The 43,890-nt window shown below is 71.1% G+C and carries 41 protein-coding genes and 4 pseudogenes; 17 read left to right on the plus strand and 28 right to left on the minus strand.

Annotated elements, in window-relative coordinates; all coding sequences use genetic code 11:
• The first annotated feature begins 613 nt into the window (after window positions 1–613).
• Window positions 614–1,024, plus strand: a complete 411-nt coding sequence (gene arr, locus ACZ5DC_RS39130) for an NAD(+)--rifampin ADP-ribosyltransferase (protein WP_468661022.1) — start codon at window positions 614–616, stop codon at window positions 1,022–1,024.
• A gap of 131 nt (window positions 1,025–1,155) precedes the next feature.
• On the opposite strand, the gene ACZ5DC_RS39135 is transcribed toward arr, so the two are convergent.
• Window positions 1,156–2,682 carry a chitinase gene (locus ACZ5DC_RS39135; protein WP_468661024.1) on the minus strand — a complete coding sequence of 509 codons (1,527 nt, stop codon included), beginning with the start codon at window positions 2,680–2,682 and terminating at the stop codon, window positions 1,156–1,158.
• Window positions 2,683–3,837: 1,155 nt separating this feature from the next.
• On the opposite strand from ACZ5DC_RS39135, the gene ACZ5DC_RS39140 reads away from it, so the two are divergent.
• From ACZ5DC_RS39140 to ACZ5DC_RS39155, 4 genes and pseudogenes are all read left to right on the plus strand, one after another.
• On the plus strand, window positions 3,838–4,593 hold the full coding sequence (locus ACZ5DC_RS39140; RefSeq protein ID WP_468661026.1) for an FG-GAP repeat domain-containing protein: 756 nt from the start codon (window positions 3,838–3,840) through the stop codon (window positions 4,591–4,593).
• Between the two features lie 398 nt (window positions 4,594–4,991).
• A complete protein-coding gene (locus ACZ5DC_RS39145; RefSeq protein WP_468661028.1) occupies window positions 4,992–5,126 on the plus strand; it encodes a hypothetical protein in 135 nt (44 codons plus the stop codon).
• Between the two features lie 149 nt (window positions 5,127–5,275).
• Window positions 5,276–5,776, plus strand: coding sequence for a hypothetical protein (locus ACZ5DC_RS39150; protein ID WP_468661030.1), 501 nt, complete (start codon window positions 5,276–5,278; stop codon window positions 5,774–5,776).
• Window positions 5,777–5,879: 103 nt separating this feature from the next.
• Window positions 5,880–6,038: pseudogene (locus ACZ5DC_RS39155) on the plus strand (NF041680 family putative transposase); the annotation flags it as partial.
• A gap of 19 nt (window positions 6,039–6,057) precedes the next feature.
• Here the strand turns inward: ACZ5DC_RS39155 and ACZ5DC_RS39160 are convergent.
• Window positions 6,058–6,675: a helix-turn-helix domain-containing protein gene (locus tag ACZ5DC_RS39160; protein WP_468661032.1), complete on the minus strand. Its 618-nt coding sequence runs from the start codon at window positions 6,673–6,675 to the stop codon at window positions 6,058–6,060.
• Between the two features lie 136 nt (window positions 6,676–6,811).
• Between ACZ5DC_RS39160 and ACZ5DC_RS39165 the strand changes: the two genes are divergently transcribed.
• The gene (locus ACZ5DC_RS39165; protein ID WP_468661034.1) at window positions 6,812–7,801 is read left to right on the plus strand and encodes an alpha/beta fold hydrolase; all 990 of its coding nucleotides are present in this window, start codon (window positions 6,812–6,814) and stop codon (window positions 7,799–7,801) included.
• Between the two features lie 608 nt (window positions 7,802–8,409).
• Here ACZ5DC_RS39165 and ACZ5DC_RS39170 read toward each other — a convergent pair.
• From ACZ5DC_RS39170 to ACZ5DC_RS39190, 5 genes and pseudogenes are all read right to left on the minus strand, one after another.
• Complete coding sequence (locus ACZ5DC_RS39170) at window positions 8,410–8,580, minus strand: hypothetical protein (protein WP_468661036.1); 171 nt, start codon at window positions 8,578–8,580, stop codon at window positions 8,410–8,412.
• Between the two features lie 335 nt (window positions 8,581–8,915).
• Window positions 8,916–9,875, minus strand: coding sequence for an alpha/beta fold hydrolase (locus tag ACZ5DC_RS39175; protein ID WP_468661038.1), 960 nt, complete (start codon window positions 9,873–9,875; stop codon window positions 8,916–8,918).
• A gap of 216 nt (window positions 9,876–10,091) precedes the next feature.
• Window positions 10,092–10,775: a hypothetical protein gene (locus tag ACZ5DC_RS39180; RefSeq protein ID WP_468661040.1), complete on the minus strand. Its 684-nt coding sequence runs from the start codon at window positions 10,773–10,775 to the stop codon at window positions 10,092–10,094.
• 145 nt (window positions 10,776–10,920) lie between these two features.
• Window positions 10,921–11,091 (minus strand): annotated as a pseudogene (locus ACZ5DC_RS39185) (MFS transporter); the annotation flags it as partial.
• Entirely contained in the window at window positions 11,091–11,225 is a 135-nt protein-coding gene (locus ACZ5DC_RS39190) for a hypothetical protein (protein WP_468661042.1), read from the minus strand. The pseudogene ACZ5DC_RS39185 and the gene ACZ5DC_RS39190, both read right to left, overlap by 1 nt.
• 217 nt (window positions 11,226–11,442) lie before the next feature.
• Between ACZ5DC_RS39190 and ACZ5DC_RS39195 the strand changes: the two genes are divergently transcribed.
• Both ACZ5DC_RS39195 and ACZ5DC_RS39200 read left to right on the plus strand, forming a co-directional pair.
• Complete coding sequence (locus ACZ5DC_RS39195; protein WP_468661044.1) at window positions 11,443–12,054, plus strand: TetR/AcrR family transcriptional regulator; 612 nt, start codon at window positions 11,443–11,445, stop codon at window positions 12,052–12,054.
• A gap of 75 nt (window positions 12,055–12,129) precedes the next feature.
• The gene (locus tag ACZ5DC_RS39200) at window positions 12,130–12,267 is read left to right on the plus strand and encodes a hypothetical protein (protein WP_468661046.1); all 138 of its coding nucleotides are present in this window, start codon (window positions 12,130–12,132) and stop codon (window positions 12,265–12,267) included.
• An 18-nt stretch (window positions 12,268–12,285) separates the two neighbouring features.
• On the opposite strand, the gene ACZ5DC_RS39205 is transcribed toward ACZ5DC_RS39200, so the two are convergent.
• From ACZ5DC_RS39205 to ACZ5DC_RS39215, 3 genes are all read right to left on the minus strand, one after another.
• Window positions 12,286–12,849, minus strand: coding sequence for a TetR/AcrR family transcriptional regulator (locus tag ACZ5DC_RS39205; RefSeq protein WP_468661048.1), 564 nt, complete (start codon window positions 12,847–12,849; stop codon window positions 12,286–12,288).
• Window positions 12,850–13,158: 309 nt separating this feature from the next.
• A complete protein-coding gene (locus tag ACZ5DC_RS39210) occupies window positions 13,159–14,550 on the minus strand; it encodes an amidase (protein ID WP_468661050.1) in 1,392 nt (463 codons plus the stop codon).
• A complete protein-coding gene (locus ACZ5DC_RS39215; protein ID WP_468661052.1) occupies window positions 14,537–14,746 on the minus strand; it encodes a hypothetical protein in 210 nt (69 codons plus the stop codon). The genes ACZ5DC_RS39210 and ACZ5DC_RS39215 overlap by 14 nt, the downstream gene beginning before the upstream one ends.
• Window positions 14,747–14,910: 164 nt before the next feature.
• On the opposite strand from ACZ5DC_RS39215, the gene ACZ5DC_RS39220 reads away from it, so the two are divergent.
• Window positions 14,911–15,825 carry an MBL fold metallo-hydrolase gene (locus ACZ5DC_RS39220; RefSeq protein ID WP_468661054.1) on the plus strand — a complete coding sequence of 305 codons (915 nt, stop codon included), beginning with the start codon at window positions 14,911–14,913 and terminating at the stop codon, window positions 15,823–15,825.
• 294 nt (window positions 15,826–16,119) lie between these two features.
• On the opposite strand, the gene ACZ5DC_RS39225 is transcribed toward ACZ5DC_RS39220, so the two are convergent.
• Window positions 16,120–16,908 carry an SDR family NAD(P)-dependent oxidoreductase gene (locus ACZ5DC_RS39225; RefSeq protein ID WP_468661056.1) on the minus strand — a complete coding sequence of 263 codons (789 nt, stop codon included), beginning with the start codon at window positions 16,906–16,908 and terminating at the stop codon, window positions 16,120–16,122.
• Window positions 16,909–17,029: 121 nt separating this feature from the next.
• Between ACZ5DC_RS39225 and ACZ5DC_RS39230 the strand changes: the two genes are divergently transcribed.
• From ACZ5DC_RS39230 to ACZ5DC_RS39240, 3 genes and pseudogenes are all read left to right on the plus strand, one after another.
• Window positions 17,030–17,668, plus strand: a complete 639-nt coding sequence (locus ACZ5DC_RS39230) for a TetR/AcrR family transcriptional regulator (protein WP_468661058.1) — start codon at window positions 17,030–17,032, stop codon at window positions 17,666–17,668.
• Between the two features lie 1,287 nt (window positions 17,669–18,955).
• Window positions 18,956–20,386, plus strand: coding sequence for a selenium-binding protein SBP56-related protein (locus ACZ5DC_RS39235; RefSeq protein ID WP_468661060.1), 1,431 nt, complete (start codon window positions 18,956–18,958; stop codon window positions 20,384–20,386).
• A gap of 1,253 nt (window positions 20,387–21,639) precedes the next feature.
• Window positions 21,640–21,937 (plus strand): annotated as a pseudogene (locus ACZ5DC_RS39240) (NAD(P)-binding domain-containing protein); the annotation flags it as partial.
• Between the two features lie 641 nt (window positions 21,938–22,578).
• Here ACZ5DC_RS39240 and ACZ5DC_RS39245 read toward each other — a convergent pair.
• From ACZ5DC_RS39245 to ACZ5DC_RS39255, 3 genes are all read right to left on the minus strand, one after another.
• Complete coding sequence (locus ACZ5DC_RS39245; RefSeq protein WP_468661062.1) at window positions 22,579–22,905, minus strand: hypothetical protein; 327 nt, start codon at window positions 22,903–22,905, stop codon at window positions 22,579–22,581.
• Window positions 22,906–22,956: 51 nt separating this feature from the next.
• Complete coding sequence (locus tag ACZ5DC_RS39250) at window positions 22,957–23,676, minus strand: hypothetical protein (RefSeq protein ID WP_468661064.1); 720 nt, start codon at window positions 23,674–23,676, stop codon at window positions 22,957–22,959.
• A 275-nt stretch (window positions 23,677–23,951) separates the two neighbouring features.
• Window positions 23,952–24,584: a TetR/AcrR family transcriptional regulator gene (locus tag ACZ5DC_RS39255; RefSeq protein WP_468661066.1), complete on the minus strand. Its 633-nt coding sequence runs from the start codon at window positions 24,582–24,584 to the stop codon at window positions 23,952–23,954.
• Window positions 24,585–24,685: 101 nt separating this feature from the next.
• On the opposite strand from ACZ5DC_RS39255, the gene ACZ5DC_RS39260 reads away from it, so the two are divergent.
• Entirely contained in the window at window positions 24,686–25,618 is a 933-nt protein-coding gene (locus tag ACZ5DC_RS39260; RefSeq protein WP_468661068.1) for an NmrA family NAD(P)-binding protein, read from the plus strand.
• A gap of 279 nt (window positions 25,619–25,897) precedes the next feature.
• Here the strand turns inward: ACZ5DC_RS39260 and ACZ5DC_RS39265 are convergent, their stop codons facing one another.
• Genes ACZ5DC_RS39265 through ACZ5DC_RS39275 form a run of 3 tightly spaced genes read right to left on the minus strand, consistent with a single transcriptional unit; the run spans window position 25,898 to window position 29,414 of the window.
• Window positions 25,898–27,319: an MFS transporter gene (locus ACZ5DC_RS39265; protein ID WP_468661070.1), complete on the minus strand. Its 1,422-nt coding sequence runs from the start codon at window positions 27,317–27,319 to the stop codon at window positions 25,898–25,900.
• Between the two features lie 47 nt (window positions 27,320–27,366).
• Entirely contained in the window at window positions 27,367–28,392 is a 1,026-nt protein-coding gene (locus ACZ5DC_RS39270) for a PLP-dependent transferase (protein WP_468661072.1), read from the minus strand.
• Window positions 28,389–29,414: an isopenicillin N synthase family dioxygenase gene (locus tag ACZ5DC_RS39275; protein WP_468661074.1), complete on the minus strand. Its 1,026-nt coding sequence runs from the start codon at window positions 29,412–29,414 to the stop codon at window positions 28,389–28,391. Before ACZ5DC_RS39275 ends, ACZ5DC_RS39270 begins: the two co-directional genes overlap by 4 nt.
• A 541-nt stretch (window positions 29,415–29,955) precedes the next feature.
• Between ACZ5DC_RS39275 and ACZ5DC_RS39280 the strand changes: the two are divergent.
• A pseudogene (locus tag ACZ5DC_RS39280) lies at window positions 29,956–30,135 on the plus strand (O-acetyl-L-homoserine sulfhydrolase); the annotation flags it as partial.
• Window positions 30,136–30,200: 65 nt separating this feature from the next.
• The gene (locus ACZ5DC_RS39285) at window positions 30,201–31,253 is read left to right on the plus strand and encodes an LLM class flavin-dependent oxidoreductase (protein ID WP_468661076.1); all 1,053 of its coding nucleotides are present in this window, start codon (window positions 30,201–30,203) and stop codon (window positions 31,251–31,253) included.
• Here the strand turns inward: ACZ5DC_RS39285 and ACZ5DC_RS39290 are convergent.
• The 9 genes from ACZ5DC_RS39290 to ACZ5DC_RS39330 form a co-directional block, all read right to left on the minus strand.
• A complete protein-coding gene (locus tag ACZ5DC_RS39290) occupies window positions 31,145–31,789 on the minus strand; it encodes a TetR/AcrR family transcriptional regulator C-terminal domain-containing protein (protein WP_468661078.1) in 645 nt (214 codons plus the stop codon). The two genes, ACZ5DC_RS39285 and ACZ5DC_RS39290, sit on opposite strands and share 109 nt — an antisense overlap.
• A 147-nt stretch (window positions 31,790–31,936) precedes the next feature.
• Window positions 31,937–32,752: a DUF427 domain-containing protein gene (locus ACZ5DC_RS39295; RefSeq protein ID WP_468661080.1), complete on the minus strand. Its 816-nt coding sequence runs from the start codon at window positions 32,750–32,752 to the stop codon at window positions 31,937–31,939.
• Between the two features lie 22 nt (window positions 32,753–32,774).
• Window positions 32,775–33,788 carry a 2-oxoglutarate and iron-dependent oxygenase domain-containing protein gene (locus tag ACZ5DC_RS39300; RefSeq protein ID WP_468661082.1) on the minus strand — a complete coding sequence of 338 codons (1,014 nt, stop codon included), beginning with the start codon at window positions 33,786–33,788 and terminating at the stop codon, window positions 32,775–32,777.
• Window positions 33,789–33,808: 20 nt separating this feature from the next.
• Window positions 33,809–34,651, minus strand: coding sequence for an alpha/beta fold hydrolase (locus tag ACZ5DC_RS39305; protein WP_468661084.1), 843 nt, complete (start codon window positions 34,649–34,651; stop codon window positions 33,809–33,811).
• 32 nt (window positions 34,652–34,683) lie between these two features.
• Window positions 34,684–36,666: a dipeptide ABC transporter ATP-binding protein gene (locus tag ACZ5DC_RS39310; RefSeq protein WP_468661086.1), complete on the minus strand. Its 1,983-nt coding sequence runs from the start codon at window positions 36,664–36,666 to the stop codon at window positions 34,684–34,686.
• Window positions 36,663–37,499, minus strand: a complete 837-nt coding sequence (locus ACZ5DC_RS39315; protein WP_468661088.1) for an ABC transporter permease — start codon at window positions 37,497–37,499, stop codon at window positions 36,663–36,665. Before ACZ5DC_RS39315 ends, ACZ5DC_RS39310 begins: the two co-directional genes overlap by 4 nt.
• A gap of 5 nt (window positions 37,500–37,504) precedes the next feature.
• Entirely contained in the window at window positions 37,505–38,461 is a 957-nt protein-coding gene (locus ACZ5DC_RS39320) for an ABC transporter permease (protein ID WP_468661090.1), read from the minus strand.
• A 3-nt stretch (window positions 38,462–38,464) separates the two neighbouring features.
• On the minus strand, window positions 38,465–40,102 hold the full coding sequence (locus ACZ5DC_RS39325) for an ABC transporter substrate-binding protein (protein WP_468661092.1): 1,638 nt from the start codon (window positions 40,100–40,102) through the stop codon (window positions 38,465–38,467).
• Window positions 40,103–40,264: 162 nt separating this feature from the next.
• Window positions 40,265–40,345, minus strand: coding sequence for a putative leader peptide (locus tag ACZ5DC_RS39330; RefSeq protein ID WP_450757472.1), 81 nt, complete (start codon window positions 40,343–40,345; stop codon window positions 40,265–40,267).
• A gap of 204 nt (window positions 40,346–40,549) precedes the next feature.
• On the opposite strand from ACZ5DC_RS39330, the gene ACZ5DC_RS39335 reads away from it, so the two are divergent.
• Window positions 40,550–41,323, plus strand: coding sequence for a winged helix-turn-helix domain-containing protein (locus tag ACZ5DC_RS39335; RefSeq protein WP_468661094.1), 774 nt, complete (start codon window positions 40,550–40,552; stop codon window positions 41,321–41,323).
• Window positions 41,324–41,541: 218 nt separating this feature from the next.
• Here ACZ5DC_RS39335 and ACZ5DC_RS39340 read toward each other — a convergent pair whose 3' ends face one another.
• Entirely contained in the window at window positions 41,542–42,120 is a 579-nt protein-coding gene (locus tag ACZ5DC_RS39340; RefSeq protein WP_468661096.1) for a GNAT family N-acetyltransferase, read from the minus strand.
• 281 nt (window positions 42,121–42,401) lie between these two features.
• Window positions 42,402–42,815 (minus strand): winged helix-turn-helix transcriptional regulator, encoded by a 414-nt coding sequence (locus ACZ5DC_RS39345; protein WP_468661098.1) that lies wholly within the window; start codon window positions 42,813–42,815, stop codon window positions 42,402–42,404.
• Window positions 42,816–42,916: 101 nt separating this feature from the next.
• On the opposite strand from ACZ5DC_RS39345, the gene ACZ5DC_RS39350 reads away from it, so the two are divergent.
• Window positions 42,917–43,768 (plus strand): alpha/beta fold hydrolase, encoded by an 852-nt coding sequence (locus tag ACZ5DC_RS39350; RefSeq protein ID WP_468661100.1) that lies wholly within the window; start codon window positions 42,917–42,919, stop codon window positions 43,766–43,768.
• Window positions 43,769–43,890 lie beyond the last annotated feature (122 nt).

Below are 43,890 nucleotides of genomic sequence, written 5' to 3' on the forward strand. Positions count from 1 at the left end.
CCGCCACACACGCCACCCACGCCCCAGACACCACACGCCAGCCACCCCACACAACCACACCAACCAAGACAACCCACACCACACAGCAAGCCTGGAACGGGACCGGCTCACCCGCCTCGCCGTGCCCTACCTGGAACACCTCCGCCCCGAACACGAGGCGGAAGACGCACACGAGATCACCCTCACCTTCACCCTGTGGGCAGGCCCGCAACCGGCCGCGCCACTCGACCACGACTGCGACAGGGCTACCGACGCAGCCGGCCGCGGCACCGGGCATGCCGCCGGCGCTCACCGAGGACCCCCACCAGGCGGAGCTCGACCTCACGCACCAAGACTCCGACGAACTGCGCGCGCTTCGAGGCGCGCCCGGTCTGCACAGTCGTCAACGTCGTCGCCCCAGGGGAGCCGGTGGCCTCCTGCTCCGGCCGTCCCGACGAGTTCAGTGACGTCGTGGCCGACCGCCCACCGCCCTGGACGCGGACACACCCGACTCACACACCTGCCCCGACAGCGTTCCTGCACCCGTCTCCGAGCCTGGTCCTTGCCCGCCCCACGGCCTCCTCGGCATGCGGTCCGGGCGTCGTCATGGCAGCTCGGTTGGTAGCCTTCGGCGATGGACAAGGCGTTGGACGAGGGGCCGTTCTTCCACGGCACGAAGGCCGACCTCAAGGTCGGAGATCACCTTACCGCCGGTTTCCGATCCAACTACCGGCCCGACATCGTGATGAACCATGTCTACTTCACCGCGTTGCGCGACGGCGCGGGACTTGCCGCCGAGCTCGCACCCGGCGACGGGGCCCCGCGGGTGTACGTGGTGGAACCGACCGGAGAGTTCGAGAACGATCCGAACGTCACCGACAAGAAGTACCCCGGCAATCCCACCCGCTCGTACCGCAGCAGAGACCCGCTCCGGATCGTCGGCGAGGTCACGGACTGGACGCGGCAGACACCCGAGGCTCTCCGGATGTGGCGGGACCGGCTGGCCGCCGGCCGTCTGGACGGTCGCGCCGAGATCGTCAACTGATCGTCGTGCCGTGACGGGAGGGCGGTCCCGTCCGTCGGCTGGTCGCTGCTGACGAAAACCGTCGGTACGCCGGACGATGCCCGGGGGCCGCCTTTGAGTTCGCGGCCCTCGGGCTGTGTCAGGCGGGCGGATCAGCAGGGACCGAGGTCCTGCCAGACGCCCCACTCACCGGTGGTGCCGGGTTCCTCGCCCGTCGTCCACCACTTGGCCTTCCAGTTGTGGCCCTTGTACGAGACCTGCTGGCCGCCGGTGTACACCTTGTCCTTGGCCCAAGGCGCGGCGGTGCACTGGTTGCCGGAGCCGCCGGTGATGGTGAGGGAGTAGGCGGCCGAGTGGCTGCCCGAGGTGCCCGCGCCGGTCACGGTCACGGTGTAGGTACCGGAGGCCGCGGCCGAGGTGGTGGCCAGGGTGAGGGTGGAGGTGCCGCCCGCGGTGACCGACGTCGGGCTGAGGGAGGCGGTCACGCCCGCCGGGGCCCCGCTGACGGTCAGCTTCACGCTCTGGGCGTTCCCCGTGGTCACGGCGGTCTTCACGGTGGCCGTAGCGGACTGGCCGGCCGTCACGGAGCCGGAGGACGGAGTGAGCGCGACGGAGAAGTCGTTCGACGGTGTGGTGGAGCCGCCACCGGTGAACGGCGCGAAGATGTGCGTGAAGTCCCACGTGTTCTGCTGGATGCCGGAGCAGTTGTCGGCGGCGGCACCGCCCGCGCAGCTGCCGTTGTCCCGCTGCAGCGCCCAGAAGGACAGGGTGTTGATGCCCTTGGCGACCGCCCAGTCGTACACGGTGCGGGCGTTGTCCAGGGTGAAGGTCTCCGCCTTGCCGAAGTCGTCGACGCCCGGCATTTCCGTGACGCCGACCATGTTCCACAGTTGGGTCGAGGTCTTGCCCGGGTAAAGCTGCGCGAGCAGGTCGTACAGGCCTTGGGCGGCGGTCTGGGTGTCCTTCGCCATGTCGTGGGCCTGGTTGTCGTAGTAGTCGAACGTCATCAGGTTGACGACGTCGACCCGGGTGCCGTTGGCGACCGCGTTGCGCAGCAGCGCCTCGCCGGTGTCCCCGAGGCCGTGCGTGGTGGTCGGCAGGGTGTAGGAGATCTCCACCTTGCGCCCGTTCGCCGCGGCCCAGTCCTCGACCAGCTTGATGGCCTTGTTGCGGCGGTCGATGGCGGCGGTGTTGTCGAGCGAGTCGACCTCGATGTCCATGTCGAGCCGCGAGATGTCGTAGGTCGTGATGACCTTCTCGTACGCGGCGGCGATCTGCTGTACGTCGGTGCAGCTGTCGGCGATCTCGGTGCCGGTGGTGTCGGCCGTGTACCCCCCGAACGAGGGGATGACGTCACCGCCGTTGTTCTGGATGGTCTTGATGTCGGCACCGAACGTCGAGGCGGCGACCGGCATGCTCGTGTCGCCGTTCCAATACGGCGTGCAGGAGCCCTTCGAGGCGGTCTGCAGGAACGCCATCGTCAGGTGCTTGGCGCCCGACTGGGCGGACAGGGCGGCGGGGCTCTCGCCGGTCCACGCCTCGAAGTAGGGGGCGAAGACGTGGTTCGGCAGGGGCGTCGCGGCCTGGGCGGTGCCGGTTCCCGTGAGGGCGAGGCCCGTCGCGGCCGCCAGGGTGGCGGCCGCCGTGAGGGCTGCGCGGAAGGAGCGCACGAGTCTCATGTCAGTCCCGGTGTGTGGAAGGGTGGCCGATGTCCCTGTGGGGACAGGGAGTTGCCGACTACTGGGATAGCGCTCGCCGGAATGCCGGGTCAATGGTCTGGACCAAAAAGGGACTAGACCAATTCGCGGTCGCCCGACGCCCCGCCCCTGACCAGGGCGCCCCACGGCGGACTGGACCACGCTCGAACTTCCGGCGCGGGGCGCGCTCGCCACTGCGAGGCGGACCAGCCATACGCGTGCTCATGCTCGGTACCCTCACCACCCTCTTCAAAGCGGTGAGGAGGCGCGGAGGGCGGCGGCGGGCACGGACGGCGGCGCGGCACGGGTGCAGCGAGCGGGACGGCGGGCACGGCCGCAGGACGGGGGACGGCAGGCGGCCGGGCCTCCGGACGGCGGACAGGCGGCGCGGGACAGACGGGCGGCGGTCAGGCGCCGCACGGCCGGATCGGTCGGGCCGTCAAGACGCCGCGCAGCTCGGCGCAAGGCTCCGGACGGCCAGGGACCGGCGCGGTGCGGTGAGCGGGACGGCGGACCGCCGACGGGTGACCGGAGGCCAGGCGCGGGCGGCCAGGGACGCGGACGGGACCACGGCGGCCGGACGGCGGGAGGCGGCCTCCGAGCATGGCACCGCGCGGCCGCAGCACGGCGGGGGCAACGCGGCCGGCGCGGGGACGCCGGCAGCACGGCGGGGGCCCGGGCGCAGGACGGCCGGGCCCAGGGCGTACCCATCCGGTCGAAGCGCAAGTAGGCCGTGTTGCGGTGCTGGTGGTGCTGGAACGGCCCGGCCAGCAGGGTCACCGCGGTGAGCGGGAACGGCCGTGCGGCGGCGGCTCGCCGGTGTGCTGTCCGCGCGGTCCGCCGGGCGGCTTGGGCGGTGCCGCCGTCCGTGTCCGACAGGGCCGCCGCCGTGGCACCGGCCACGGTGAGGAAGGAAGGTCTGCCGAGCGGCGGGGTCACGAAGTCCGCCGCGTCGATGGCAGGGGTGCGGATGCCGATCCCCACCCGGCAAGGCATCGTCGAAATATCGAAAGCTGTGCGACATGCTGTGCGAGGGTCTACGGTGACGGACTTGCTCAATGTCAACGGCACAGGCGAGAACATCCGCCGGGGCCCCGCTCCCTGACACTCCCGGCCCGGTGGCTACGATCCCTGCCCATGTCCGTACGCGCACCCGGCGGTACCTCCCGGCCGAGACGGCTCACCCGCACGGCGTTCCTGCTGGCGGGCGGCCTGTTGCTCCTGTCCGGCGGCGAGGACCGGCTGGGCGGGCCCCCGCCGCGCCCGGTGGGACCGCCCGCCGTCACCGCGTGCCGGACGCGATCGGGGGACCTGATCGCCGACGTGGACAACGACGGCCTGCAGGACCGGATCACCGACCCGTCCCGCCGGGGTGCCCTGCTGGCCGTCACCTTCGCCGTCGGCACGCCCCGCGAAACGACGGTCCCGGCACGGGGGTTGGCCGATCGCACCGCTGGCCGGCAGGAGTACGTGAGCGCCGCCGTCGCGGACTTCGACCGGGACGGCTGGAACGACCTGGTCGTCGTGGCGGGGAAGGAGCAGGGCGGCGACGACCCGGTCCGGCCCCGCGTGGCCGAACTGAGGCTGGGGCCCTTCTCCGACACCGGCCGCAGCCGGCGCACGGTCCCCCTCGACCTGGGGGCCACGAAGGACATCGCGGTGGCCGACTACGACCACGACCGGTATCCCGACCTGACGGCGTACACGTACACCGGAGACGGCACCTACGAGATCCAGGGCCGCCTCGGCGACCCGCACACGGGCCTCTCGCCCAACGCCCGCGCGTACACGACGGACACCGCCGCCACGGGCTACCACCCCCCGTCCCCGCTTCCCCACGCGGGCCTGGCCCCGTTCTACCCTCCCTGCGGGACACGGGCGCGAGCCGGATGACCCCTGGGCCCCCCGAGGACAAGGGGGAACCTCCCGGCCAGGGGCCCAGTCCGGTCCGCTGGGTGGCGGCCGGCGTACCGCGCGCGAGCCGCGGCTTCACCGCACCTTCACCGACAAGGAGTTGCCGGAGGTGCTGACCACGCTGTCGATGGTGCACCGGCGACACACTGTGCGGGGTGTGGGTCGATGCGGCGCGGCGGCTCGCCGGGGGGCGGGCGGGGTGGTGTGTGCCGCTGTGTTGGTCGTGGCAGCCGGATGGTAGGCGCCGCATCCCCAACTGGGGCCCGTTGCCGGGAGAACGATGTAATTTCCGCCTCGTGTACACCTGGTAGAGCATCAGCGGGCCTGGCACCGTCGACGACCTTGTCGCGGACTCCCATGCGGCCGGCCGTCCGGACATGACCGCACGGCGCATCCACGACTGGATCGCCAAGGGGCTGCTGGACCAGCCGCGGCTGCGTACCCGGCGCCGCGGCTCGGACAAGACCGAGCACAGCGCCGGCTGCTGCCCCTGCTCCACCACGCCGGCGTAGAGCCGAGGCTACCCATCAACCCGGTTCAGGAACAGGCACTCACCTTGTTCTTTGACCTTCGTCCGGTCCTGGCATGGTGGCTGGCAGGCCTGAGCATGAGCGGTCGAATCGGGATGCGTTGTTGGGCAAGGCAGTTGCATACTCACCGCATGGCCTTGTTCTCTGCTCGGTTCCGGGACCCGCGCAGTACCGAGTACGACTTCATCAGCTTGATCATTGTGCGGTGCCCCGGTTGTGAGAAGGCCGCCCGTGTCGTTCCGGCGCCCGAAGACTCCGGTCCCGGGGGGCGAATTCTGTTCAGGCCGCGGCGCCTGGTCTGTCATGGCTGCGGACTGTCACGGGTGTGGAGCGGCCGTCATGTCACGCTCTCTGCCGGGACAGCTCAACCAGGGACGGATCCGTACTTCGGTATGCCGCTGTGGCTCCAGGTCGAGACTCGGCACGGGTGGTTGTGGGCGTACAACCTCGAACATCTCGACTTGATCCGTCGTTTCGTCCAGGCGTCGCTGAGGGAACGAGCGCCCTGGTACGACACTGGTCAGAAGATGACCTTGGTGGCCCGGCTTCCGGCATGGATCAAGCGGGCGAAGAACCGCGACGAGATCCTGCGTGCCGTCAGCCGGATCCACGCCTCACTGGTTGCCACCTGACTTGCTTACCAGCGTCCGAACGGCACTCGAACTTGATCTCTGGTTCCGCTGTTCGGCGGACGTGCGGGCGGCCTTCGCACGATCATGTGCTCCGACCAAGGCCCCACATCTCACCTGTCCGGCCCGGGCGCCGAAACCCTCAACGCCCGGCCCAGGCAGGCCACTTGGCTCGAAGAACCGGCGGCCCGTCACCCGCTACGACGTGGGCAAGACCGTGAAACAACCCGAGAGCATCACCGAACGAAATCGACTCAGACCATAAAGAACAAGCTCACGGCTGCTCACTCAGCAGCCTTTCTGTCACCAGACCTTGGAGGGGTGCGCGGCCGTTGGCGCTCGCCCTGCGGTCCGAACATGATCAGGTACTCGACCGGACCGCTGGGGCTGGAGTTCGCCACCCCGTGCGGGGTGAGGGTGTCGAACTCGGCGACGTCCCCGGGGGTCAGGACGAGGTCTTGGTCGCCGAGTGCGAGCCACAGTCGTCCGTACAGGACGCACAGCCACTCGTAGCCGTCGTGCGAGACCTGACGGGGCCGCTTGGGCCGGTCCTTGAGGGCGGGCAGGACGTGTTTGTGGGCGTGCAGGCCGCCGACGTACCGGGTCAACGGCAGCACCGCCTTGTCATCCCCGAAGCTCAGCGGCGCGGTAGCGCGCGGCTTGGCCGCGGGGGCGGGCGCCGTGCCGGCCAGCTCGTCCAGGGAGACGCCGTACTCCTTCGACAGTTGCAGCAGCACCTCCAGGGTGGGCTTGCGTCGGCCGGTCTCGATCCGGGACAGCGTGCTGGGCGAGATGCCGGTCGCGCGGCTGACACCGGCGAGCGTCGCACCGCGGTGCTCGCGTGCGGCCCGCAACCGGGGCCCCATCGCGGCCAGTGTGCCGTCCACGTCGTCGGCTGCCACCTTTCACGCTCCTTCTTGAGCCGCTGCACCGCTCTGTCCTGCAAGGTTGCCAGAGTGGCAAGGCTGATCGCGTCGGGAGGGTGCCGCACCGCATGATCGATGGGTAGCCGCGTCACCGGGAACCGAGGAGAAGCCCATGCAGTTCGAGCCGACCGCCGAGCTCCGCCACCGCACCGTGCAAGCCCCGGCCGGGCGTCTGCACCTGGTCGAGCAGGGCACAGGCCCGCTGGTACTGCTCGTGCACGGCTTCCCCGAGTCCTGGTACTCCTGGCGCCGCCAGCTCCCGGCCGTCGCCGCGGCCGGCTACCGGGCAGTGGCGATCGACGTGCGCGGTTACGGCCGCTCCTCCAAGCCGGAGGCGACCGACGCCTACCGCATGCTCGATCTGGTGGAGGACAACGTCGCCGTCGTGCGTGCCCTCGGCGAGGAAAGCGCGGTGGTCGTCGGCCACGACTGGGGCTCCACCATCGCCGCCACCTCGGCCCTGCTCCACCCCGAGATCTTCCGCGCCGTCGGCCTGCTGAGCGTCCCCTACGCGCCGCCCGGCGGGCCCCGCCCCAGCGACGTCTTCGGACAGATCGGCGGCCCCGAGCAGGAGTTCTACGTCTCCTACTTCCAGAAGCCCGGCCGCGCCGAAGCGGAGATCGAGCCCGACGTCCGGGGCTGGCTCGCAGGCTTCTACGCGGCCCTGTCCGCCGACACCATGCCCGCCCAGGGCGAGCCCGACCCGCACTTCGTCGCCCGCGGCGGTGGCCGGCTACGCGACCGCTTCCCCGACGGCCCGCTCCCGGCCTGGTTGAGCGAGGAAGACCTCGACGTCTACGCCGGGGAGTTCGAGCGCACCGGCCTGACCGGCGCACTCAACCGATACCGCAACATGGACCGGGACTGGGAAGACCTTGCCCCGCACCGCGGAGCCCCGATCAAGCAGCCGTCCCTGTTCGTCGGCGGTGCCCTGGACGCCTCCACCACCTGGATGTCCGACGCCATCGACGCCCACCCCACCACCCTCCCCGGCCTGTCGGCCTCCCACCTCCTGGACGGCTGCGGCCACTGGATCCAGCAGGAGCGCCCCGACGAGGTCAACCGCCTGCTGACCGACTGGCTCGCCACCCTCCAGGGATGAACCAGGCAATCCAGGCGTAGCAGTCCGCGCACTGGCGCGGTGCCCGAGGCGGCAGCGGAGCTGTGATCCACGGAGTGCGGGTCGGCTGTCGGAGACGGAGAACCGCGTGGGCTTGTCAGCCTCGGCGAGGAGCCCGGCCCGCATCAGGACCAGGCGGGTGGTCAACGTGCGGGTGGGAGCCACGGGCAGCGAATCGCTCGGCGGCTTCCAGCCGGATCCGCGCGCGAAACGCCTGCCGTTCGTGCGTCAGCCCGCCACCTCGCGGATACCTCACCCAACAGGCATACCGCTCCGATCGCACATCGTCCGTCCCTGCCGGCATCACGTTGCAAAGGTCAGGAGCGCCAGATTGCCTTTCGTTGAAGCGAGTTCGGCCCTGCCGACGTCCTCGTATGACCCCGTCAGGGTGGCCCGGTGACCGACGCGGGCGTGGACAGAATGAACCGCTTCCGGGCCGATGCGGCATCCCGGGGTCTGCCGACGGCCGGTTCCCCGGCGGTCGGCAGCGGCCCTCCCCGCCCACGCTCACCGGGTCCGTGCCGCCACTGTTGCTGGTCGTCGCTCGGTGTGCCCCGGGCCACGGCAGCGGCCGTGGGGAACCGGGCTGGTCAGTGGTCGCCGGATCGCGGGGCTCGCCCGCCGCCGCCCGTGGCCCGGGCGGCGGGCTCAGCGGCCCAGCGGCCCAGCAGGTCGCGGATCGTCTGCGTGATCTCGTCGGGCGCCTCCTCCGCCATGAAGTGCCCCGCCCTCGTGAGCCAGGGGTCCAGGTCCGTGCCCACGCGTGCCACGGGAGATGACCGGCATCATCCGCGGACCCGCTCCCACGCCTGCTCCTCCCGCCTGGGCCGGGCAACGGGACCTCCGGACCGGCCCGACCGTATGTGCACAAGGGAGGCCATGACTTGGTCTTCAACGTCCGGCGTCGATTGGTGCCTCGAACTTGATCACTCGGTTCGATGTCCGGCGTACACGGAGGCGGCCTTCGTGGTGGGTGAACAGCCGTGGTCACGGAGGGCCCTGCGCCCTGGTGGCCCGCGGTCGGGTCCATCACGCATCCCTGCCACCCCATAAGGGGTGCCTGGACGAAGGAGGCCACGTCACAGCCCGTAGCGCCCTACCTCCGAGCCCGGTCCTTCAGGGCCGGGTCGAGATGACCGATGAAGCCGACCAGAGCGGCCGCGACAGCGTTGGGGTGTTCGTCCGGGATGAAGTGGCCGGCGTCCGGCACGACGATCCCGGTGGTGTCGTCGGCCCACGGCCGGATGGAAGCCGCCATGTCAGGGACGGAACCGTGGCTGCTGGAAATCCCGAGAACCGGCACCGTCAGGTGGTGCTGTTCAAGGGCCTCGTGGTTCTTCCGCGCCGATTCGGCGGCGTCCCGGTAGTAGGCCAGGGAAGCGCGGAGCCCGCCGTCAGCGGCGATGGCCGCGGCGTACTGCTCGATCTCGGCGTCGTCGAAGGTGTCGGAGGCGAGGGCCTTGGCCTTCAGGAACCAGCCGACGTACTCGCGTTCACGGCCTGTGAGCAGTGTTTCGGGCAGGTCGGGCACGAGATGGAATGCGAAGTGCCAAGTCTTCCACGCCACCTCGGGGTCGGTCGGGATGGTGTCGGGGAGGGTGATGCCCGGGATACCGGCGTCGAGCAGCGCGAGGCCATGCAACCTGCTCTCGTACTTCAGGGCGAGGGAGAAGGCGACCCAGGCGCCGATGTCGTGGGCGGCCAGCCAGTATGTCGACACTCCGAGCGCTTGCACCGCGGCGTGGACGTACGCGGCGACCGTGTGCGTGTCGTAGCTGCCGTCCGGGCGTTCGGAGTGGCCCTGGCCCGGCAGGTCGATCGCGATGACGTGGCACCGGTCGGCCAGGCCGGGCATCACCTTTCGCCATGCCCACCAGGTCTGCGGGAATCCAGCGAGCAGCACGACGGCTGGGCCGTTCGGCTGACCGCCCTCGACCGCATGAAGCCGGACACCGCCTGCGTCGACCCAGCGGTGGGTGAAGCCGGCCAGGTCGTGCAGTGGCAGGTCGCGGACCGGGTTGTCGGGGACGCGGGCGGTGGTTGCCGGGTCAGTCATGGTCTTCCTCCATCGGTATCGGGTGTCCTGGTTCGGTATGTCAGCCGGGGCGGGGCCCGCGAGCGCGGTGGACACGACGAGAGCGGCACCCGTGTGCACGCGTTCCGGTCACATCGGATATTTATGGTGTTCAGCGCCATTCTGGCTCGCCGTGGGTGCCCGTGCGGAGCCCGTCGTTGAGGCGCGGGGTGCAGAGCCACTCGGTGCGGCAGCCGCTCAGGTCATGGTGGTGGCTGGGCGGCTGAGTGCGCTCGCGAGGGTCGTCGCCATGACGGCGGCGGCGAGGATCAGGGTGGCGAAGTCCTGGTTGCTGCTCTGGCCGAGGAGTCCGAGGGCCGGCGTGGGCACGATCGTGCCCGTGTAGGCGAACAGGAAGTACGTAGAGAGCAGATCCGCCCTGCGCCGCGGGCCGGCGAGCCGCTGGGCGACTCCGACGCCGCCGCGGAAGACCAGGCCGATGCCGGTATCCGCCAGAGGTGTTCCGGCGGCGAACGTGGGCAGTGACCGTGCCCACAGGCCGGTCTCGGACACCACGACGCCCGCTGTGAGGAACGTTGGTGCCGGCCGGCGCCCGGAGATCCGCCGCTCCGGGACGGCCACCTGCGCGATCAGGGCGACGATGGACAGCAGCCCGACCTGTGCGCCGAGAGCCGCGACGTCGTGGACGTGCAACTGTTCGCGGAGGAAGGCAGGCACCAACGACGAGAGGAGTCCGCTGACCGCGAACGCGGCGAGAACGGCCGCGGCCGCCCGCAGGAACTCGGTCCGCGCTGTCCGCGGGCCGGGAATGGCGGGGCGGCGGATCGGCGACGCAAGGCGCTGCCGGGCCGTGACGGTCTCCGGGGTGACGACGACGGCCAGGAACGCCGGGACCAGGCTGGCGAGGCAGGTCCAGAACACCGGGTGCGTGGGAGCGGTCCCGTACTGTGCGAACAGGGCGGCGGCAATGGCGTCCAGTCCCCAGTCCGGCCATGTTCGGCACCGTGGAGACGGTCGACGCTCGCCGGGTGTGCTCGGCTCCGGCGAGTTCACCGAGCGCCGCGGTCGCCGTGACGGTGAAGACGCCGGCGCTCAGGCCGCACAGGGACCGTGCCGCCGGCAAGGTTCCGACGTCATGGGCGACGAGGAACAGCACCGTGCTCGTCGCCGCGGCCAGCAGGGCGGCGGCCAGGAGGGGACGGCGGCCCGCGCGGTCGGAAAGCGACGCGAACAGCATCAGCGCGAGCACCGTCCCAGGGCGTAGGCGGCGAAGACCAGCGTGGTGGTGAAGGGCCCGAAGCCCATCTGCGGCACCCGGAACGCATACAGCGGAATCGGCACCGTCCCGCCCAGCATGAGCAGGGTGTACACAGTGGCTACCAGCCAGAACCCGGCGCCCCTCGGAGGCGGGACCGACGTGTGTGCGGACGTCTGGCGCGATGCCGTTGATCATCGTGCGGCCTTTCGGGTGAGGGACCCGCCAAACCCTCACGCTAGCCATCTTGGATCGATCGGTCAAAGATGATGACCGATCGGTCCAAGATGCGGGTAGGCTCGCAGCGGAGCCGTGAAACGGGAGGTGCACGCCATGTCCGGCCGGAAGCAGTTCGACGTCGGTACGGCCCTGGACCAGGCCATGCGAGTGTTCTGGCAGCGCGGATACGCGGAAGCCTCGCTCGATGCCCTCGGTTCCGCCACCGGTCTCGGCCGCGGCTCCCTCTACGGCGCCTTCGGCAGCAAAGACACCCTCTTCCGCCAGTGTCTCGACCGCTACGCGTCGGTCTACGGCGCGCAGTACGAACAGGCGCTGACGGCACACCCGGGTGACCCGGTACGTGCGGTCGAGGCATTCTTCGACGTCGTCCTGAGCCGCATCGCCGACCCGTCGGTCCCCGTGGGATGCCTCATCGCACAGTCCGCCGCACAGTCACCGACTCTGAAGGAGGAAAACAGCACTCACGTGCGCGGCCTGCTCGACCGGCAGCGCCAACGGGTGCGCACGGCGCTGGCGGGCTCCTCGGCCGACACCCGGACACTTGACGAACTCGCCGCGTTCGTCGTCGCCGTCAACCAGTCGCTGGCCGTACTGAGCCGTGCCGGCGCTTCGGACGCCGAGCTGCGCTCCGTGGCCCGGCTCGCTTCCACAACGGTGGCAGACACTCTTGGCCGGGCGGCATCGGCGGATGTCGCCCAAGGCTGACGGGCACCGGCTCCGCCGGGAGGGGGCCTGCTTCGGGCGACTGTCCCAGCGGTGGGTACTGACCGAAGCCGGCCAATGCCAGGTCGGCAGGCTTACATAAACGCCTTCCGCCACCACCTCACCGGCGGCAAGCGGTTCGACGCGATGCTGACCGGCACGCGACACCCCCTGGCACGCATCGCCTTCCTCGACATGACAGCCGAGCGCCGCTGACTGCGCTCTGCTCCTCCGTCATCGGCCCCTCGCGCCGAGGAGCGCTGTCACGAGCCGACGCGCGTACGCGGCGTCGAGTCCGTCCGGGCGGAAGAGGATGCGGTACATCAGGGGGGCGACGACGTGATCCATGACCGTCTCGACGTCGGGTGCCTCCTCCCCCCGTCCGGTCGCGCGGGTGAGGATGACGTCGATCTGTTCGGCGGCGTACGCGGAGCACTGGCCGGCGTTGCCACCGTCCGGGTCGCCGAGCAGGGCGTCACGGACATAGGCGCGGCCGGCGGGAGAGGACATTTCGTCGAGGAACTGCTCGGCCCAGACCGTCAGGTCGAGTGACAGGGCGCCGTGATCCCTGGGCGCGGTCTCAGGGCGCAGACGCTCGACCGCCACGTCCGACAACAGCTCCTGCAGATCCCCCCAGCGGCGGTAGACGGTCGAGGGTGTCACACCCGCGCGCAAGGCGATCATCGGCACCGTCAGCGCGTCCCGGCCCACCTCCGAGGTGAGTTCGCGTACGGCGGCGTGCACCGACGCCTGCACCCGGGAACTGCGCCCCCCGGGACGTACCATCTGCCTGCTCATGGAGTCCATCTTAAAGCGAAATCATTGCGTCTGACGGCGGCCCCCTGCGCCTCTGTGCGGCCAACGGGCCGCCCTCCGACGGCCTTCTCTCCGCGCGTCGTCCGCTTCTGCGCCGCCTCGGTGCGCGCCGGCAACGGGCAAGGCCCCTGTCCGCTGCATCGCCCCCCCCCGGCCCCGCCACGGCTCGGCGCCCGTGGGGAACGTCCGCACAGGCTCTGTCGTCGGGGGCGGACGAGTGCCCGGCGGCGGCTGCGGCGGAGCCGTCGGGCATCGGCCCTGCCGGAGTGATGCCGCCGGGTCCGTATTCGCTCACGCCGCGCGTGCGAGGTCACGGACGGGCTGGGTCTGCTCATAGGCGTGGCCGACCCGCAGGAGCAGGCTCTCCTCGAGCGGTCGCCCGAGCAGTTGCATGCCGATCGGCAGGCCCGCCGTGTCGTGGCCGACGGGCAGGGACAGGGACGGTATCCCGGTGATGTTGGCAGGGGCCGACAGGCGTACGTAGGCGTCGGAGACACCCTCGACAGCGCCGTCGGCCCAGGTGATCGTCTCCTGACCGGCCCTGACGGCGGTCGCCGGGACGGTGGGGGCGGCGATCAGGTCGACGTCCTCGAGCATGCGGGCCCATTCCTGGCGCATGAGGGTCCGGGAGCGCTGGGCGCGCAGGTAGTCCCCGGCGGTCATCAGTTCGCCGGCCTCGAGGAGGATGCGGACATCGGCCTGGTAGAGCTCGGGGACCGTGCGCAGGGTGTCCGCGTGGTAGGCGGTGGCCTCGGGCACCATCAGACCCCACTGGGTGGCCTGGACGTAGCGCGTCATGGGGATCTCGACCTCGACGAGGCGTGCGCCGAGGGCTTGAAGCTGGTCGATGGCATGCCGGACGGCGGCTTCGATCTCGGGGGCGATGTGGTCGAAGTAGTAGTTCCGCGGCACCCCGATCCGCAGCCCCTTCAACTCCACGGCCGCGGGCGGCCGGTAGTCGATGGCGGGTGCGGTCAGGGAGGCTGGGTCGAGGGGGTCGTGTCCGGTCAGGGCGGTCAGGACCAGGGCCGCGTCCTCCACAGTGCGGGTGATCGGGCCGACGTGGTCCAGCGACCAGGACAGGGACGCGACGCCGTGGCGCGGGAGAAGGCCGTAGGTCGGCTTGAGGCCGACCACCCCGTTGAGCGCGGAGGGCACCCTGATGGATCCGCCGGTGTCGGTGCCCAGGGCGAAGGTGGCCATGCCCGCCGCGACGGCGACGGCGGATCCGCCGCTGGAGCCGCCGGCGACCCGGCCTGTGTCCCAGGCATTGTGGGTCTGCGGGGTGGTCAGGCCATAGGCGAACTCGTGCGTGTGCGTCTTGCCCAGCAGGACCGCACCGGCCCGCGTCAGCCGCGCGGCGACCGTGCTGTCGGTCTGCGCGCGATGGTCGGCGCGGACCCGGGAGCCGGCCGTTGTCGCCACGCCTGCCACGTCGATCAGATCTTTGACGCCCATGGGAATGCCGTGCAGCGGACCGCGATAGCGGCCGGCCGCGATGTCGTGTGCGCCTTCACGCGCGGCCCTGCGGGCACGCTCGGCGGTGACGGTGACGTAGGCATGAAGGTGCGGCTCCGCCTGTGCGATGCGCTCAAGGACGGAGTCCGCCAGTTCGACAGGCGACAGCTGCCGGGCCCGGATGGCGTCGGCGGCTTCGGTCAGGGACAGTTCATACGGCTGCATCGCGCATCTCCCGGACCGCGCGGTAGGCGGGGGCGGGCGGGGTGTCCCCGAAGTCCAGCTCCCGCAGGACCGCGACGACCGAATGGATGTGGTTGGCGGTGGCCGCGACCGCGGCGTGGCGGTCGGACGGCAGCAAGAGCCCGCCACGGGCGGCCCAGCGGGCCGCTTCGGGCGGGGTGAGGTCTTCGGCGGACATGAGACTCCCCTCTTCTCGGGCCGGAGCGGTGCCGCGCACCCTCTCACTCAAAAGCTAAGAGTTTGCGTTAGCTCACTGTAGGCGCCTACGATGCTCTAAAGCAAATAAATAGCGTTTAGGCGCACAACGGCCTTCCACTCCGAGACCCGAAGGACAGAACGATCATGAGCACCGCACCGGCCCCCGATCCGGCCGCCGCTCCTTCCTGGACAGTGGGCGACGTGGCCGTCCGTCGCATCGACGAGGTCCTCCTGCCACCCGCCACCGGGCCGTGGCTGCTGCCCGACGCCACCCCGGAGATCGTCGCCGCGCAGGACTGGCTGCGCCCCTGCTTCGCCGACGACAAGGGCACCCTCCGCCTGGACAGCCACAGCTTCGCGTTCACCCTCGGCGGCCTGCGCATCCTGGTCGACACCGGCATCGGCAACGGCAAGAAACGGGTCAACCCCGCCTGGCACGACCTGGACACCGCCTACCTTCAGGACCTCACCGCCGCCGGATTCCCCCCGGACTCGGTCGACCTGGTGATCCTCACCCACCTGCACGCCGACCATGTCGGCTGGAACACGCGGAAGGCGGACGGCGAGTGGGTTCCCACCTTCCCCCACGCCCGTTACCTGACCTCCCGCACCGAGCGGGAGTTCTGGGCCGCGTACGACATGGAGGAGGCGCGCGAGCAGATGTTCCGGGACTCCGTGATCCCCGTGGAGGAGGCGGGGCTGCTCGACCTCGTCGACGTTCCCGCCGAGGGCGTCGACGTCGTACCGGGCGTGCGTCTGCTGCCCACCCCCGGCCACACCCCGGGCCACGTCGCCGTGGAACTGACAAGCCGCGGCCGGAGAGCTCTGATCACCGGCGACTGCATCCACCACCCCGTCCAGCTCGCCCGCCCCGCCATCGGCTCCTGTGTCGACATCGACCCCGAGCAGTCCGAGACCTCGCGCCGCACGCTGCTCGCCTCGCTCACCGACACGGACACCCTCGTCCTGGGCACCCACTTCGCACCGCCCACGGCGGGCCATGTCGTCCGCCATGAGGGCGGCTACCGGCTGTCGCCCGTCCACGCCGACTCGCACTGACCGGCGACCGTCCGAGCCGTCAGGACTCCGCTCCCGTGTCGACCCGAACCTCCGGCCCGGTCGCACCGGGCCCGGACCGAACCGTCCCCGGCAGGGCTCCGCTTCCTGCATTCCGGCCCCCGCACAGGATCGGCCGGCATCAGCGGCTCGATCCGCTCCTACATCGCATCAGTGATCACTAATCGGACGCACTCATCCTGATGACGCCCGAAGAGATCAGCGCAAGGCAAGATCGCGCTTCGGCTTGGACAAGATGGGCGCCCGCGACTGCACGCTCCATACTGCGATGCCGGCTCAAGCTGCGATGTCGGATTCGGGTTGGAGTGCGGGGCCGAGCAGCAGGCCCCCGTCCAGGACGAATTCCGAGCCCGTGGCGAAAGATGCGTCCTGGGAGGTGATGAAGAGCAACAGGCGGGTGATGTCGGAGGGTTCGGCGAGGCGAGGGATGGCGAAGGGATCGGGTGAGTAGAAGTCTGCGATGGCCGGCTGGCCTGCGACGGTGGGTTCGTTGATCAGCGGTGTGGAGACGACGCCGGGGTGGATGGAGTTGACCCGGATGTTGTCCCGCCCCAGCTCCAGCGCGGCCGTCTTGGTCAGCCCGCGCACGGCCCACTTGCTGGCCGTGTAGGGGGCGTAGAAGGCCGTGCCGACGTGGGCCATGGTCGAGGCGATGTTGACGATGGTTCCGCCACCGCCCCTGCGCATCGACGGAGCCACGGCCCTGATGCCGAGGAACTGGCCGGTGACGTTGACGCTGAAGGTGTGCTCCCACGTGCGGAGTTCGGTGTGCTCGATGGGGGCCGCCGGGTTCTGGACTCCCGCGTTGTTCACCAGGATGGTGACCGGCCCGAAGTGGCCTTCGACTTCTCGCACCAGTGCCGCCCAGTCGTCCTCGCTGGTGACATCCAGGTGAACGGACAGAGCCCGATGACCGAGCTGAGCAGCGAGATCACGACCGGCGTCGTGGTCGCGGCCCGCGATGACCACGTTCGCCCCCTCGGCGTGGTAGCCCCGCACATGACTGCTGCCCATACCCCCGCTGCCGCCCGTGACGATGACGGTCTGGCCCTCAAAGCGTCCCATGATGCTTCCCTCCAGGCTCACATAGTGGTGAGCCGAGTGACTCACCTCCTCTCTCAAGGTAGGAGCAGGACTAGAGGTGAGTCAAGTGACTCACCTCGTAGTGAGGGGCATACTGGAGGGCATGACGGCACAGCCTTCGGAATACCACCGGCGCGTGGCAGCGCAGAAGCGGACGTCCATCATCGAGGCAGCGACGAAGCTGTTCCTCGACTCCGGTTACGACGGCACCTCGCTGGCCCGCATCGCCGAGGCGGCCGGAGTGTCGAGGGCGACTCTGTTCAAGCAGTTCGCCACCAAGGCGGCCCTGTTCGAGGCGATCGTCACCGAATACTGGAAGGTCGACGACGAGGAAGCGCCCCTCCCCGAGCCAGGGAACCTCCGCGCGGGGCTTGAGACCATCGGACGCCGATACGTGGCCCTTCTCACCCAGCCCGGCATGGCCGCCCTCTTCCGCATCGTCATCGCCGAGGTACCACGCTTCCCCGAGCTCGGCGCGACCCAGTTCAACCTCGGCAAGATGCCCTACTTCGAATCGGTCCGCCGCTACCTGGAAGCGGAGAACGCCGCTGGTACAGCCCGGCTCGACGATGCGGAGATGGCGGCGACCCAATTCCTCGGGATGATCTCCAACTACGTGTTCTGGCCGCGGATGCTGCTCGCACGCTGGGAGCCCGACGACACCGCCCTCACCAACGCGGTCGACCAAGCGGTGCTGACCATGCTCGCCCGATACGGCGCACCGGGGACCCACGGCGCCTGAGACACGAGGCCCCACCGCTCTGCGCACATGCGCCCTACAGACGGTCGTGACGGACGAAACTGGCTCGGGCGCGCGGACGGCCGGCGGGCGCCGCGCGGGGCGGGTCCGTCCCCGGGCGACGACGGCGCGGCGGAGTCAAGGGCTCCGGCCGCGGCCGGACGGTTTGGGGGCGGCCCGGCGGCGCGCGTGAGGACGGCGGCGCGGCCGGCGCGCGAGCGGGGAACCGACGCGGCGCCGACAGGCGAGCGCACGGACGGTTGACGGCGCGGGAGGTCGACGGCGCGGGCGCGGACGGCGCACGACTGGGAGCGGGACAGCGGACGCAGGCCCAACCCGGCTGGTCGGAACGCAAGTTAGCCGGGGACGGCGGGCGGCCGGGACGGCGACCCGCCGAAGGGGAACCTGGAGCAGCGCGCGGCACGACCACGGCGCTGCCGGGGCACGGCGGGACGGACGGGGCACCACAGGCGGCCGGCGGTCGCAGCAGCGTCAGCGCGGGCGCGCGCGGACAACGGCACGGCAGACCAGTGCGGCGGGCACGGTATCGCCGGCAGGCACGACACGGGTTGCGGCCGGGGCGCGGCGAAGGCGCAACGGGTGAGGAAGCGGCCGGACGGCACGGCCCGCGGCCCGCGCCCAGGGCGGCCGGCCGGTCGCCGCGCAGCTCGGGCGCAAGCCGACGGACGGCGGGAGGCGCGCGCGGACGGCGGGCGGCCCGGAGGCGTGGGGGGTGGGGGCCAGCGCGGGCGTGCGGGCGACGTGGCGGCCGAAGCGTAGCGGCATGTGGCCGGTGGCCGATAGTGCGAGCGGGGCCCGGGGCGACGGCGGCGGGCCATTGCGGCACGGCGCGGACGCGCGGCGCACGCAGACGGGACGGCCCGGCGAGAACTCAGGGCGAAGAATGAAGCGAAAGCGGCGGCCAACGGCACGGCACCGGGCCAGCGACCTCGGGCACCCAGGCGCAAAGAGGAGGCGGCCGGCAGCCGGAATCCAGCGGACCAGCGGCGGCACGGCACCGCGCCCTCGACGGAGACGGGCTGAGCGAGCCCGCCCGGCACGGCGGGGGACGGCCCGGCGGCCGGGGACACGGGCCGGGACAGCCGCACGACGCGAGACACGGCAGCGCAGGCCGGGCGCCGTGGCAGGGCCCCGGGGACTGTGAAAGGCTCGGAAGCAGTGGCATATCCGTCCTTCACCGCACGTCGACGGCGGACGAGAGAGCCGGCCCGTCCGTGACGGGGGTCCACCCGGTCCTTGGCCCTGTGTTCGCCGAGTGGGGAACTCACGATGACGACGACCGAGCACCCGCGCGACCACGACGGCCACCAGGACCCGACCCTGTACCGCACCCCGGCGGACGCCGCCGCCGCGCCCGGGGAGGGACTCGCCTACGTCGTCGGGTTCGACCCGGCCGGAGCGCGTCCGGACGGGCTGTTCACCGTCGGCACCGACCCCGGCTCCGCGGCGTATGGCCGGGTGATCGCCCACGCCGAGGTACCCGGCGTGGGCAACGAACTGCACCACTTCGGCTGGAACGCCTGCTCGAGCGCGCTGGCCCATGCCGGTCACCACCACGCCGCGCGCCGCTATCTCATCGTCCCCGGACTGCGCTCCTCCAGGCTGCACGTCTTCGACACCGTCCCCGATCCGGCCCGCCCCCGCCTGGTCAAGACGGTCGAGCCAGGTGAACTGGCCGCCCGGGCCGGGTACTCGCGCCCCCACACCCTGCACTGCGGTCCCGACGGCGTCTTCCTGTCGTGCCTGGGCGGCGCGGACGGCGCGGACGGGCCCGGCGGCGTGGCGCTGCTGGACCACGAGACCTTCGAGGTGCTGCGCGGTTGGGAGAGCGAGCGCGGGCCGCAGCATCTCGCCTATGACGTCTGGTGGCACCTGGCCCAGAACATCGCCGTGACCAGCGAGTGGGGAACCCCTTCCATGATCGAGGGCGGTCTCGTCCCCGACCTGCTGCTGGGACGCCGTTACGGCCACTGCCTGCACTTCTGGGAACTCGGCACCGGCCGGCACCTGCAAGAGGTCGACCTGGGCGACGCCCACCAGATGGTGCTGGAACTACGTCCCGCACATGACCCCGGGGCCACCTGGGGGTTCACCAACACCGTGGTCGACATCGAAGACCTGTCGGCCTCCGTGTGGCGGTGGCACCGCGACGGCGAGGGCTTCCACGTCACCAAGGTGATCACCCTCCCGGCCGAGCCCGCCCCGGCCGAGGACCTGCCCCCGGCGCTCAAGCCGTTCGGCGCCGTGCCCCCGCTGATCACCGACATCGACCTCTCGGTGGACGACCGGTGGCTGTACGTCTCTGCGTGGGGCACCGGCGACCTCATCCAGTACGACGTGAGCGACCCGCGGCAACCCCGGCGGACCGCGGCCGTGCGGCTCGGCGGCATCACCACCCGCCGGCCGCACCCCGCAGCGCCCGACGTGCCGCTGACGGGCGGGGCCCAGATGGTCGAGGTCAGCCGCGACGGGGAGCGCGTCTACCTGACGAACTCCCTGTACGCCGCCTGGGACGAGCAGTTCTATCCCGCGGGCATCGAACCGTGGATGGTCAAGCTGGACGCCGATACCTCGCGCGGCGGGCTGTCGGTGGACGGCCGCTTCTTCCCCCACGGCGAGGACTTCGCCGGCCTGCGCGTGCACCAGACACGCTTGCAGGGTGGCGACGCCTCCTCCGACTCCTACTGCTACCGCCGCTGACCCCAGGGCCGGTACCTACGTCCGGGCCACCGCCGGTGCGCCAGGGCGCCGCCCGCCGCCTGCATGGGACCGGGCTGAATCGTCTCCGCGCTCGACAGGCAGTTCCTGACCGCAGCCCATCAGGGAAACCTGTGGGAGATCACCAGCAGTCAGCAAGCCAAGACCGCGGCACAACATCGCCCTTCACGCCCGACGGGGTCGTGGAGGCGTGGCGTCCTCTGCCGGGGACCCGCCCATGCGCCGTGGTGCGACCGGCGAGGTCCCGCGTGCTCACGTCCCAGCCGTTGACCCCGCCGCCCGCCCGACCAAGCCTTGGTGGTCAAGCTGGGTGACACGAGCCGGTAGCCGATCGCCAGCGGCCCCCGGGGCACCGCGAGTACGGGCCGCCTCCGCCATCAGCTTCGCCTGAAGCGATCCGTGCGTGACGAGGCCCGCGTAGCCCTCGACCTCGCGCGCGTACGCGCGGGCATAGTGGATGCGGTGACCGTTGCAGGTCAGCGCGGAGAAACGGGGGAACAGGGCGACTGGTCCATCAAGATCGACCAGTCGCCCTGGGCCAGAGCCGGGTCCCCTGACGGCTCGACCGCTCCCCTGTCGCGACGGCGAGGCGCGACTGGCTGGTGAGTTGCTGCGTACGCCGCGTATGTCACTCGCTCGACCACTGACCGGATACTCACACACATGAGGGTTGCAGGACCTGTGGTACCTCGCTGTCCGCCGGAGCTGACGAAACCCCCGGCCTCCTCCGGCCTTTGCCCACGAGGCGCGGAGGGGGTCTCTCCGGTCCGGTCAAGGGGTTGCTCGGGCTCGGCTGCGGTGTCCGTGCCGGGCGGCTGGTGTCGCGTACCGGCGGGTGCAGCTGCGCGACCGGCAGCGCGTGCAGCCCGGTCGCGGAGTGCCAAGTCAGCTCGGCGCTTCCTCTCGTCGCCGGTCATCGCTGGTTGTGGCGGGGATGGCGTTGTCGATGAGGACGGCGGCGATGGCGGCGGCTGTGGGCAAGGTGTCGGCGTCGAGGACCCGGGTGCGGGCCGCGGCGGCCGTCGAGGAGCGGCGCGAGCTGCTCGCCGAGTTGTTCAGGGTCGGCGGCGCCGGCTTCGCGCGCGGTGTCGGCGAGCCGCGCGGCGACGGCTTTCTTGAAGTCGCGTGCGTACTGGGATGCGGGGTGCTGGGGGTCGAGTTCGACGGCGGCGGTGATGTAGGGACACAGGGAGGTGGTGGGGGGACGTCGAAGGCGGCGAGGAGCCGTTCGCGGGGCGCGGGAAGTCGCCAAGGCCGCCCCGGCCGGCGCCAGCGTGGTGAAGGCGTTCAACACCGTCTTCCGCCATGTCCTGGAGAGGGCGTCGGCCCGACGTCTTCCTCGCCGGCGACAATGCGCAGGCCAAGTCCAGTGTGCAGGCGTTTATCGAGAGCCTCGGGCTGCGCCCGCTGGACGTCGGCGGCCTGCAAATGGCGCACTGGCTGGAAGGGACGGGCGTGGTCACGGTGGGCCTCGCCAACTACCGGGTCGGGAACCTGAACTTCGCCCTCAGCATCACCGAACTTCCTGCCTGAGCACACGATTGACTGAGGCCTTTTCGGAGCAGCTGCCGACCCGGGGACAGAGCTGGCGTGAGGACGCGGTGCGCAAACGCACAGGGCTCCCATGCTGTTGAGGGAGGCATTCGAAGTTTCGACTCGGCACCGCAGGAGCCCTGTCGGTTCCCCATCCTGCCGCACTCGACCTCCCACACACTCTGGTCGAGTGGGTCACGATGCTCATCGCCCCGACTGTGTGACGACGTTCGACGCTCTGGACAGCTGCCTGCCACCGCGCGTGGCGGCGCCCGCAAGGAGAATCGCCGAAATACTGGAGATTCCGCAGCCGGTCACCGCATGACGCAGGGGCCGCAGCGTCGTTGGATGGTGCGCCCCCCTACCCAGGCTCCGGGGACGTCAAGAAGCCGAGGCATTCGCCGCCGGCCTGTCCGACGTCGCCGCGCGGCCACATGCCGTCGACCCCGAGATATACGCCAAGACGATCTGGGCCGACTGGCTGTGCGGCCAGCACAAGCCGGGCCACCGGCGGCGGGTCCGGGAGAGTTCACGGCCGAGATCGCCACGGACGGCACTCGTGGCGGAGGGATGACCCGCCGGCCCACAGCCGGCGCGACCCTCTACCGGCTGCCGGGCCAGGTGGCCAGCACAACATCTGCTCAGGGGCAGATGTAAACAAGATTGCCCGGCGGAATGAGGTCGTCCGGGCCGCCGTGGAACCAACTACTGTTGTCGTAGAGCAGTTTGTAGACGTTGATTCCAAACCTCGCCGCATACTGGGAGAAGGTGTCCCCGGCCCGCGAAGTGATGTGGCTGCAGGCCGCCGGGTGTGCGGTGCTCTGGGGGGCCGATTCCGCAGACGCTTCAGTGGCCGCTCCGGCCAGAGTGCCGAGCGCGATTCCTACGGCCACGCCGAAGGACGCAATGACGCGACGTTTGTGCATGATCTCCCCCATGGGCCTGAAGAGCGACTTGGTCGTGATCACGCTTGCACAGTACGAAAGGCGTAACAACGGTGATAATGAGCCATCGGTACTTCAGCTTGCCTGAGCACATGTTCCACTCCCGCTCTCTCGGGACCCGGAGTGCAGGACGCGCAGTATGTGGTGGGCCGGCGCCTGTGGCAGTGGTAGGTCCTGGGCGCCGAGGCTGATGGTCATGTCGCCGTTGACGGACGCGTACAGGGTGCCGTGCAGCAGGTTGATCTGGGGGTGCCGAGGAACGATGCGACGAAGGCGTTGTCGGGCGGCTGTAGAGGTCGGCAAGGGTGCCGACCTGTTGGAGGGCGCCGTCGCGCAGGACGGCGATGCGGTCGCCCAGGGCCATGGCTTCGGTCTGGTCGTGAGTGACGTAGACGGTGGTGGCGCCTGTACGCCGTACGACGGAGAGGATCTCGGTGCGCAGGCGTGCGTCGAGGCTGGAGAGGGTTCCTCCATGAGGAAGATCGAGGGGCGGCGGATGACGGCGCGGCTCATGGCGACGCGTCGGCGTTCTCCTCCGGGGAGCTGGGGGTCCGGTTCAGGAGGGAGCGGATGCCGAGGCGGTCGGCGACGGTGTCTACGGCTTGGGCGATGTGTTGTTCGTCTTCGCCGCGTGCGGTGAGGGGGAAGCCGGCCTCGGCGGCGGTCATGGTGGGGTAGAGGGCGAAGCTCTGGAAGACCATGGCCACGTTGCGTTCGCCGGCCGGGCCGGTCGTTGGCGTGCTGCTGGTCGAGGAGTAGTTCGCCGCTGGTGATGCCTTCGAGGCCGGCGATCATGCGGAGCAGGGTGGAAAGGCCGCCGTCGGGGTCGTCCTCGTGGTCGGGTGACACGGTGTGAAGCCGGCGCTCTCCGGGTCGAAGCGCATCCGGGCCGCGAGGGCTTCGAGTCCGGCGCCGGCAGTCGGCGGCCGGACGGGTCGCCGCCCGTTCCGCGCCGTTCCTCGGGCCGGGTAACGGGTGACCCACGCCCGGGAGTTGCCGGCGGCGCCGGATGAGCCGGCGGAGACGGCCAGTCGAGGCAACTGTGTTGTCACCGGCCAGGCATCCCCTTGTCACACGCGCTCATTCGGCAGGCTTTCTGTCTCCAGTACCGAAGAACCGGAGTTCCCGGGCACCCCAGCGGTGCCGTGCCCGGGGCTGAGCCCTTCCACAGTGAGGCGGAAGAGGCGGCCGGCCTGGGTGTCGGGGTCCTCGTGATGCTCGGTGGCCAGGGCGATGCCGGCAGCGAGGGTCAGCAGGTCGTGGAAGGTGACATGCGGTGCGACCGCCTTGTCGCGAATGGCTCGCTGCAACAGGGGATTTCCGGCCGCCTCGATTCTCTTGCCGCACGAGTGCGGGGAGAGTTCTTCGGTGGGGGGCTCGTAGCTGAGGATGCTGGCGAATCCGCGGGCCGAGACCGCATAGACAACGAGAGCGCGGAGCCATTCCAGGAGGGCGGTGCGGCTGTCCTCGGCCGCACTCAGCCGGTGGGCATGCTCGCACAGAGCTTCGATGCGCTCCTGGAAGACGGCTTCAAGGAGGGCCCGACGGGTGGGGAAGTGGCGGCGTACGGTCGCCGACCCGACGCCTGCGATCCGGGCGATCCGCTCCTGGGACGCATTGGCACCATGCGCGGCGACCTCGGCTTCGGCGACAGCGAGGATGAGCCGGTGATTGCGTCGGGCGTCTGAGCGTTGGCCGGTCATGATCTCCCCATTGCTAAGCGGCGGGCCCCGCCATATCGTAGCGGCAGAGGAAACGGCGGGCCCCGCCGTTTTCATTCTCCGGCTCGTGAGGAGCAGCGGTCATGCCCGTCGACAGCGATACCGTCCTGGTCACCGGAGCCACCGGCCGGCAAGGCGGGGCCACAGCTCGCGCACTCCTGGCCGCCCGGATACCCGTACGTGCACTCGTACGCGATCCGTCGTCGAAGCCAGCACGGGCGATCCAGGCGCTGGGCGCCGAGCTGGTGCGAGCGGACCTTTCCGACCGGGCCACCCTCGGCCCGGCGGTCGAGGGGGTTCGCGCCGTGTTCTCCGTGCAGATGCCGCCGATGACCGAGACCAGTGTGGACTTCGCGGGCGAGCTCACCCAGGCCACCAACCTGATCGATGCGGCGAAGGTCGAGGGCGTGCGGCAGTTCGTGCAGTCCTCGACCAGTGGAGTCGGTGAGCACACCCAGGCCCCCGGTTGGGGTGAAGGCCGCTGGGCGGCGATGGCCGACTACTTCCGTACCAAGCAGGCGATCACGGAGGCGGTACGCGATGCGGGCTTCGCCCGCTGGACGGTGATCAAGCCCGCCTTCTTCATGGAGAACCTGCCCCTGCTGGCGCCCCGAGGGCCCCGTGGCGGCCTGCTGACGGTGCTGAAACCGGATACCGAACTGGCCCTGGTGGCCGTGCGGGACATCGGCACGGCCTCGGCGCACGCCCTCCTGGACCCCGACCGGTTCCACCAGGTGGAACTGGAACTGGCCGGCGACCTGCGCACGATGGAACAGATCGCGCAGACCTTGTCCGCCGCCTGGGGCGTGCCTGTGAGCGCGCCTTCCATGAGCCTGGAAGAGGCCCTCGACGCGGGCATGCCGAAGTGGGGAGCCGGACACGAGTGGAACAACATGGTCCTCCAGCCCGCCCGGCCCGAATTCGCCCAGGAGTTGGGCATCCCGACCACCACCTTCGCCGAGTGGGCGGATGAGCAGCTGACAGCCGTGTCCGGCCATGGACATCCGGCGCTGTGACCTTAGGCAGCGCCCGGCGGATGCCGGATGTGCCGGGCGCCCACTGGCCCGCCTGCCGTTCTGCACCAGGGCGCTCTCAAGAGCAGCGACTTCCGGCTGCGCCCAAGCCAGGATGCCTTGGGACGCGAGCGGGCGCCGCACACGGAACCCGTGGTCTGAGCAGCGCCGTCGCGCCGAGGAGGACGAGGGCCGGCCGGGTTCTGGGCGAGCCTATTCGTTCTCCTTGAGTTCTGGTGGGGTGAGAGGGGTCGACGGGTGTGGCACCCGCGCCACGAGTGGTCAGGTCGCCTCCTTGGAGCGGGGGACCACGACGGTGCGGTTCGCCGACGCGGCTGCTGACGGGCCGGGGGGTGTTGCGGCGTGGCGCAGCAGGGACAGCAGCAGAGCCGCGGCGAGCAGGCCGGCGCAGACGCAGGAAGCCAGTGCGTACCCGGCCCGGGCATGGCTGCCTCCCGGCGGACCGGACGCGATGTGCAGGTACACCGCGGGGACGGCGCTGAGGCAGACGGCTGCGGCGATGCGCTGGGCCATCTGCAGGATGCCGCCACCCACTCCCGCCGCCTCTGCCGGAGCGTGCTGGAGCACCTGGGTCTGATTGGGCGAGACGGTGAGCCCTCCGGCGACACCGGACATCAGCTGCGTTCCGGCCAGAGCCACGGGCAGCACCGACGTCGGCGCCCCGAGGGCGGCCGCCACCCCCGCAAGCGCGGCGCCGATGCCCATGGTCAGGCCGACGCTCACCGTGCGCGGTCCGATCCGCCGGACCAGCCGCCAGGCGAGGGCCGAGGAGATACCCATCCCGACTGCCCCGGGGAGAGTGACCGCCGCCGTGAGCAGGGCGGACAGGCCGAGCCCGTCCTGGAGGAAGACGGTGAGCACGAGGAACGCGGCCAGTGAGGAGCCGAACTGGGCCATCGCGACGGCCGTACCCAGCGCATACGGTTTCGACGAGGTCAGCGTCGGGTGCACCAGCGGCTGACGCCCCCGTCGCACCCGCAGACGCTGATGCGCGGCAAGGACGGCCGCCAGCGCGCACACCGCGATGCCCCACAGGAGCGCCTCTCCCCCGCTGTCCGGGGTGCGGATGAAGGGCACCATCAGCGCCAGCGTGCAGCCGCAGAGCAGACCGAGGCCGAGGAGGTCCAGCCGGGAGTCGCGGGCGGTGCGCCGCGGCGGGGGCAGCCAGCGGGCCGCGAGGGCCAGGGTGAGCACGGCGCACGGTCCGCTCAGCAGCAGACAGCACCGCCAGCCCGTCCCGGGGCCGAGCCCGGCGACGAGCGCGCCGCCGAGCGGCGGGCCGAGGGCCGTGGCCACGCCGCCGGTGACCGCGTAGAGGCCCAGTGCACGGCCGCGGGCCGCACCGTGGAAGACGTCCTGGATGGTGCCGATCACCTGCGAGTTGACGAGCCCGGCAGCGGCGCCCTGCACCAGCCGGGCCCCGATCAGGGTCCCCGGGCTTCCGCCGGTTGCGGCCGTCACCCCGGCCAGGAGGAAGAGCGCCACCCCGGCCAGGAAGAATCGCTTGCGCCCGTGCAGGTCACCGAGGCTGCCGCCGGGGACGAGGGCGAGGCCGAAGGCCAGCGAGTATCCGGCGACGATCCACTGGACGTCCGCCCCACTGGCGCCGAGCGACTGGCGCATGCTCGGCACCGCGATGTTCAGAACGGCCTGGTCCAACAGGGTCGTTGCGCCGGCGGCCATGCACACCAGCAGCACGCGTCGTGCGGCGCGGTCGTCTCCCGGGAGCACTACGCCCGCCGGGACGGCCGCGGCAGGCCCAAATGGTCGCGCAGCGTACGGCCCGTGTAGTGGGTGCGGAACAGGCCGCGGCGGCGCAGCTCGGGGATGACGAGCTCGGCGAAGTCGTCCAGGGTGCCCGGCAGGTACGGGAAGATCACGTTGAAGCCGTCGGCGGCGCGGCCGTGGAACCACTCCTCGATGTGGTCGGCGATCTGCTGGGGTGTGCCGGTGATGGTGCGGTCGTCGTTCGCGACGCGCCGGACGAGGTCGCGGATGGTGAGGTTGTCGCGGCGGGCGTCCTCGTAGATCTGCTGCTGGGCGGTGTGCGACTGGTTGGAGACGGGGAGTTCGGGCAGCGGACCATCGAGCGGGTAGCCGCTGAGGTCGAAGCCGCCGAGCCAGTAGGAGCTTGGTGTGGAGTGCACCACGATGTCGGCGCCGTGTTCGAAGGGCCGTAGCAGGTACGGCGTGAGCACGGTGTTGTCGACGACGAGGGGCACGCCGATCTCATGGGCGATGCCGGCCACCGCCTCGATGTCGAGGACGTTGCCGCGCGGGTTGCCGAGAGTCTCGCCGAAGAACGCCTTCGTGGTGGGGCGTACGGCCGTGTACCAGGCGTCCGGGTCGTCCGGGTCGTCGACGAAGGTGACGTCGATGCCGAGGTCGGCGAACGTGTGCTCCAGGAGCGTGCGGGTGCCGCCGTACAGGGACGAGGAGGCGACGATGTGGTCGCCCGCGCGCGCCAGGTTGAGCAGGGCAAGGCTGGTCGCGGCCTGTCCGCTGGCCACGGCGACCGCCGCCGTTCCGCCCTCCAGGGCGGCGATCCGCTCCTCGGCCACGGCGGTGGTCGGGTTCGACAGCCTCGTGTAGGCGTGGGTGGTCAGGTCGGCCAGCCCGAAGGCCGCGGCGGCGTGCGCGGTGTCCCGGAAGACGTAGCTGGTGGCCGGGTGGATCGGCACCGCTCGCGCGCCGGTGGCCGGGTCGGGTACCGCTCCGGCGTGCACCTGCCGGGTCTCGAAGGCCCAGTTGCTCATCGGTTCCCCCGCTTCTCCAGTACGTCGGACCACCAGCGTTCGGCGACGCGTGGATGGGAGCGAAGCCAGCCGACGACCGCGTTCTCCCCGAAGGCGGCCAGGAGCGGGTTGTCCGGGTCGTCAGTGACACCGCGACTGAGCGCCGCGAGTTCCGGGGGGAGTTGGAGCGGCTTGACGACCGCGTCGAGGCGCGGGCCGAGGAAGAAGGGGATCGAGTAGCGGTGCACGCCCGACTGCGGGCTGACGACCCGGTGTCGAGTGGCTTTCAGATAACCCTGGGTGGCGATCTCCAGCATCTCGCCGATGTTGAACACGAAGGCGTCGGGTACCGGAGTCACGTCGATCCACTCGCCGTCCTCGCGCTGCACCTGGAGCCCGCCCACCTCGTCCTGCTGGAGCAGCGCGAGATAGCCGTAATCCTTGTGCGCGCCGACCCCCTGCTCGGCGTGCTCGGCGGCGCGCGGCGGATAGTGCACGATCTTCACGTGGACGGCCGCCTCGTCGTCGAACCACTGGTCGAAGTAGCCCTCGTCCTGTCCGAGCGCCGCCGCGAGGGCCCGCAGCACCTCACGGCTCACCCGCAGCGCCTCCGCCTGCCAGCCCAGTACGGTGTCCCGCAAGTCCGGTAGCGCGGAGGGCCATTGGTTGGGGCCGATCAGGCGCAGGTAGTCGGGTTCGTCCGGACCGACATCGAGCGCCTCGCGTTCCGGCCCGATGTCGATCTGCTCCCGCCAGTCGGCGCTGCCTGCCGTGTACTCGGTTCCGGTGCGCGTATAGCCGCGGAACTGGGGCGAGTTGAGGTTCTCGATCTCCAGTCGCCGCTCCTCGGGCAGCGCGAAGAAGGCGCGGGCCGCGCTCAGCACCTCGTCGCGCAGTGGTGCGGGGACGCCGTGCCCGGTGACGTAGAAGAAGCCCACTTCGTGGGCGGCGGTACGGAGTTCGGCGAGGAAGGCGTCACGGTCGGCGTCCGGGGCGCGGAAGCGGGAGATGTCGATGACGGGCAGGGCTGTGGGCTGGGCCATGGGGATTCCTTCGCGGCACGGCAGGCCGACCGGGCAGCACAACTGCCCAGGGACGTGGCTGGTCGAGTGGCGGAAGCGGGATCAGGCGGAAAGAGAAGGAGGCAGGGTGCGGGTCCCGAGCCGTGGAACGGCGGTCAGCAACAGACCTGGTCGAACTGGTCGGCGCGGCGGCTCACCCAGAACGGGTCGAGCAGCACCGTGTGTGCCGTGCCAGTGGTCTCCATGACCGGATCAAAGCACACCCGGGAAGGTGCGTCCACCACGCATCCCGCAACGTGAGACACCCTCGTTGTGCTGGTGAATACCGCCGCCGCTGTGGTTATCTGGCTGCATGACCGTGCTCGTGACCCGCCGCCACGTGGACTACGCGCGTGTCACCACCACGGGCTGTTCCGCCGCGAGCTGACGCCGCGCTCCGGCTTCTGACCAGCGTCTTTCTCACCGTTTCACGCTGACCGCCGCCCTTTGCCGGGGGCGGCTTCCAGCGCTGCGGTTCCCTCACGCCTTCCCCGCTCTCACCCTCCGCACAGGGAGCAGCCCCATGAGCCAGCCCGTCGACTCCGTCACCGCCGGTCACACCCCCGAGGAAACCTCCGCCGGGCCTGACACCTCCGCGTCGTCCTTCGAGACCAAGCACATCCATGCGGGTGCCGCGCCGGACCCGACGACCGGGGCGCGGGCGACGCCGATCTACCAGACGACGTCGTTCGCGTTCCGGGACCCGCCGGAGAAACTGTTCACCCGCCCCCGCCACCACCGTCGAGTCCATCACGAGCCGAGGGTCGTATGAGCACTCCCGCCATCACGTCACTGGCCCTTCTCACCCCGGGCAACTTCACCGACGACGACCCGTACACGGGCCTTGAGGAGACGCTCCAACTCTTCGAGTACGGCGAACGATCGGGTTTCGACGGCGCGTGGATCCGACAGCGTCACCTCGAACACGGCGTCGGCTCGGCCGCCGTGTTCCTCGCCGCGGCCGGCCAGCGCACCGAGCGGATCGAACTGGGCACCGCGGTCATCCCGATCGGCTACGAGAGCCCCTTCCGCCTCGCCGAGGATCTCTCGCTGGCCGACGTCCTGTCCCGGGGGCGCCTCCAGGTCGGCTTCAGCACCGGGATGCCGCACGCCGACCTGCTCGGCGACCTGGTGTACGACGGGGACTGGCGCGGCTTCGACCTGTCGTACGGCAGGATCGCCCGCGTCCTCGACAACCTGCGCGGCGACTACCTCGGTGGCCCGGACACGCTCATCCACTCGCCGGGAAACGTCCAACGCCCGCGCCTTCAGCCGCACGACCCCGGTCTGGCGCAGCGCGTCTGGTACGGCGGCGGCAGCCTGCGCTCGGTCCGCTGGGCCGCCGAGAACGGCCTCAACCTGCTGTCCGGCAACATCGTCACCGGCGAGGGCACCGACGACTTCACCACAGCCCAGCTGAACCTGCTGGCCGAGTACCGCCGCACACTGTCCACGAAGGACGCGGACCGTCCGGCGCGGGTGGCGGTGGGGCGGGTGATCGTGCCCTTCGACAGCGCCGACGCGACCGGCCGGGCCCGCTACCGCGCGTACGCGGCCGGCCGCCACGAACGGACCCTGGCGCCCCAGGGACCGAAACGCACCCTGTTCGCCCCCGACGTGGTGGGCACCGCCGAGCAGATCCTCGAACAACTGGCCGCCGATCCCGTCCTCGCGGAGGTGTCGGAGCTGCGCCTGGAACTGCCGTACGAGTTTCACCGGGAGGAGTACGAACAGATCCTGCATGATGTACGACATCTGATCGCCCCGGAGCTGGGCTGGCGTCCGGCGTCCCTGACGGCGCAGGAGGCAGCCGTCCGATGAGTCTCCTTCCGGAACCGGCCGTGCGACTGGAGGTGTGCACCCGCCGAGCCGTTCGCTGACGGCCACCGCTTCGCCGAGGCGGGCGCGTACGAGGTGCGGTTGTTCTTCGACCGGGGCGTCGGCTGCACGAACTCACCGAGGAGTTCCTGACGTGGCTCTGAGCGTCGGCCGGCGGCATACGCGCGCAGGAAGGTGCCGACCGCAGCCTCGGCCAGGACACGCATCCCGGCCGTGGCCAGCTTGCGCGTGCCGAGGCGGGAGCGGGGCTCCAGCGGGCCGGTGACCAGGGTGAGCGGTTGCTCGGCGGCCAGGGCGGGGGCGCAGGGGCGCGGGTGACCGGAGACGGTGAGCCGGGCGAGACGGTCCGGCCATCGAGGCACGCGAACGCCTCGGCCAGCCTGCGGTGCCCTGGAACCGGCCGCGCGCACCCCGCCCGGCGAGGACCCGGCCCGGGTCGCCGAGGAGCACACGGCGGCCTTCACCGCACCATCCGACGCCAGGCCAGCGCGGTCAGGTCCACGAGCCCGCGGGGGCATCGGAGCGTCCGGGGCGACAGGGACGGCGACCGGGCCGCACCGACCTCCGGCGACGGGCCGGGCTGCCGGCTGCGCCCCAGTCCCGTCGTGGTGTGCCGGACGTGGACCGGCGCGGTCCGCCGGGACGGACGCGGCGGTCCGATACCGTCACGCGTGCGGTCCCTCCGAGAGCGTCCTGGTGAAGTGTGTGACGGGGCGTTCCCGGGGTTCGCCGTCGACGGTGATGTCGACGGCCTCGTTGTAGAAGGCGAGGAGTCCCTTGATCGGGCCGACCGCGGGCAGCGGGTCCGGGTAGGACCAGACGACGTTCGACGGGATGCCGGACTCGCCGCGCCAGGACCAGTACTCCGCCGTGCCCTTGTAGGGGCAGCCGGTGTGGTGGTCGGTGGGTTCGAGCAGGTCGAGGCGGACGTCCTCGCGCGGGATGTAGTAGCGCGTGGGCAGCCCGGTCTCGAACAGCAGCACGGGGCGGTGGGTGTCCGCGACGACCGTGCCGTCGATCTGGACCACGAGGTGGCGGCTGCTCGGGATGGCGTCCACGCGTTTGTGCGGGTCGCGGGGGTGGATGAAGATCTCTTCCTCCTCCTCGTACCAGTGGTCGAGGCCCCGGCCGGTGCGCCCGAACCACTCGAAGGCGATGTGACCGGCGAGGTCGGCGGCCGGGAACGTCCAGGCGGCGTTCTCCAGCAGGTCGCCGTCGATGTCGAGGTCGTAGAAGATCCGTGAGCCGGTGTGCGTGCCGGTCGGGGGGTTCTTCGCGGGGCGGAGCAGGTCCTCACGGACCTCGGTGCGCGGGAAGGCGTACAGCGGGACGGGGACACCCGGCTCCCAGACCAGGACGGGATGCCGGCTGTCGACGACCGTCACCTCGCCCTTGCGGCCGCGTACCCAGCGCTCGCCGGGCTCCCAGAGGAGGCCTTCCGGGGTGGTCCGCACGGCCTGTGCGGTGGGGAACGTGGTCATGAGCTGCTCTCCTCCGGCCGGCTCACGCGGTGACTTCCGCGACGTAGGGGCGGTTCTCGCGCCAGGCCGCGAGCTGCTCGGGGCGGCCGAACACGCGCAAGTACTCCTCGACGTTACCGCTGGCCCGTTCCCACACGGAGACGGGTTCGAAGTCAGAGCCGTCCGGGTCGGCGAACTCGGGCAGCGGTGCGACGACCGTGTCCAGGCTCGGGTGGACGAAGACGGCGGACGAGCGCCGGGTCACCGAGCCACCGGCCACCACGCGGTGCCGTCCGGGGCGCAGCCGGCCCTCCGTCCAGTTCGTCAGCAGGGTGCCGGTGAACACCTGGAGGGCGCCCGGCCGGATCGGTACGGGGGTCCAGGTGCCGTCGGGGCGCTGACCCTGCAGGCCCGCGTAGTCGCCCTCTTGGTGGAGCACCGTGAGCACGGAACCGTCGGCGTGTTCCAGGAGGAGGAGCTTCTCCTCGTCCGACGCACCCGGGTGCGGCCACTTAGGGTAGTTGTTGACGACCACCGTGGTGTAGACGTCCTCGCCGAGCGGGAAGGTCTGCGCGGGGACGTCCAGCACGCGCGCGTACAGGCCGAGGACGCGGCGGGCGACGTCCACGAAGGCGTCGTGATAGCGCTGGGTGGCCGCGCGCAGCCCGGGCTCCTGCGGCGGCCACACGTTCGCGTGCTCGTAGAGGGTGGCGTGTTCGGCGGACAGTCCGGCGGTCCTGGCCGCTTCCGTGTCGTCGTACTGGGCGATGCTGAACCGTTCGAGCTCCAGGCGTCCGAAGTCGTCCGGCCACTGGCGCCAGCCGCGGTAGGGGTGTCCGGTCGGGCTGGCCAGTCGCTCCTTCTCCGCGCGCGGCAGGTCGAGGACGCGGCGGAAGCCGTCGTCGAAGCCGGCGATCACCTCGGTGGGCACGCCGTGGTTGACCACCTGGATGATGCCGATGGTCTCGGCGGCGGTGCGCACGGTGGCGAGCAGGTCTTCGGGGGCGTCGGGGGCGAGGGCGGCGGCGAGGTCGATGACGGGGATGTCGTCCGACATAGTTCAGGCTCCTTCGGGGTTCAGTGGGTCAGGGGTCGCAGGACGTCCGCGAGGGACTGGGGGTCGGCGTGGACGGTGACGATGTCTGCGTCGGGTACCTGGGCGCGAAACCGGTCGAGGGAGACCGCGTCGAGCGGGCCGTTCTCGGTCCGGATGAGCAACGGGGCCTGAATGGTGACGAGTTGATCCCAGAGCGTCTCGTCGTCGAGGGCGGTGGGCGCGTCGGCGGGCAGGCTGCCGAGGTGGTGGCGCCAGGACCAGGTGCCGTCCGCCGCCTGCTCGGTCTCCCGTTCGGCGGTGCGGGCCGGGTCGGTCGCACCGCGCTCCGCCAGCCAGGTCGCCGCCTGCTCACGGGTGGCGAACTCCGGGCTGGGCTGCGGCCACAGCCGCAGGCCGGCTGACGATGCGCCGGGCAGCGCGTCGATGAGGACGAGACGCCCGGCGCCGTGCGGGAACTTCGCCTTCAGCGCGATCGCGGCCAGCCCGCCGAATCCGGCGCCCACGACGGGCACGCCACCGGGCGCGAAGGAGCGGACGGTCTCCTCCAGCGTGGCCGCCAGCCGGCGCGGGCGGTAGTCGCCCCGGCCGCGCCTGCTGGAGCGGCCGTGTCCGGGCAGGTCGAGGGCGACGGCCGGCCGCCCCAGGGCCAGCAGTACGTCGTCCCAGGAACGGGCGCTCAGTCCGGCGTCGTGGAGGAGGACGACGGTGGGCTTCCGCGTGTGCCAGAAGACGCCGCCGACGTGGCCGCCGGTGGCGACGGTCACCCAACGGCGCTGGATGGCGGGGGCGTTCGGCAGCCCGGCGAACTCCTCGGCGGCAGTGTTCGTGGGCGTAGTCGTGGTCGCGGTCGTGGTCGTGGTCATCAGGGCTCCTGGTGCTCGGGGCGGTCATGGGGTCACAGGAGGTCGGCGGCCACGCCCGGCGCGGCGGAGGCGGGAATGCCGGCGGGCAGGTCGGAGGGGTCCAGGTGGCAGCGCACGACATGGCCCCCGCCGAGGTCGTTCTCCGGGGGCGGCACGTCCTCGCACAGCCCGGTGATGCGGCGCGTACAGCGCTCGGCGAACCGGCAGCCGGCCGGTCGTGCCGGGGCGTTCGTCGGGGTGGCGGGCGGGCCGGCCACCACCAGGCGGGAGGCCGCCTCGACCAGCAGGGCGGTGTACGGGTGCGAGGGACCGCGCAGCACGCCGGACGCGGGCCCCTGCTCGACGATCACCCCGCGGTACATGACGGCGATCCGGTCGGCGAGATGGCCGACGACCGCGAGATCGTGCGAGATGAAGAGGTACGACGTCCCTGTACGGTCCCGCTGATCGGCCAGCACGTCGAGCACGGCCGCCTGCACGCTGACGTCCAGGGCGGACACGGGCTCGTCGCAGATCACCAGATCGGGCCGGCCCGCGAAACTCCGGGCGATGGAGACGCGCTGCTTCTGCCCGCCGGACAGCTGCGCGGGGCGGCGGTCCAGGAGGTCGGGGTCGATGCTGGTGCGGTCCAACAGGGTGTCCAGGGACGCGGCGGAGGGATCTCCGAGCGTGGCGAGCGATCTTTTCAGGACGGTGCGCACGGTGTGGCTGGGATTGAGGGAGGCGTCCGGGTTCTGGAAGACCATCTGGATGCGCGGGCGTACCTCGGCATCACGCCGGCTCAGGCGCGCGGGGAGGGTTTCGCCACGCAGGCGCAGTTCGCCCTCGCCGTCGGGGCCGAGCCCGGCGACGGCCCGGGCGAGGGTGGTCTTGCCGCTGCCCGACTCCCCCACCAGACCGAGGATCTCGCCCTCGCCGATCGTCAGATCGACATGGTCGACGGCGACGGTGCTCCCGAACCGCCGCACCAGGTCACGCACTTCCACGAGGGCGGCTGCGGACTCACTCGGTGGTGCACCGCCCACTGCCGTACGCGCCCCCGTGCCGGCCTCCCCCGGATGCAGGCAGCGCACCGCCCGGCCCGGTACCGCCTCCGCGTCCAGCGCGGGTTCAGCGGTCCTGCACGCGTCCTCCGCCAACGCGCAGCGCGGCGCGAAGGCGCAGCCCGTCGTGGCCTCACCGGGTAGCGGCAGCCGGCCGGCGACGGGCCGCAGCGGGCGTTCGGCGCGCGTCGCGCCGAGCACCGGCACGGCCGCCAGGAGGCCGGCGGTGTACGGGTGGGCCGGAGTGGCAAGAACCTCGCTCACCCGCCCCACCTCCACCAGCCGCCCCGCGTACAGCACGCCCACCCGGTCGCACATCCGGCCGATCAGACCGAGGTCGTGGCTGACGAAGACCACGGCGGCGTCGAGTCGGCTCCGCAACTCCTTGAGCAGGACCAGCACTTCGTGCTCGACCGAGGCGTCGAGGCCCGTCGTCGGCTCGTCGAGGATCAGCAGGCGGGGCTGTGCGGCCAGAGCGGCGGCGATGACGACACGCTGCTGCTGGCCGCCGGAGAGCTGGTGCGGGTAGCGGCGGGCGAGCCGCTCCGGGTCGGGCAGCCTCACCGTGCGCAGGAGGCCGACGACGCGCGTGGCGGTCTCGGCACGCGTCAGACCTCTGCCGCGCAGGACTTCGGCCAGTTGGGCGCCGACCCGCATCGTGGGGTCCAGCGAGCCCGCGGCGTCCTGGTGGACGAAGGCGAGCCGGGACGCCCGCCATTGCCTCAGCTGCCGCCCGCCGAGGCCCAGTACGTCGGTGCCGTCCAGCCGTACGGCACCGCCCAGCACCGTGCCTCCCGGTGCGAAGTGCCGGGCGATCGCGTACGCCAGGGTCGACTTGCCGCAGCCCGACTCGCCGACCAGGCCGAAGATCTCGCCGGGGGCCACCTTGAAGGACACGTCGTGCAGTACCTGGTCGGGGCCGTAGGCGGTGCTCAACTCCTCGACGACGAGTCCCTGTCCGGCCGTACTCATGTCTCGCCCCCTGCGGCCCGCCGTGAGCTGTCCGCGACCAGCGCGACCCCGACCACCAGCGAGACGATCGCGAGGGCGGGCGCGAGGACCGTCCAGGGCGCGGTGCCGAGCCAGACCCGGTTGTCGGCGACGGTGGCGCCCCATTCCGGTGAACCCGGGGGCTGGCCTAGGCCGAGGAAGGAGAGGGTCGCGGCGGCGAACACGGCGTCGCCGAGCCGGGAGGTGGTCTCGACGTACACGGTGCGGCGGACGTTGGGCAGCATCTCGCGGCCGAGCAGCGACCACAGCCGCTCACCGCGGAGCAACGCGGCTTCGACGTAGGGCTTCTCACGCTCGACGAGGGTCGCCGCCCGTACGCTGCGCGTGACCAGCGTGGTCAGCGCGGCCGCGACGACGAGGACCAGTACCCCAGGGGAGCGGCCGAGCAGCGCCGCGAACAGGACGGCGGCGATCACGGCGGGGAAGACGACCAGCGCGTCGACGATCCGCATCACCACCTCGTCCAGCCAGCCGCCCACGCCCCCGGCGAGCAGTCCGACCATGGTGCCGGCGAGGACGGCCAGCGCGGTCGCCGCGGGTGCCACCTCCAGGACGGGGCGTGCCCCGGCCAGCATGCGGGAGAAGACGTCACGACCGAACTGGTCGGTGCCGAGCAAGTGTTCACCGCTCGGCCCCAGGAACCGGTCCCGGGGGCGCTGGACGTCCGGGTCGTACGGCACCAGGTGCGGCCACGACAGCGCCACGGCGGTCCACAGCACGATCAGGGTGGCGCCGAGAACGGAGGCGAGAGGCAGCCGCCCCACGCGACCCAGTGGCCGCAGAACGACGGTCATGGTGGTCAAGCGGCACCCCCGAGGCGTATCCGCGGATCGAGCAGCCGGTAGACCACGTCGGCCAGCAGCACGACCAGCATGTACAGGACCCCCAGCGTCATCGCGCCGGCCTGCAGCGTCGGCAGGTCCTTGTCCTGCGCGGACTGGAGCAACAGAGCACCGGCGCCGGGGTAGTTGAAGAGCAGCTCCACCACGACGATGCCGCCGAGCAGGTACTGCAACTGGACCCCGAGGGCGCTCGTGGCCGGCACCGTGGCGTTGCGCAGGACGTGCCGGACGACGATCCGGGCCGGTCCGGCCCCGCGCAGCCGGGCCGCGCGCACGTAGGGGCCGTCGACGACGGCGATGGTGCTGGCGCGCACGTGCCGGGCGACATAGCCGGTGCACACCAGCACCAGCGAGATCGCCGGCAGCAGCAGGTGCCACAGGGTCTGGCCCAGGCCGTCGGCCCCGGGCCGGGTCTGCGCGGACGCGGGCAGCCAGTTCAGTCGCACCGAGAACACCACGATCAGGACGACCCCGGTGACGAACTCCGGTGTGGCGCCCAGCGCCAGGGTCGCGGCGGTGATCGTCCGGTCCGGCACCCGGCCGTGGTACAGCCCCGCTATCAGGCCGAGCGTGAGCGCGACGGGTACCAGCAGCACGAACGCGAACAGCGCCAGGAACAGCGAGTGGCCCAGCCGCTCCAGGAGCAGTCCGCGCACGGGCACGTGCAGGGTGTACGACGTGCCCCAGTCGCCGGTGACGAAGTGCCCGAGCCAACTGCCGTACTGCATGACGAGCGGCCGGTCGAGGCCGAGTTCGTGGTCGAGGGCGCGCACGGAGTCGTCGGACGCCTCGCGGCCGAGGACGGTGCGGGCCACGTCGCCGGGCAGCACCTGGGTGGCGAGGAAGACCAGGAGCGAGACCCCCAGCAGCGTCAGCGGTATCGCGGCGAGCCGCCGCAGCAGGAACCTGGTCATGTCTCAGACCCGGGAGACGGTGGTGAAGTCGACGTACTGGCTGGGGTGGGCCTCGACGCCCCGGAATCTGTTGCCGTTGTAGGCGCGCGCCGCGCCGCTCCAGTACGCGATGACGATCGGCACGTCCTCGTGCAGGGCCTTGGCGATGATCTCCGCCTGCCGGCGCCGCTCGGCGTCGCTGGTGGCGGTGTCATAGGCCTCGGCGGCCGCGTCGAGTGCCTTGTTGGCGTACTTCGAGCCGTTCCAGACGCCGTTGCTCTTCACCATCGGGATGATGAACTGGCTGGGCACGGCTCTGCCCGCCCAGCCGACCAGGTTGGCGGTGGTGAACAGCCAGGGCGTGTCCTTGGCCTGGTCACCGCCGTAGAACTCCTTCGAGGACCGCTGGTCGAGGTCGACGGTGATGCCGACCTCCTTCAACTGGCTCTGGACGGTGACCGCGTGGTCCTTGTTGGGCGGGTCGAAGGTGAGGGAGAAGCGCAGGCTCTTCAGGCCGGCCGCCTTGAGCAGTTCGGCGACCTTCGCCTTGTCCTTGGCACGCTGCTCGATGTCGGTGGGCGCGGCCGGGAACAACGGAGCGAAGAGGTGATCGTTGCCGAGGTCGCCGAGTCCGCTGCCGGCGGCCTGGCGGACGGCGGGCCGGTCGAGGGCGTAGGCGACGGCCTGGCGGACCTCTTTCCGGTCGAAGGGCGCCTTGTCGACGCGGAGGGTGAGGACGGTGGCTCCGGTCCCCCTGACCTTGTCGACGGTGACGCCCCCGCTGTTTCCCAGGGGTTCGACCAGCGCCGGCCGGCTGAGGAACTGGGCGTCTGTGTCACCGGACTGCAGGGCGACGAGGTCGGCCTGATCGTCGGCGTAGAACTTCACGTCCACCCCGTCGAGGTAGGGCCTGGGGTTGTCCCAGTACGTCGGGTTGCGCACGAAGGAGGCGCCGGTGGAGACGTCGTACGACGTGAGGGTGAAGGGGCCCGTGCCGATGCCGTGCTCGGCGAAGTCGCCGGCGTAGTCCGTCTTGAGGATCACGGCGTTGTAGTTGCCGGCCGACACCAGGTACGGGAAGTCGGAGAAGGGCCGTTCGAGGGTGAAGACGACGGTGGAGTCGCCCTGGGTGCTCACGCCGCCCGCCTTGAGGACGGTGTCGAACGCGGACAGGGCCGCCGACTTGTTCTTCGGGTCGAGCAGCCGGTCGAACGAGGTCTTCACCGTCGCGGCGTCGAGCTTCGTGCCGTCGGAGAAGGTGACGCCCTCGCGCAAGGTGAAGGTCCACTTCCGGGCGGACGTGTCCGAAGCCCACTTGGTGGCCAGCCGCGGTACCAGCTTGAAGTCCTTGTCGAGCCAGATCAGGTATTCGGCGACCAGTTGGCAGAGGGCGATGGCGGTTCCGTCGTACGCCGTGACCGGGTCGAGGGCGGTGGGCGGCGGCGGGGCGCCCACGCGCAGGGTGCCCCCGCGCCGGGCCGGGCCGGTGGCCGGCGCCGTCGCCCGGGCCGACGCGTCGTCCGCTGCGCCCGGCGCGCAGGCCGAGAGCAGGGCGGCCAGGGCGCCGCCGCCGGTCAGAGTGAGGAAGCCGCGGCGAGAGGGGCCGGCCGGCAGGACGTCCTGCCGGATCTGGGGCGGTGCGTCGGCATCGGATGCAGGCATGGGTTCTCCAGGGAACGACCGACGGCACGGCACAACCTGGGGAGCTGTACACGGGCGTGTGCGGTACAGGCAGAAAAGTGACAGGTGAAGAAAGGCGGAACGTGAAGGAGCGAGGGGCCGAGGGCCGTCAGAAGGCCGGCGCGGTGGGCTCGGTCGGACGCCTCAGCGCTGCGGACAGGCGCACGTGCCGACGCGCAGCAGATCCACGTGGATCCTCCTGGTCAGCAGCGTTTTCGCGGTCACGACTCATTGATAACAGCCCGGCTCGGCGGTAGACAATGCGGGATCTGTTTCAGAATCGAGAAACTCTGCCGCAAAACTCCGCCCGTAGACTTCCCGGCATGACCGACTGCCGCCGCGCGCCCTCGCGTCTCGCCGCCGGCTGTCGTCGCCACGGTTGTGACGACCACCGGACGTCTCCGAGGCACGACAAGGGAGTTGCTCGCGATGCAGTCACCGGCGTACATACGGCCCGATGGCCCTTCGGGCGGCACGCCTGACATCGGTCACTCGACGATCGACGAGTTACTGGCCCGCGCCCGCAGCCGCCTGCGGCGGCTGGCTCCCGAGGACGCGGCCGCCGAACTCGCGGACGGCGCTCTGGTGGTGGATGTCCGCGCGGACATGGTGCGGCTCGCCGAGGGCGAGATCCCCGGCTCCCTCGTCATGGACCGGAACGTGCTGGAGTGGCGGCTGGACCCCTGCAGCACCTGGCGCATCGAGGAGGCCACCGACCACTCCCTGCGGGCGATCATCATGTGCTCGCAGGGGTACATGTCGAGCATGGCCGCCGCGGGCCTGCACGATCTCGGACTGGTGCGGGCCACCGACATCGTCGGCGGTTACGAGGCCTGGCGTGCCGCCGGTCTGCCGGTGGTGCCGGGCGGCACGCTGCCAGGCTCCTACGTGGCCGCCGCGCCGCCCTCGATCAGCCTCGACCCGGGCGGCCGGCGCATGCTGGTGGACGGCGCTCCGGTCGCTCTGACCCCGCTGGAGTTCCGGCTGCTGACCGCCCTCCTGCGCGGCAACGGCCGGGTCATCACCCGGGAGGACCTGCGCTCGGGGCTGGGCGAATGGGCGGGCAGCCGCAGTCGCTCCGTCGACCTGCACATCCACCGCATCCGTCGCAAACTCGGCCCGCGTGCCGCGGCTCTGCTGACGACGGAACGAGGCGTCGGCTTCCGTCTGCGCGCGACACCGGCACCGGCCGAGGGCGGCTGACGGCCCAGGTCACGACCGTCGCGGCCGGACGGCTCCGACCACGGAACGCTGCCCTCCCCGCCGGCCACCTTCCCCTCCGCCACGGGCCCGCGTCGTCGGTGGTCCGCGGGTGGGTCCGGCGCTGTCGGCCGGTGACCCGCAGCCGGGCCACCGCCCGATAAGGCACGATGAGACGAGGCCGCGCAGGCTGATGACTTCACATCCACGGCCGTCGCGCCTTACACCGCCTGCGCCTGCCGGCGCTCCCACTGCCCCTTCGTGATCTCGTACCGCACACCCCCGTGCTCGGAACCCTCAACCGCGATCATGTCGTCCGGCGTGGGGATGCTCTCCGTGAGCGTCATCCCGAGCTTCTCCATGACGTTGCGCGAAGGGCGATTCACGGTCATCGTCTCGGCCCAGACCATGCGGATGCCGAGCTCGGCGAACCCCTTCGCCAGCAGCGCCCGCGAGACCTCCGTGGCGTAGCCCCGCCCCCAGGCCGCCTGGCGCAGGCGGTAGCCGAGCTCGGCCTCCTCACGCGGGCCGCTGCGCAGTGGACGCAGGCAGAACCAGCCGACGAACGCTCCGCCGTCCTTCTCGTACGCAGCGAAGAGGCCGAGGTCGTGATCCCAGCGCTCGTAGCCGGCGAGGATGCTGGGGATGACGAGGTCGCGGACCTCCTCAGGCGCGGTCGGAGCGCCGCCGGTCAGGTAGCGCATCACCGCCGGGTCGCTGTCCAACTCGACCAGTAGGTCCGCATCGGCGGCGACGAAGGGGCGCAGAGTCAGGCGCTCGGACTCGAGGTAGGTGGTCACGTGAGGATGATGGCCGAGCCGGTTCGGAGGGTCCAGGGAGTTTTCGGGACGCGCCTGTCACCAGGTGGGGTGCTGGAGGAGCAGCAGCATGGCACGGCCGCCTTCACGTCACCGCCGAGGACCCACATCTATCCGCTGCCCAAGTCGTCAGCGCAGGGGGTGAGGATGAGCGGCTTGCAGTAGTGGGCGGCTTGGAGGCCCCACAGTAGATAGGTAGCCAGGCGACCGTCCTTGTCCCGGCCATCAACGAGTGGCTGTGACCGGCACATTCGATCCACGCCCTAGTCGGGAGGTGACTCGTCGGCGAGCTGGTTGCTGCGGTTGATCTCCGGCATGTGCGTCTCGGCCCAGACCCGCAGGGCTGAAAGCGGTCTTTCGAGGGAGAGACCGAGCTCGGTGAGCCGGTAGTGGACGGCGGGCGGCACGGTGGGTTCCACGCGGCGCGCGACCAGGCCATCGCGGGCCAGGCTCTGCAGGGTGACGGACAGCATCTTCTGTGAGATGCCCGGGATACGGCGCCGTAGTTCCGCGAAACGGAGCTCGCCCGGAGCCTCCTCGGCCAGCACCTTGACCGCCATCGACGTCCACTTGGTGCCTATACGGTCGAGCAACTGGCGGGTCGGGCAGCGCGGATCCAGCAGGTCACCGCGCTCACCGGGCCGCCGGTCACGTCCGCCGGGCTTCGACGTGGTCACCCCGGGCTCACCACCTGAAGGGAAAGTGCCGTCTTGGGCGGACCAGCATAGTTCCCTAGCGTGACCTGGTCACCATCACTCACCACACCTGGAGCCCCTGCATGCCCGAGCTACGTCGCGTCCCCGCCAACGGTGTCGAACTGAACGTCGCCCTCGCCGGATCGGGCCCGGCCGTCCTGCTGCTGCACGGTTTCCCGCATACCTGGGAGCTGTGGACGGACGTCATGGCCGACCTGTCCGGCCACTACCGCGTCATCGCGCCGGACCTGCGCGGATTCGGCGCGAGCAGCCCGGCCGCCTCCGGGTACGACGCGGACATCCTGGCCGAGGACGCCGCGGCGCTTCTCACCACGCTCGGCGTGTCCTCGGCTGCAGTGGTGGGCATCGACGCGGGCACCGCGCCGGCCTTCCTGCTCGCCCTGCGCCGCCCCGGTCTCGTCCGGCGCCTGGTCGTCATGGAGTCCCTTCTGGGCAGGCTACCCGGCGCCGAGGACTTCCTCGCCGACGGGCCACCGTGGTGGTTCGGCTTCCATTCCGCCGCACCCGGCCTTGCCGAGACCGTGCTGGAGGGCCACGAGGCCGCCTACGTCGACTGGTTTCTGAGCGCCGGCACGCTCGGCGACGGGGTGCGCCCCGCCCTCCGGGACGCCTTCGTCCGCGCATACACGGGCCGCCAGGCGTTGAGCCGCGCATTCTCGTACTACCGGGCCCTGCCCGAGAGCGCGGTACAGATCGAGCAGGCGGTCGCCAGTGCCCGCCTGACGGTGCCGACGATGGCGCTGGGCGCCCGGCCTGTCGGTGCCGCGCTGGAACGTCAACTCCGCCCGGTCACCGACGATCTCACCGGACATGTCATCGAAGACTGCGGCCACATCATCCCGCTGCACCGGCCGCGCGCCCTGCTGACGCTGTTGCATCCGTTCCTGGCCGGTGAGGACGCGAGAGCAGCGTGACCGGGCCGGGGTTGACATTCGATGCACGCCCTAGTAGTGCTTCGTTACGTCGTGTGATCTTTCCTGGTGGTGGGCATCTTCTCCGATATGAGGCTGGGGGAGGTGGAACGGCTCCGGGGTGA

The organism is Streptomyces sp. NPDC031445 (genome assembly GCF_055581365.1).

Bases quoted from the DNA above. Each gene is read 5' to 3' on its own strand.
- ACZ5DC_RS39235 (WP_468661060.1), top strand. From the start codon at position 18,956: ATGACGACGACCGAGCACCCGCGCGACCACGACGGCCACCAGGACCCG.
- ACZ5DC_RS39250 (WP_468661064.1), bottom strand. From the start codon at position 23,676: ATGATCGCCGGCCTCGAAGGCATCACCAGCGGCGAACTACTCCTCGAC.
- ACZ5DC_RS39335 (WP_468661094.1), top strand. From the start codon at position 40,550: ATGCAGTCACCGGCGTACATACGGCCCGATGGCCCTTCGGGCGGCACG.
- ACZ5DC_RS39270 (WP_468661072.1), bottom strand. From the start codon at position 28,392: ATGAGCAACTGGGCCTTCGAGACCCGGCAGGTGCACGCCGGAGCGGTA.
- arr (WP_468661022.1), top strand. From the start codon at position 614: ATGGACAAGGCGTTGGACGAGGGGCCGTTCTTCCACGGCACGAAGGCC.
- ACZ5DC_RS39230 (WP_468661058.1), top strand. From the start codon at position 17,030: ATGACGGCACAGCCTTCGGAATACCACCGGCGCGTGGCAGCGCAGAAG.
- ACZ5DC_RS39200 (WP_468661046.1), top strand. From the start codon at position 12,130: ATGCCAGGTCGGCAGGCTTACATAAACGCCTTCCGCCACCACCTCACC.
- ACZ5DC_RS39300 (WP_468661082.1), bottom strand. From the start codon at position 33,788: ATGTCGGACGACATCCCCGTCATCGACCTCGCCGCCGCCCTCGCCCCC.
- ACZ5DC_RS39210 (WP_468661050.1), bottom strand. From the start codon at position 14,550: ATGCAGCCGTATGAACTGTCCCTGACCGAAGCCGCCGACGCCATCCGG.
- ACZ5DC_RS39285 (WP_468661076.1), top strand. From the start codon at position 30,201: ATGAGCACTCCCGCCATCACGTCACTGGCCCTTCTCACCCCGGGCAAC.
- ACZ5DC_RS39295 (WP_468661080.1), bottom strand. From the start codon at position 32,752: ATGACCACGTTCCCCACCGCACAGGCCGTGCGGACCACCCCGGAAGGC.
- ACZ5DC_RS39255 (WP_468661066.1), bottom strand. From the start codon at position 24,584: ATGACCGGCCAACGCTCAGACGCCCGACGCAATCACCGGCTCATCCTC.
- ACZ5DC_RS39290 (WP_468661078.1), bottom strand. From the start codon at position 31,789: ATGCCCCCGCGGGCTCGTGGACCTGACCGCGCTGGCCTGGCGTCGGAT.
- ACZ5DC_RS39145 (WP_468661028.1), top strand. From the start codon at position 4,992: ATGACCGCACGGCGCATCCACGACTGGATCGCCAAGGGGCTGCTGGAC.
- ACZ5DC_RS39350 (WP_468661100.1), top strand. From the start codon at position 42,917: ATGCCCGAGCTACGTCGCGTCCCCGCCAACGGTGTCGAACTGAACGTC.
- ACZ5DC_RS39175 (WP_468661038.1), bottom strand. From the start codon at position 9,875: ATGACTGACCCGGCAACCACCGCCCGCGTCCCCGACAACCCGGTCCGC.
- ACZ5DC_RS39205 (WP_468661048.1), bottom strand. From the start codon at position 12,849: ATGAGCAGGCAGATGGTACGTCCCGGGGGGCGCAGTTCCCGGGTGCAG.
- ACZ5DC_RS39215 (WP_468661052.1), bottom strand. From the start codon at position 14,746: ATGTCCGCCGAAGACCTCACCCCGCCCGAAGCGGCCCGCTGGGCCGCC.
- ACZ5DC_RS39220 (WP_468661054.1), top strand. From the start codon at position 14,911: ATGAGCACCGCACCGGCCCCCGATCCGGCCGCCGCTCCTTCCTGGACA.
- ACZ5DC_RS39140 (WP_468661026.1), top strand. From the start codon at position 3,838: ATGTCCGTACGCGCACCCGGCGGTACCTCCCGGCCGAGACGGCTCACC.
- ACZ5DC_RS39195 (WP_468661044.1), top strand. From the start codon at position 11,443: ATGTCCGGCCGGAAGCAGTTCGACGTCGGTACGGCCCTGGACCAGGCC.
- ACZ5DC_RS39260 (WP_468661068.1), top strand. From the start codon at position 24,686: ATGCCCGTCGACAGCGATACCGTCCTGGTCACCGGAGCCACCGGCCGG.
- ACZ5DC_RS39315 (WP_468661088.1), bottom strand. From the start codon at position 37,499: ATGACCGTCGTTCTGCGGCCACTGGGTCGCGTGGGGCGGCTGCCTCTC.
- ACZ5DC_RS39320 (WP_468661090.1), bottom strand. From the start codon at position 38,461: ATGACCAGGTTCCTGCTGCGGCGGCTCGCCGCGATACCGCTGACGCTG.
- ACZ5DC_RS39150 (WP_468661030.1), top strand. From the start codon at position 5,276: ATGGCCTTGTTCTCTGCTCGGTTCCGGGACCCGCGCAGTACCGAGTAC.
- ACZ5DC_RS39275 (WP_468661074.1), bottom strand. From the start codon at position 29,414: ATGGCCCAGCCCACAGCCCTGCCCGTCATCGACATCTCCCGCTTCCGC.
- ACZ5DC_RS39265 (WP_468661070.1), bottom strand. From the start codon at position 27,319: ATGGCCGCCGGCGCAACGACCCTGTTGGACCAGGCCGTTCTGAACATC.
- ACZ5DC_RS39325 (WP_468661092.1), bottom strand. From the start codon at position 40,102: ATGCCTGCATCCGATGCCGACGCACCGCCCCAGATCCGGCAGGACGTC.
- ACZ5DC_RS39225 (WP_468661056.1), bottom strand. From the start codon at position 16,908: ATGGGACGCTTTGAGGGCCAGACCGTCATCGTCACGGGCGGCAGCGGG.
- ACZ5DC_RS39305 (WP_468661084.1), bottom strand. From the start codon at position 34,651: ATGACCACGACCACGACCGCGACCACGACTACGCCCACGAACACTGCC.
- ACZ5DC_RS39165 (WP_468661034.1), top strand. From the start codon at position 6,812: ATGCAGTTCGAGCCGACCGCCGAGCTCCGCCACCGCACCGTGCAAGCC.
- ACZ5DC_RS39135 (WP_468661024.1), bottom strand. From the start codon at position 2,682: ATGAGACTCGTGCGCTCCTTCCGCGCAGCCCTCACGGCGGCCGCCACC.
- ACZ5DC_RS39310 (WP_468661086.1), bottom strand. From the start codon at position 36,666: ATGAGTACGGCCGGACAGGGACTCGTCGTCGAGGAGTTGAGCACCGCC.